The sequence below is a fragment of the Pseudomonas sp. HMSC065H01 genome (assembly GCF_001815235.1).
GTDB lineage: Bacteria > Pseudomonadota > Gammaproteobacteria > Pseudomonadales > Pseudomonadaceae > Pseudomonas > Pseudomonas aeruginosa.
Map to the genome: position 1 here is coordinate 1 of NZ_KV819897.1, position 55877 is coordinate 55877.

Here is a 55877-nt window from a genome sequence, read left to right on the forward strand (position 1 = left end):
CAGGTGGTGCGGGCCGGCCCAGATGTACAGGGTGATCAGCGCCCAGAAGTGGACGATGGACAGCCGGTAGGAGTAGACCGGGCGCCCGGCTTGCTTGGGCACGAAGTAGTACATCATGCCGAGGAAGCCGGTGGTCAGGAAGAAGCCCACGGCGTTGTGCCCGTACCACCACTGGACCATGGCATCGGTGGCGCCGGAGTACATCGAGTAGGACTTGAACCAGCTCACCGGCAGCGACATGTGGTTGACGATGTGCAGCATCGCGGTGGTCAGGATGAACGAGCCGAAGAACCAGTTGCCGACATAGATGTGCTTGACCTTGCGCTTGATCAGGGTGCCGAAGAACACTACCGCGTAGGCGACCCAGACGATCGCCAGCCAGATCGCGCCGGTGAACTCGATCTCGGCGTATTCCTTGGTGGTGGTGTTGCCCAGCGGCAGGCTGACCAGCAGGATCACCGCCACCGCCTGCCAGCCCCAGAAGGTGAAGGCGGCCAGGGTGTCGGAGAACAGTCGCACCTGGCAGGTACGCTGCACCGTGTAGTAGCTGGTGGCGAACAGCGCGCAGCCGCCGAAGGCGAAGATCACCAGGTTGGTATGCAGCGGCCGCAGGCGGCCGAAGCTGGTCCAGGGCAGGTCGAAGTTCATCTGGGGCCAGACCAGTTGCGAGGCGATCAGTACACCCAACCCCATGCCGATCACGCCCCATACCACGGTCATGATGGCGAACTGGCGAACCACCTTGTAGTTGTAGGCAGGTTCCGTCGTTGCTTTGTTCATCTGTACAGTCCCGAAAGAAATGAACAGCCGGCGACCGCCGTCGAGGGGGGAGACGGGGCGCCGGCCGGAGCCTGCAATCTAAGGGCTGGGGCGGGGGTAAAACAGCTTCAGGTCGATATGGAATTTGGGTATCAGATGGGGCGGGGGAAGGCGTTCGTGCAGGGCGGCGGCGCATACCGGGATGGGGGACGCGAGCCGATCATGGCGGATGACCGCGCGCGGTTATCCGCCCTACGCCGGGGTGGCTTTCCGTCTGCGGGGCGTCATCCCGCCAGCGACTGGGCGATCCGCCCGAGTGTCTCCATCGCCTTCTCCTGCCGCGCGCTCCACGGGTGCCCGTAGTTGAGCCGGGCGCAATGGGCGAAGCGGCGGGTGGCGGAGAAGATCGGCCCCGGGGCGAGGCTGATGCCCTGGGCCAGGGCCAGTTGGAACAGGCGCAGCGAGTCGACCGCCTCGGGCAACTCCAGCCAGAGGAAGTAGCCGCCGCTGGGACGGCTGACCCGGGTCTGCTCGGGGAAGTAACGCGCCACCGCCGCGAGCATGGCGTTCTGCTGGGTCTCCAGGGCGTAGCGCAGCTTGCGCAGGTGGCGGTCGTAGCCGCCGTGCTGGAGATAGTCGGCGATGGCCGCCTGGGCCGGGATCGACGCCGACAGGCTGGTCATCAGCTTCAGTCGCTCGATCTGCTCGGCGTAGCGTCCGCCGGCCACCCAGCCGACCCGGTAGCCCGGCGCCAGGCTCTTGGAGAAGGAACTGCAGTGCATCACCAGGCCTTCCTGGTCGTAGGCCTTGACCGGTTTCGGCGCCTGCTGGCCGAAGTACAGTTCGGCGTACACGTCGTCCTCGATCATCGGCACCTGGTGGCGCGCCAGCAGCTCGGCGAGGGCGCGTTTCTTCTCGTCGTCCATGCTCGCGCCCATCGGGTTCTGGAAGTTGCTCATGAACCAGCAGGCCTTGATCGGCAGGCGCTCCAGGCTGTCGGCGAGCACTTCCAGGTCGATGCCTTCACGCGGATGCACGGGGATTTCCACCGCCTTCAGCTTCAACCGTTCCAGCACCTGCAGGGTGGCGTAGAACGCCGGCGCCTCGATGGCCACCAGGTCGCCGGGACGGGTGACCACCTGCAGGCAGAGGTTGAGTGCCTCCAGCGCGCCGTTGCTGATGACCAGTTCTTCCACCGGCAGCAGCAGGCCGCCGACCATGTAGCGCAGGGCGATCTGCCGGCGCAGGCCATGGTTGCCCGGCGTCATGTCGGCGACCACCGACTGCGGGTCCATGTCGCGCACCGCGTGGGCCATCGAGCGCGCCAGGCGCGGCAGGGGAAACAGTTGCGGACTGGGGAACGCCGAGCCGAAGGGTACGGTGTCCGGGTCCTTGATCGAACTGAGTACGGAGAACACCAGCTCGCTGACGTCGACCTCGGTGGCGTCGGCCTGGCGCGGGCTGATCTCCGGTTCCGGCAGCGGCCGCTGCACGTGCTGGCAGACGAAGTAGCCGGAGCGTGCGCGGGCCATGATCAGCCCACGGCTTTCCAGCAGGTAGTAGGCCTGGAACACGGTGGAAGCGCTGACCCCGTAGGTACGGCTGGCGTGCCGTACCGAGGGCACCTTCTGCCCGGGGGCGAGGACGCCGGTGCGGATCAGCTCGGCAATCTCGTCGGCGAATTTCTCGTAGCGCTTCATCTTGTCCTGGCCGCTGTCCTGGCTGGCCGTGGGCACGGCCGCTGGCGCCCACTCTATGCGCGCCGGGACCGTGTTGTCATGCCTCATCGCGGCCTCCTCAGCGCGCCGGCGAAACGAAGGTGCTGGTGCTGCCGACCGCCAGGCTCGGGTCGTCGATGCCGCGCAGGCTGAACGCCAGCGGTTGCGAGCCGGCCCTGGCGCGTTCGGCGGTAGAGGCCACCGACACCGGGAAGTCGAGGATCTCGCCGGGCTTCAGGCTCAGGGTGTGCTCGCCCTGCAGGCGGAACTCCGGCGCGTCGTCGAGTTGCAGGCGATAGCGCTGCGGCTGCTGGGTCTTGTTGATGACCTTGAGGGTGTAGATGTTCTCGATCTGCCCGGCGGCGTTCTCGCGGAACAGCCCACGGTCGCGGGTCACGTCCAGCGAGGCCAGCGGGCGGGCATCCAGGGCGACGACGAAGGCGCCGATCATCGCCAGCATCACCGCCGCGTAGCCGACCAGGCGTGGACGCAGGAAGCGGGTCTGGCCACCTTCCAGGGCGCGTTCCGAGGTGTAGCGCACCAGGCCGCGTTCATAGCCCATCTTGTCCATGATCGAGTCGCAGGCGTCGACGCAGGCGGCGCAGCCGATGCAGGCGATCTGCAGGCCGTCGCGGATGTCGATGCCGGTGGGGCAGACCTGCACGCACTGCTGGCAGTCGATGCAGTCGCCGAGCCCTTGGGCGCGCGGATCGCTGCCTTTCTTGCGGGCGCCGCGGGACTCGCCGCGGGCGGCGTCGTAGGACACGATCAGGGTGTCCTTGTCGAACATCACGCTCTGGAAGCGCGAGTAGGGGCACATGTGGATGCACACCTGCTCGCGCAGCCAGCCGGCGTTGACATAGGTGGCGGCGGTGAAGAACAGCACCCAGAACAGGCTTTCCAGGTCCAGCTGGAAGCTGAACAGGTCGGCCACCAGCGGCCGCACCGGAGTGAAGTAGCCGATGAAGGTGATCGCCGTGACCAGGCTCACACCCAGCCACAGCGCGTGCTTGGCCGTTTTGCGCAAGAGCTTGGCGGCGCTCGCCGGACCCTGGTCGAGCTTGATCCGCGCATTGCGGTCGCCCTCGGTGACCTTCTCGCACCACATGAACACCCAGGTCCACACGCTCTGCGGGCAGGTATAGCCACACCAGACGCGACCGGCGAACACGGTGATGAAGAACAGGCCGAAGGCGGCGATGATCAGCAGCGCCGAGAGCAGGATGAAGTCCTGCGGCCAGAAGGTCGCGCCGAAAATGTAGAACTTGCGTTCGGGCAGGTCCCAGAGCACCGCCTGGCGGCCGTTCCAGTTCAGCCACAGGGTGCCGAAGAACAGCAGGAACAGCAGGCCGCCGCCGAGGCGGCGGAAGTTGCGGAACAGACCGGTGAAGCTGCGGGTGTAGATCGGGCCGTTCACCGCCGACGGCAGCTTGCCGGGCGCGGGCGGCTGTTTCGACGGAGCGGCCGGTGCGGCGGGCTCGACCTGGATCGCGGGAATTCTTTCGCTCATTTTTCGTAGGCCCATCAGGCTGGAGAGGCGGTTGCGACTATAGGAACCGGCTGATGGGCGAAACAGCGGCAGATCGAGCGGGAAAAACCGTATCAGATGCCTCCGGAAAGCAGCGGCCCAGCATTGCCGCGGGTTGCCGGGCGACCTCGGGCAGTACAGATATGCGCCCCGTGGCAACCGGTCGCAGGCGGCACGAATTCGCCGCCGTCGGCCATCTGATGTGTTTTTTTCGGCGGAATCTGCCGCTGTTTCGCTGTCTGTACGCGGGCGATAGTGGGTGCCAGTGAACACCGGCCCATCCTGTCGCCAGAAACAGGGGCGCAGCCGGTCCCCGGTTTCTTCGCCACGCACCCTGCCCGTCATCGGTGGAGAAACCCTGTCGATGAGGGCTTTGCGATGTACCAGTACGACGAATACGACCAGGCGCTGGTGAGCGAGCGGGTGGCGCAGTTCCGCGACCAGATCGCCCGCCGCCTCGACGGCGAACTGAGCGAGGAGGAGTTCCTCCCGCTGCGCCTGCAGAACGGCCTGTACCTGCAGAAGCACGCCTACATGCTGCGCGTGGCGATTCCCTACGGCACCCTCTCGTCGCCGCAACTGCGCGCCTTGGCGCACGTCGCCCGGCACTACGACCGCGGCTACGGGCACTTCACCACGCGGCAGAACATCCAGTTCAACTGGATCGAACTGGAGCAGGTCGGCGATATCCTCGAACACCTCGCCGGCGCGCAGATGCATGCGATCCAGACCTCCGGCAACTGCGTGCGCAACATCACCACCGAAGCCTTCGCCGGGGTCGCCGCGGACGAATGGACCGACCCCCGGCCGCTGGCCGAGATCCTGCGCCAGTGGTCGACGGTGAACCCGGAGTTCCTGTTCCTCCCGCGCAAGTTCAAGATCGCCCTCAGTTCGGCGGTGGAAGACCGCGCCGCGGTGCAGATGCACGACATCGGCCTGTACCTTTACCGCCACCCCGACGCCGGCGAGTTGCGCCTGCGGGTCCTGGTCGGCGGCGGCCTGGGACGCACGCCGATGCTCGGCCAGGTGATCCGCGACGACCTGCCCTGGCAGCACCTGTTGTCCTACGTCGAGGCGATCCTGCGGGTCTACAACCGCTACGGCCGGCGCGACAACAAGTACAAGGCGCGGATCAAGATCCTGGTCAAGGCGCTGGGCATCGAGGCTTTCGCCCGCGAGGTGGAGGAAGAGTGGCAGCACCTGCGCGACGGCCCGGCGCAACTGACTGCCGAGGAGTGCCAGCGGGTCGCCGAGCGCTTCGTATTGCCGCGCTACCTGCCGCCGGCCGGCGGCGAGCTGGCCTACGGCAGCGCCCGTGCGGCCGATCCGGCCTTCGCCCGCTGGGCCTCGCGCAACGTCCAGGCGCACAAGGTGCCGGGCTACGCCTCGGTGGTGCTGTCGACCAAGCCCGGCGCCAGCGCGCCGCCGGGCGACGTCACCGCGGAGCAGATGGAACGCGTCGCCGACTGGGCCGAGCGCTACGGTTTCGGCGAGATCCGTGTGGCCCACGAACAGAACCTGGTGCTCCCCGACGTGCGCCTGGAGAACCTCCACGCGCTGTGGCGCGAGGCCTGCGCAGCCGGCCTCGGCACGCCTAACCAAGGCCTGCTCAGCGACATCATCGCCTGTCCCGGCGGCGACTACTGCGCGCTGGCCAACGCCAAGTCGATCCCCATCGCCCAGGGTATCCAGCAGCGCTTCGAGGACCTCGACCACCTGCACGACATCGGCGAGCTTAGCCTGAACATCTCCGGCTGCATGAACGCCTGCGGCCACCACCACATCGGCAACATCGGCATCCTCGGCGTCGACAAGAACGGCAGCGAGTGGTACCAGGTCACCCTCGGCGGCGCCCAGGGCAAGGACAGCGCGCTGGGCAAGGTGATCGGGCCATCGTTCAGCGCTGCCGAGGTGCCGGCGGTGATCGAACGGATCGTCGAAACCTTCACCGACCTGCGGGTCGGCCCGGAACGTTTCATCGACACCTTCAACCGGGTCGGCCTGGAGCCGTTCAAGGCCCGGGTCTACGCCAGGATGGAGGAACCGGCATGAACAACCTGATCCGTTTGCGCGATGGCGTCGCCGAGGTCTGCCGCGACGATCCCTGGCAACTCCTGCGCGAGTTGCCCGACGCGCTGCCGCCGGGGCCGTTGCTGCTGCCTCTGGCGGCCTGGCTGGAGCGCCGCGGCGAGGCCGGAGCCGCCGCGCCCTGGCTGGCGCCGGACGATGAGGTGGAGGCCTTGCTGCCGCACTTCGCCGAGCTGCCGCTGGTCGCCGTCGATTTCCCCAGCTTCCGCGACGGTCGTGGCTACAGCCTGGCCTACCTGCTGCGCGTGCGCCTGGGGTGGAGCGGCGAGTTGCGCGCAGTGGGCGACGTGTTGCGCGACCAGCTCAGCCATATGCGCCAGTGCGGCTTCGATGCCTTCGCGGTGCGCGAGGACAAGAACGTCGAGGACGCGCTCAAGGGGCTGGCGGGCTTGAGCGTGCTCTACGGCCGCTCGGCGATCGAGCCGCGACCGTTGTTCCGCCGACGCTAGGCATACGCCCCCGGACCGACGCCGATACCTGCCGCAACGCCGACCTGGCCCCTCTCCCGCAGCGGGAGCGGGGCGCACCCCTCAGCCGTAGACCGAGGAACTGGCGGACGGCGCCGGCGCGCCGCCCTTGAAGCGCCCCGCCAGCTCGCGCAGCGAACGCATCAGCAGGCTGGTGTCCACGCCCACCGCGACGAACGCGCAGCCCAGCTCCAGGTAGCGCCGCGCCAGTGTCTCGTCGGCGGAGAGGATGCCGGCGGCCTTGCCGGCCGTGCGGATGCGGTGGATGGCGTCCTCTATGGCCGCCTGCACCTCGGGATGGCCTGGATTGCCGCGATGGCCCATGGCTGCGCTGAGGTCGGCCGGACCGATGAACACGCCGTCGACGCCCTCGACGGCGGCGATCGCGTCGAGGTTGGCCAGGCCCTCCAGGTTTTCCACCTGGACCAGCAGGCACATCTGCTCGTCGGCGTGGTTCAGGTACTCCGCCACGCTGTTCCAGCGCGAGGCCCGGGCCAGCGCACTGCCGACCCCGCGTACGCCCGCCGGCGGATAGCGCACGGCGCGCACCAGCCCTTCGGCCTGGGCGGCGCTGTCGACCATAGGTACCAGCAGGGTCTGCGCGCCGATGTCGAGCAATTGCTTGATCAGCGCAGTGTCGCCCTGCACCGGGCGGATCACCGGCTGGCCGGGGTAGGGCGCCAGCGCCTGCAACTGGCCGAGCAGGCTGCGCAGGTCGTTGGGCGCGTGCTCGCCGTCCAGCAGCAGCCAGTCGAAGCCGGCGTTGGCGGCCAGCTCCGCGCAGTAGGGATCGGCCAGGCCGAGCCACAGGCCGATCTGCGCCTCGCCGCTGCGCAGGCGTTGCTTGAAGCGATTGACGGGCAGGTCCATGGAAATGCCTCCTCAGACGAAACGGCAGGAGATGCTGCCGAGCAGGTCGTAGTCGACGTGGAAGGTGTCCCCCGGCGCGGCCGCCACCGGGCGGGTGAAGGAGCCGCCGAGGATCACCTGGCCGGCCTCCAGGCAGACGCCGTAGGGCGCCAGCTTGTTGGCCAGCCAGGCGACGCCCTTGGCCGGGTGGTTGAGCACCGCGGCGGAGACGCCAGACTCCTCGATCACGCCATTGCGGTAGAGGATCGCCGGTACCCGCCGCAGGTCGATATCGCCTGGCCGTACGGCCCGGCCGCCCATCACCACGCCGGCGTTGGCGGCGTTGTCGGAGATGGTGTCGAAGACCTTGCGCGTGACTTTCGTTTGCGGGTCGACCTGCTGGATGCGCGCATCGATGATCTCCAGCGCCGGGATCACCCACTCGGTGGCCTCGAGCACGTCGAACAGGGTGCAGCCCGGTCCCTTCAGCGGCTTGCCGAGGATGAACGCCAGCTCCACCTCGACCCGCGGCACGATGAAGCGCTGGAAGGGGATGTCGCTGCCCTCCTCGAAGAACATGTCGTCGAGCAAGGCGCCGTAGTCCGGCTCGCTGATGTTCGACGAGACCTGCATGGCGCGCGAGGTCAGGCCGATCTTGTGGCCCTTGAGCACGCGCCCGTCGGCGATCTTGCGCTCGACCCAGGCGCGCTGGATGGCGTAGGCGTCCTCGATGGCGATGTCCGGGTAGTCGAGGGAGAACTGCCTTACCTGCTGGCGCGAGCGTTCGGCGGCGTCGAGGCGGTTGGCGGCTTCCTGGATCAGACGGGGATCGAGCATGGTCGGGGTCTCTCGGTTCAGCGTGGGTTGACCACGGCGGCGGGGGTCCGCAGGACCAGGCCGGCGCCGAGGGCGATGAGGATGGCCAGCAGGTACAGGGCCAGGCTGGCGCTCTGGGTGGTGTCGCGCATCCAGCCGATCAGGTAGGGCGCGAGGAAGGCGGCGATGCTGCCGAAGGAACTGATCAGGGCGATTCCGGCGGCCAGGGTGGCGCTGGAAAGGAAGGCCGGCGGCAGTTGCCAGAACATCGGCAGGGCGGCGCTGGCGCCCATCCCGGCGATCACCAGGCCGCCCATCACCAGCCAGGCGCTGGTCGGTGCCAGGGCCGCCAGGCTGAGCCCGGCGGCGGCCATCAGCAACGGAATGCCCAGGTGCCAGCGGCGCTCGCGCAGGCGGTCGGAGGAACGGCCGATGAAGATCATGAAGGCGCAGCCGGCGAGATAGGGCACCGCGCTGAGCATGCCGATGCGGCTGTCCTGGGCGATGCCGGCGCCATGGATCAGGCTCGGCATCCAGAACGCGATGGTGTTCACCGCCAGCATCACCGCGAAATAGATCGCCACCAGCAGCCACACCTGCGGATTGCTGAAGATGCCGGAGAAGGAGGTGATGGTCTTGCGCTGCTCCTCGCCGGCCAGTTCCTCGCGCAGCAGGTGCTTCTGTTCGTCGCTGAGCCACGTCACCCGTTCGAAGCTTTCCGGCAGCGAGCACCAGACCACCACGCCGAGCAACACAACCGGCAGGCCTTCGATCAGGAACATCCACTGCCAGCCGCGCAGTCCGAGGGCGTCATGGAAGCCTTCTAGGATCCAGCCCGAAAGCGGTCCGCCGATCACCCCGGCCATGGGCACGGCGATGGCGAACAGAGCGGTGATCTGCCCGCGTCGGCGCGCCGGGAACCAACGGTTCAGGTAGACCAGGATTCCGGGGAAGAAGCCGGCCTCGGCGACCCCCAGGAGAAAGCGCAGCAGGTAGAAGCCGCGCGCGGTCTCCACCAGCAGCATGGCGGTGGAGAGACAGCCCCAGACCAGCATCAGGCAGGCGATCCAGCGGCGCGGGCCGATCCGTTCCAGCATCAGGTTGCTGGGCAGGCCGAACAGCGCATAGGCGATGAAGAACAGCCCGGCGCCGAGACCGTAGACGGTGTCGCTGAAGTGCAGGTCGGCGCTCATCTGCAACTTGGCGAAACCGATGTTGATGCGGTCCAGATGGGCGAAGACGTAGCACACCAGCAGCAGCGGCATCAGCCGCCAGGTGACGCGGTCGTGGGTGCTGTCGCTGAGAGGCAGGGTGGTGCTGTTCAGGGTGCTGGCTGTGCTCATGATCTTGTACTTTTTGTGAGCGCCCGGACGTCCCGGCGACCTGTCGGTGGCCGGGAGGCGAGCTGGGTGAGTGCAGCGTTATGGCGGGCCGGTCAGTCCGCCGGGTTGTTCAGGAATTCATGCACGTTGTTGCGCTTGTAGTTCAGCTCCGCGTCCAGTTCGGTGAGTTCGAAGGACAGCGCCAGCAGGCGTCGCGCCTGGAGCTCGGCGAAGTGCGCGGTGATCACCTCGAAAAGTGCCTCGGCGACTTGCCGGCGAGTCTCCAGGTCGCGACCGGCGCCGACTTTCAGGGTCATGTGGACGAAGGCGTAGTCGTGCTTGCCGTCGGCCATGCGCCAGGTGTCCAGGCGCACGCCGCGGCTGCGGATGCCGCCGAGCGGGAAAACGCCGCTGGCGCCAAGGCAGGCGTGGACCTTCTCGAACAGGCCGGGCAGGTCGGCTTCGGCTTCGATGTTGTCGGTGTATTCGGCGATGAAGTGCGGCATGGTGGCGTCCTCAGAGGCGGCTGGCGCAACTGGCGCCGGCCGGGTTGCCGGCTTGGGCGGCGGGGATCGCCGAGCCGTCCTGGGCGGTGACCGGGAATACCGCGTTGATCTGCCCGGTGCCGGAGGAGCCGAAGTAGGGCGTCACCACCTCCGCCTTGCCGTCGTAGGCCGACCAGCCGAGGGCGCCGAGGAGCATCGCGGTGTCGTGCATGAAGCCTTCGCCATGGCCCTTGGAGGCGTACTCGGGGAGCATCCCGCAGAACTCGGCCCAGCGGCCCTCCTGCCACATCTGCACGACTTCATGATCGAGAACCTCGAGGAACGGGCTCCAGATGCGGTCGGAGAAGTCCGGCGCCTGGCCGTTCTGGGCGAAGCGGTGGGACAGCGAGCCGCTGGCGAGGAACGCCACCGTGCCGTCGTAGTGCTCTTCCACCGCCTTGCGCATGGCCCAGCCCAGGCGCGCGCTGTCGTTCAGGTAATGCACGGTGCACAGGGCGGAGACCGAGACCACCTTGAAGTGGCGGTCCTGGTTCATGTAGCGCATCGGTACCAGGGTGCCGTACTCCGGGCCGAGGGTGGTGGCGTCGTGGGCCAGGGTCTCCACGCCGAGCGCGTTGCAGCCCTCGGCGAGGATGCGGCCCAGCTCCGGGTTGCCGGGGAAGCCGTACTCCATGTTGGCGATGAAGTGCGGCAACTCGTTGCTGGTGTAGAGCCCCTCGAAGTGCGGCGCGCAGTTGATGTGGTAGCCGGCGTTGACCAGCCAGTGGGTGTCGAACACCACGATGGTGTCGACCCCCAGTTCGCGGCAGCGCCGGCCGATCTCGCGGTGCCCGTCGATCGCCGGCTGGCGGCAGCCGTGGCGCGGGCCGGGCAGCTCGGACAGGTACAGCGAGGGTACGTGGGTGATCTTGGCAGCCAGAGCGACTTTGCCCATGACGATTCTCCTGGTGGCCCGTTGGGCCTGGCAGCGGGCGCGGCCGCTGGCGGCTCGCCCGGATTCTTCTGATTGTGTCTGCACGCCGGCGCTGCTGGCGGCCTCGGGCGGCCGCTCTGAACGAGCGCGCCCTACACGCCCCAGCGGGGGATGTGATGGCTGCCCATGGATATACACACGTTCTTGATCTCGGCGAATACCTCGAAGCTGTATTCCCCGCCTTCGCGTCCGGTGCCCGAGGCCTTCACCCCGCCGAACGGCTGGCGCAGGTCGCGCACGTTCTGGCTGTTGATGAAGACCATCCCGGCCTCGATGCCGCGTGCCAGGCGATGGGCCTTGCCGATGTCCTGGGTCCAGATGTAGGAGGCCAGGCCGTATTCCACGTCGTTGGCCAGGCGCAGCGCCTCGGCTTCGTCCTTGAACGGGATCAGGCAGACCACCGGGCCGAAGATCTCCTCCTGGGCGATGCGCATGCGGTTGTCCACGTCGGCGAACACCGTGGGCTGGATGAACTGCCCCTTGCTCAGGTGCGCCGGCAGGCCGGTCGGACGCTCCAGGCCGCCGGCCACCAGGGTGGCGCCTTCCTCGAGGCCGATGCGGATGTAGCCGGTGACCTTGTCGTAGTGGGCCTGGGTGATCATCGAGCCGACCTGGGTCTTCGGGTCCTGCGGATCGCCGACGATCAGGCGCCTGGCGCGCGCGGCGAACTCGGCGACGAACTGCGGGTAGACGCTCTCCTGGACGAAGATGCGACTGCCGGCGGTGCAGCGCTCGCCGTTCAGCGAGAAGATGGTGAACAGCGCGGCGTCCAGCGCCCGCTCGAGGTCGGCGTCTTCGAAGACCAGCACCGGCGACTTGCCGCCCAGTTCCATCGAGTATTTCTTGATCCCGGCCGCCTCCATGATCCGTCGCCCGGTGGCGGTGCCGCCGGTGAAGGACACCGCGCGCACGTCGCGGTGGCGGACCAGCGCGTCGCCGGCGCTGGCGCCGTAGCCCTGAACCACGTTGAACACCCCCGGCGGAATGCCCGCCTCGTGCACCAGGCGGCCCAGCTCGTTGGCGGTCAGCGGCGACAGCTCGGACATCTTCAGCACCGCCGTGTTGCCCAGCGCCAGGCACGGCGCGGTCTTCCAGGTGGCGGTCATGAACGGTACGTTCCACGGCGAGACCAGTCCACAGACGCCCACCGGCTGGTACAGGGTGTAGTTGAGCATCTGGTCGTCGACCGGATAGCTGTGCCCGTTCATCCGCGTGCAGACTTCGGCGAAGAACTCGAAGTTGTGCGAGGCGCGCGGGATCAGCACGTTCTTCGTCTGGTGGATCGGCAGGCCGGTGTCGAGGGTCTCCAGTTCCGCCAGGTGCGGCACGTTCCGGTCGATCAGCTCGCCGAGCCGGCGCATCAGGCGCGCGCGCTCCTTGGCCGGGGTATTGGCCCATTTCGGGAAGGCTTCCCGGGCCGCCGCCACCGCCGCGTCGATTTCCGCCGCGCCGCCGCTGGCGACCTCGCCGATCAGCTCGCCGGTGGCCGGGTTGTAGTTCTCGAAGACGTCCTTGCTTTCGACCTCGCGGCCATTGATCCAGTGTTTGATCATTCTGCGTGCTCCTGTGCGCGGGCGCGGAAGAATTCGGCCTCGCTGACGATTCGGTTGACCAGGCGACCGACGCCTTCCACCTCCACCACCACTTCGTCGCCGGGGACCACGTCGGACAGGCCTTCCGGTGTGCCGGTGGCGATCATGTCGCCCGGCTGCAGGGTCATGAAGCTGGAGAAGTATTCGATCAGGTAGGGGATGTCGAAGATCATGTCCGCGGTGCTGCCTTCCTGGCGCAGCTCGCCGTTGACCCAGGTGCGCAGGGTCAGCCGGTTCGGCTCGGGAACCTCGGCCGCGTCGACGATCCACGGCCCCACCGGGGTGGTGGCGTCGCGGTTCTTCACCCGCAGGTTGGGCCGGTAGTAGTTCTCCAGGTAGTCGCGGATCGCGTAGTCGTTGCACACCGTGTAGCCGGCCAGGTAGCCGAGGGCGTCCTCGCGGCGGACGTTGCGCGCCGGCTTGCCGATCACCGCCACCAGTTCGCACTCGTAGTGCATGTAGTCGACGTTGTCCGGACGCCAGCTGACCTGGCGGTGGCCGGTGTAGGTGCCCGGCGACTTGATGAACGCCAGCGGTTCGCTGGGCGCCTTGAACGACAGTTCGGCGGCATGGTCGGCGTAGTTCAGGCCGAGGGCGAACATGCTCCCGGTGGCCGGCGGCAGCCACTCCACCCGGTCCTCGGCGAGCAGGGTGCCGTCGGCCAGGCGGACGGCGTTGGCGTCTTCCACGGTGACCTGGTGAACCCGGCCCTGGTAGCGGATGCGTGCGTGTTTCATGGTCGGTTCCTCATTCCGCGACGATGCTGTTGGCGAGGCGGCCGAGGCCGTCGATCTCGACCTCGACGCGGTCGCCGGGATGCACGTCGACGCGCCCTTCGGGGGTGCCGGTGATCAGCACGTCGCCGGCGTGCAGGGTCATGAACTCGCTGATCTCGGCGATCAGCCGCGGGATGTCGCGCACCAGGTTGGCGGTGTTGTTGCGTTGGCGCAGTTCGCCGTTGACGTACAGCTTCAGCTCCAGCGCATGGGGATCGGCGATCTCCTGCGTCGGCACCAGTTGCGGACCGAACGGGCAGAAGCCGTCGCGGCACTTGGCTTTCACCGCCGGGCGGTAGTAGCTGTCTTCCGGCAGGCTGAACTCGTTGACGATCACGTAGCCGGCGACATGCGCCATGGCCTCTTCCTCCTTCACCCGGCTGGCGTCGCGAGCGATCACCACGCCCAGCGCCGGGCCCGGTTGCAGGCGCTCGACGCCGCGCGGGAAGAGCACCGGGGCGTCGTGCTCGTTGCGGGTATTCGGTGTCTTGATGAACAACACCGGCTTCACCGGCGGCTTCTGGTAGGGCGGCTGCTGGAACTCCGGCAGGCGGCTGTCGAGCAGGCCCTTGTAGTTCAGCGCGACGCCGAACAGGGTGCCGGCGGCGACGTCATTCAGTGCGCGGCTCATTGTGGTGGTGTCTCCTGGCGCGATAAGCGAACGGCGAGGGGGCCGTCCTGGCGAAAACTCGTTAATGTGTTAACGTTATATTTAACATGTTAATGATCGTCAACCCCGGTTGCTGCGCCATTCGTCCCGGGGAGGTGGCAAGAGGCGCCGTCTGCGGTATACGGAAGCCCGCGACGGCTTGCGTGCGCAGCCGGGAAGAACAACAAAGAGAAGATCGCCATGCCAGAGCGCCAGCCGATCCCCAACATCAACATCGGGCAGGTCTACGACCAGCGCTATGCCGACGCCGAGGTGCACTACGATGCGCTGGGCAACCTGGCCGGATTCTTCGGTCGCAACATGCCGGCGCACCGGCACGACCGCTTCTTCCAGGTGCACTACGTGAAGAACGGCGCGGTGCGGGTCTATCTTGACGAGCGCCAGTACCTGGAGTCGGGGCCGATGTTCTTCCTCACCCCGCCGACCGTGCCGCACGCCTTCGTCACCGAGGCGGACGCCGATGGCCATGTGCTGACCGTGCGCCAGCAACTGGTGTGGAGCCTCACCGAGGCCGAGCCGGGCCTGGCGCCCGGCCCGCAGGTGGCGCCGGCCTGTGTGGCGCTGGGCAACCTGGAGGGCGGCGCGGCCGAGGAGGCGGCGCGCCTGGCGCTGCTCTTCGAGCAGTTGCGCAGCGAGTCGATGGCCAGCCGTCCCGGCCGCCAGCAGACGCTGCTGGCGCTGACCCGCCTGGTCATGATCAGCCTGCTGCGTCTCTCGGCCAATTCGGTGGCTGCGCGGCCGATGCGCCACGAAGACCTGCAGATCTTCCAGCGCTTCAACGCGCTGATCGAGGAGCGCTATGCCGAGCACTGGCCGCTGTCGCTCTACGCCAGCCGCATCGGCGTCACCGAGGCGCGCCTCAACGACGTCTGCCGGCGCATCGCCGACCTGCCGTCGAAGCGCCTGGTGTACGAACGGCTTATGCAGGAGTCCAAGCGCCTGCTGCTGTTCACCGGCGGCTCGGTGAACGAGATCTGCTACCAGCTCGGCTTCAAGGACCCGGCCTACTTCAGTCGTTTCTTCGTGCGTTACGCAGGGCTTACCCCCAGCGCTTACCGCCAGCGACAGGCCGACGGGGAGTCCCGTCGCTGAGCGGGTGGGCGGGTATACTCGCGCTCCCACTCGAACAGGAAGCGTTTCTCCATGCATGATGCAGCCACCTCCATGCCGCCGCAGGCTCCCTCAACCTGGGCCGACTACCTTGCCGGCTACCGCTGGCGAGGGCAGGGCGAAGGATGTTCCGCGGCCACGGTCCACCGCCTGGAGGCTGCGCGGCGGCCGACCCTGTTCGTCAAGCAGGAAGTGCTGTCCGCACATGCCGAGCTGCCCGCCGAAATCGCCCGCCTGCGCTGGCTGCACGGTGCCGGCATCGATTGCCCGCAGGTGCTGAACGAAACCCAGAGCGACGGCCGGCAATGGCTGCTGATGAGCGCAGTGCCGGGGGACACGCTGTCCGCGCTGGCGCAGCGCGGCGAGCTGGAGCCCGAGCGCCTGGTGCGCCTGGTGGCCGCCGCCCTGCGCCGGCTGCACGATCTCGATCCGGCCGCCTGTCCCTTCGACCATCGCCTGGAACGGCGTCTGGACACCGTGCGCCAGCGGGTCGAGGCCGGGCTGGTGGACGAGGCGGACTTCGACGACGACCATCGCGGTCGCAGCGCCACGGAGCTGTACCGCCTGCTGCTCGACCGGCGTCCGGCGGTCGAAGACCTGGTGGTCGCCCATGGCGACGCCTGCCTGCCAAATCTGCTGGCGGAGGGGCGGCGCTTCAGCGGCTTCATCGATTGCGGGCGGCTCGGCGTCGCCGACCGGCACCAGGACCTGGCCCTGGCCGCGCGGGACATCGAGGCCGAACTCGGCGCGGCCTGGGCCGAGGCCTTCCTCGTCGAATACGGCGGCGATATCGACGGCGAACGGCTGGCGTACTTCAGGCTATTGGACGAGTTCTTCTAGAGTAGGGCCGGTTCGGATCCGGACTGGATTCGGCCTGCCGTTGCACGAAAACGAGGTACAACGGCATCGGCCACTATCGCCAACGCCACCGCGCGCCCTCGCTCGTTCCGCGGAGTCGCCGGTTCAGTTCAGCCGGTACTGCGCCAGTTCCTTCGCCGAAAGCACGCGCATCCGTTTGGGATCGGTGCTTTGCATGGCCTGTACCAAGGTGCTGGGGATATCCATTTCGCGGAAGTAGGCGGCGGAGTCGTAGCGCATGCCGTTGGCCGAGCGCGAGTGCAGCGAGTCGCCGTGGGCGTAGTAGGGACGGTGCAGGCCGACGTAGCCGCGTACGGTCTTGCGCTTGCCGGCCGCCAGCAGGTAGACGCAGGTGCCCTGGCAGACGCTGCTCGACGGCACCAGCGCGTCGAAGCCGGATTCGCGCAGCAGGCGGCCCATGCGGATCGCCTCCGGCACGCTGCCGCCGATGCTGTTCAGCAGGAGCAGCTTGCGCGAGTAGGTTCCCGGATTGTTGCGCAAACCCTTGAGCAGCGTCTCGTAGTCGCCCGGCGCGATCTCCTCCGAGACGCGGACCGTCAGCACCCGCCCCATGCTCTTGTGTTGCAGCGAATGCACTTCGACCCTGGCCAGTGCGGGAGCCGCGCAGAACACGGCGAGGCAGGCGAGGACGGTCCGGAGGCGGAGGCGGGGCATGGAACGGGGCGATCCTGTCAGACGGCGATGGCTGCCGAAGATACCTGCAAGCGTTGCATTGTGCACGGTCCTCGTCGTCAGGACGAGGAGCCGGTCTCCGCCTGGCGCACCGGCAGGCGCAGGCAGAAGGTGATGACGTCGTCGCGGCAGTCCACGTCGATACGCCCCTGGTGGGCCTGGGCGATGGCCTGGGAGATGTACAGGCCGATACCGAGGCCGTTGCGGTTGCGCTGGTTGTCCGCCGACTCGCGCTTGAACGGTTCGAACAGGTTGGCCAGTTGCGCTTCGGAGAGGCCGCTGGTTTCGTTGAGCACGCTCAGGCACACCTCGTCGCCCTGGCGGGTCAGGGTGACCAGCACCGGCCGGCCGGGCAGGCCGTGATGACGGGCGTTGCTCAGCAGGTTGGCGGCGACCTGGGCGTAGCGGTCCGGGTCGACCACGGCACGAACCTGCGGGTCGATGGCGATCTCGATCACCAGGCCGGGATAGGCGACGTCGGTTTCGCAGACGATCTGCCGCACCAGTTGCGAGACGTCGGTGTCGACCGGGTTCACGGTGAGGCCGATGCCCGATTGCAGGCGGCTCATGTCGAGGATCTGGCTGACCAGCCGCTCCATGCGGCTGCTGGACGCGGAAATGTGTTGGCGCAGTTCGGTGGTGCGGGTGTCGCTGGAGGACAGCAGGGCCGCCGCCATGGAGATCGACTGCAACGGGTTGCGCAGGTCGTGGCCGAGCACCGCGATCAGGCGCTGGCGCATGCGGTCGACCTCGGCCGCATGGTTGAGGCACAGTTCCATCAGGTCCAGGCGCAGCTTTTCGGCGATCGCCAGGTCGGTTTCGCTCCAGGGCGTGGAGTGGCCGCGGACCACTTCCTCCCAGGCCTCGAACGAGCCGCGCGGGGTCAGCCGCGGGCCGGAGGGGCCGATGGTCAACAGCTTTTCCGGCTTGCCGCCCCAGCGGATGCGGTGCACTTCCTCGTGGCGGAACCAGAAGATCCAGCCCGATTCCTGGCGGTGGAAACGGATCGCCAGCACACCGCAGCAGTCGCCGCCGTCCGGAGAGTCCTCGCTGGGCTGCGGCCAGTTGTCGGTGTGGTAGATGTCCCGTTCCGGGTCGCGCTGCAGGCGTTGCAGGACATTCCCGGCCTGGCGCTCGAAGTCGCCGCGGATGCTCAGGGTGCGGCCGCCGAGCATGACCAGGGCGCCGTCGCAGGGAATCAGTGCGGCGATGCCATCGTCCGGGTGGGCCAGTGCGCCGAACAGGTCGTCGGCGTCCCGCGCGCGGCGAGCCAGGGCCAGCCTGCGCTCGGTGGACACGCGCAGCAGTTCGGCGATACGCCCCTGCTCCAGGCGCTCGACGATGGCGCTGCAGACCTGGGAGAAGATCTGGAACGACATGCGCACCGGGTAGGGAATCAGTTTGGGCGACATGTGATGGCAGGAGAACAGTCCCCAGAGCTTGCCGCCGACCACGATGGAGATGCTCATCGAGGCGCGCACGCCCATGTTGGTCAGGTATTCGCAGTGGATCGGCGAAACGCTGCGCAGCACGCTGTAGCTGAGATCGAACGATTCGTTGGTCTCCGGGTTCAGCGCGGGAAACACGCGCATCGGCGTATAGGCCACGTCGGCGATCAGCCTGATCGGGTTCTGGATGTACAGGCGACGCGCCTGGGCCGGGATGTCCGAGGCCGGGTAGCGTTGCCCCAGGTAGCTTTCGAGGTCTTCGCGACGGCTCTCGGCGACCACCTCGCCGGAGTCGTCATGGCGGAAACGGTAGGCCATCACCCGGTCGTAGCCGGTCATCCGGCGCAGTTCGTCGGTGACGTTGCTGAGCAGGCTGGCGGTGTCGTTGTGCAACTGGACCTGGGCGATGATGCGCTGGGCGTTGAGGGTGAAGGAGGTGATCGACAGCGTGTCCGCGGTGCGGATCTCGAACTCCAGGTAGAACACTTCCTTGTAGCTGTGGCCGATCACGTCGAACAGGTGTTCGCCGATCCGCGTCTCGACGCTGTTCGACCATGGGCCGTTGCCGGTCAGTCCCTCTTCGAGCATGCGCAGGACCTCCGGCCCCACCTGCTCCTGCGTCAGGTAGGAACCCGGCGAGGCGACGAACCCCAGTAGCGCCTGGATGTTCTCGCTTGCCGCGAGGACCATGCCGTCCGCGCGCAGGGTGACCAGCGCCCCGTGCGGCTGGATCGCGCCAGGCACGTGGATGGGTTCGTCCTCGCAGTTCGCCAGGGTAACCGGGGTGATGCTCGTCATCTATCGTCCAGCCTGGTCTCCAGGCAGTCAGGCTTCGTCGAGAACCCATCGACGAAACGAAAGGAATGTAGCCTGTGCCGCATCCTGCGCAAGGCCGATGGCTTCGGGGCTGTCGATCTGCCGGGCGAGCTGTTCGAGAAACTCCTGCCAGCGCACCCCGGTTGCCTGGCCGTAGCCCTGCAACCACTGTAGCGGCAGACCGGGCAGGCGTGGAGCTAGTCGTTTGTAGAGATACGCGCCGCCCAGCGTCGCGCCTTCCATCACGTAGGCCACCCCGAAGACCTCCGCGGCCCGTGTCGCATTCGGCAGGTCGGCGCAGCGCGGTAGCGCCTCCACCTGCGCGCGGCTCATGCCGCCGGCCAGCAGGTCGCTTTCCAGCCAGGTGCTCTTGACCAGCCGCGCGTCGGCCCGCAGCGCCGCCGGCCAGCCGCTGCGGTTGTCGCGCAGCGCGCGCTCCAGGGGTTCGAGCCAGCCAAGGATGCGTCCGGCATGGTCGAGGTAGGCGCGGTCGTCGAGATCGTCGTCGCCCAACGGCGAACGGCGGTCCAGTTCTGCGTGCAGGTCACGGGTGGCGTCGCGGAGTGCGGCGAGGGCTGGCGATGGAGATGGGGACATGAGGTCAGGGCCAGCGATTCGAGGCATGAACGGAAAAGAGTAGCAGGAAGCCGTACGCCCGGCTCGGAATAAATGGGCATCCCCGCGCGCGGCGCAGGGATGCCGGAGCGGGCGCGCTCAGGCCGCCTCGGTCTGCACCACCCGGTAGCAGGGGACGTAGGCCGCGCCGCCGGGCAGCTTCATCCGGTGCTGCTTGACGAAGGCCTGCAGCAGGCGGTCCAGCGGCAGCATCACCGCCGGGTCGCCGTGGATCTCGTAGGGCCCGTATTGCTCGATCATGCGGATGCCGTTGTCCTTGACGTTGCCGGCGACGATCCCGGAAAACGCGCGGCGCAGGTTGGCCGCCAGTTCGTGGGGCGGCAGGCTGCGGCTGAGCTGGAGGCTGGCCATGTTCTCGTGGGTCGGCTCGAACGGGCGCTGGAAGCTTTCATCGATCTTCAGCATCCAGTTGAAGTGGAAGGCGTCGTTGCGCTCGCGGCGGAACTGCTTCACTTCCTTCAGGCCCTGGGCCATCTGCTTGGCCACCTCGGCCGGGTCGTCGATGACGATCCGGTAGTGGCGCTGCGCCGCATGGCCGAGGGTCGCCCCGACGAATTCATGGAGCTGCTGCAGGTAGGCTTCGGCGCTGCGGGGACCGGTGAGGATGACCGGGAAGGGCAGGTCCTGGTTGTCCGGGTGCATGAGGATGCCCAGCAGGTAGAGGAACTCCTCCGCGGTCCCGGCGCCGCCGGGGAAGATGATGACCCCGTGGCCGACGCGGACGAAGGCTTCCAGGCGCTTCTCGATGTCCGGCAGGATCACCAGTTCGTTGACGATCGGGTTCGGCGCCTCGGCGGCGATGATCCCCGGCTCGGTCAGGCCCAGGTAGCGGCCGCCGACGATGCGCTGCTTGGCGTGGCTGATGGTGGCGCCCTTCATCGGCCCCTTCATCACCCCCGGTCCGCAGCCGGTGCAGACATCCAGGCTGCGCAGGCCGAGTTCGTGGCCGACCCTCTTGGTGTACTTGTATTCCTCGCTGCTGATCGAGTGGCCGCCCCAGCACACGACGATCTTCGGCTCGACGCCGGGGCGCAGCGTACGGGCGTTGCGCAGCAGCTGGAAGACGTAGTCGGTGAGGCCCTGGGAGCTGTCCAGGTCGACGTGCTGGCTGTCCAGCCCGCTCTGGGTGTAGACGATGTCGCGCAGGGCGCTGAACAGCATCTCGCGGGTGCTGGCGATCATCTCGCCATCGACGAAGGCGTCGGCCGGCGCGTTGATCAGCTCCAGGCGCACGCCTCGGTCCTGCTGGTGGATACGCACCTCGAAGTCCTTGTAGGCGTCGAGGATGGTCTTGGCGTTGTCGCTGTGGGCGCCGGTATTGAGGATCGCCAGGGCGCACTGGCGGAACAGTTGGTAGGTCTTGCCGTTGGCGGTTTCGCTCAGTTGTTGCACTTCGCGTTGGGAGAGGGTTTCCAGCGTGCCTTTCGGACTGACCGAGGCGTTGATCACAGGGCGATGAGACATGTGCGATTCCATGCAGGGGACGCGGCGGCGTAGAAGAACCGCCGCATCCGGATAAGGGAGCGCCGGGCAGGTTGCGTGCCGGGGGAGAGGGCGATCAGCCGTCGGAGTGGGGCGACGAGGCAACCGTGCGCTGGGGCTTGGCTCCAGGGTCTTGGTTAAATGTAATAGCGAGAACCTGACTGATCTGACAAGGAAAATCTCGAATTTATCTGTCGCCGGCCTGGCACCGGGGAAATCCTGCCACTAGCCATGGGCGAAAAAATCCGGCATCGGCTGGGATAATCGACTCTTCTCCTGATATCGTTGCGTTTCCGCCGGATGCTCGGCCAGTCAAAGGGAGGAACGAAGCATGTCGTATGAACAGTCCAGCAGCGTACCTAGCGACTTTCTTTCCTCCTTTTTCCAAGAGCCTGTCATCCATGATCGAACTCAGAACCATCACCCGCGACGACTGGGAAACCTGCATTGACCTGAAGGTCGCCCGCCACCAGGCGCACTTCGTCGCTTCCAACCTCTATTCGCTGGCCCAGAGCCGCTTCCTGCCGGGGTTCCGCGCGGTCGGCATCCACCACGGCGGGCGCATGGTCGGCTTCGCCCTCTACGGCCCCGACGCCGACGACGGCCACTACTGGCTCTACCGCCTGATGATCGACCGCCGCTACCAGGGCAAGGGGCATGGCCGCGCCGCCCTGCAACGGATCATCGCCAGCGTGCGCCGGACGAGGCGGCGCAGCGATCGCCTGATGGTCGCCTACGCCGTCGACAACGACGTGGCCCGCCAGCTTTATCGGGACGCCGGCTTCGTCGAACAGGGCCTCGCGCCTTGGGGCGAGACGATGGCCTGCCTGATGCTGCCGGAGCCGTCCCATCGCTCCGGGAAGGTCGCCGGAGCGCCGGGCGGGCGTGCAGCGCACGGCGTCCCGGCGTAGAATCGCGGGATTCGGCAGTTCCCTCCAATACCTATAACGACCATCCAACGCACATCGCCGCCCCGGACCCTTGCGTCCGGGGCGTTTTCCGTCGTGCGTGGCGAGGGTCGCGGGACCTGCCCGTCCGCCCCCTGCTCCGGAACCGAACGCCCCATGGACAGCACCTCCGAAACCCGCAGCGGCAGCTGGCTGAGCGTGATCGCCCTGGCCCTGGCCGCCTTCATCTTCAACACCACGGAGTTCGTCCCGGTCGGCCTGCTCAGCGACATCGGCCACAGCTTCGAGATGCCCACCTCGCAGGTCGGCCTGATGTTGACCATCTATGCCTGGGTGGTGTCGCTGGCCTCGTTGCCGATGATGCTGCTGACCCGCAATATCGAGCGGCGCAAGCTGCTGGTCGGGGTATTCCTGCTGTTCATCGCCAGCCACGTGCTGTCCGGGCTGGCCTGGAGCTTCCAGGTGCTGATGCTCAGCCGGATCGGCATTGCCTTCGCCCACGCGGTGTTCTGGGCCATCACCGCTTCGCTGGCGGTGCGCGTGGCGCCGCCGGGACAGCAGGCCAAGGCGCTAGGGCTGCTGGCCACCGGCACCACCCTGGCGATGGTCCTGGGCATCCCGCTGGGGCGGGTGGTTGGCGAGGCCCTGGGCTGGCGTACCACCTTCATGGCCATCGCCGGACTCTCGGTGCTGACCTTGCTCTACCTGGCGCGCTCCCTGCCGCTGCTGCCAAGCCAGAACTCCGGTTCCCTGCGCAGCCTGCCGATGCTGTTCCGACGCCCGGCGCTGGTTTGCCTGTACGTGCTGACCGTGGTGGTGATCAGCGCCCAGTTCACCGCCTACAGCTACATCGAGCCCTTCGCCAAGCAGGTGGCGCGGATGAGCGGCGAGGCGACCACCCTGCTGTTGCTGTTGTTCGGCGGCGCCGGGATCTTCGGTTCGATCCTCTTCAGCCGCTACAGCGAGGCTTTCCCGCGAGGCTTCCTGCTGGCCGCGATCCTCGCCTTGGGCAGCAGCCTGGCGCTGCTGTTGCCGCTGTCCGCGCAGCCGACCTGGCTGATGGCGCTCAGCCTGCTCTGGGGCATGTCGATCATGTGCTTCGGCCTGGCCCAGCAGTCCCGCGTCCTGCGCCTCGCCTCGGACGCCACCGACGTGGCCATGGCGCTGTTCTCCGGCCTGTACAACGTCGGCATCGGCGCCGGCGCGCTGCTCGGCAGCGTGGTCAGCGAACGCATGGGCCTGGCCTCGATCGGCAACGTCGGCGCCGTGCTGGCGCTGGCCGGCCTGCTGCTCGCCCTGTTCGCCGCACTGCGCTACGCGGAGGCGCTGAAAACCACGTCGTTGTGAGCGGTCATACCTGGGGTCGGATGATTCGGCGGAGGAATCCGCCCGCTTGATCTAGTCTTCTGGGACGAAAAGGCGCAGGGAGTGCGGGATTGCCCCGCGCCGGGCCGGCGCAGGGACGGAATATCGGGTGAACGTACAACAGAGCAAGTTCAGGCTGAGCCGCTGGGCGGGCGCGACACTGGCGCTCGGACTGCTGCTGTCCGGGCTGGGCGCCTGGGGGCTGGCGCTGGTCAACGAGCAACAGGCGCGGATGGCGCTGGAACGCGAGGCGGAACTGCTGGCCGAGGCGGTGACCCGCCGCGTGGAACTCTACCAGTATGGCTTGCGCGGGGTGCGCGGTGCCTTGCTGACGGCGGGCGAGGCGCACATCGACCGCGAACTGTTCCGCCGCTACAGCCTGACCCGCGACATCGACCGCGAGTTTCCCGGCGCCCGCGGCTTCGGCTTCATACGCCGGGTGGCGGCCGCCGACGAGGCCGGGTTCCTGCGCCAGGCGCGGGCCGACGGCCAGCCGGAGTTCCGCATCCAGCAACTGACTCCGCACGATGGCGAGCGCTACGTCATCCAGTACATCGAGCCGGTGGCGCGCAACGGCCAGGCGTTGGGCCTGGACATCGCCTCGGAAGCCAATCGCCGGGAGGCCGCCCGCGCCGCCCTGGAGACCGGGCAGGTGCGCCTGACGGGGCCGATCACCCTGGTCCAGGCCAGCGGCTTGCGCCAGCAATCGTTCCTCATCCTGATGCCGATCTACCGCAGCGGCATCACTCCACCGCCGGGGCCCCAGCGCGAACTCGAAGGCTTCGGCTGGAGCTATGCGCCGCTGCTGACCGGCGAGGTGCTGGCCGGGTTGCCCATCGACAACGCGGCGATCCACCTCGAACTCAGCGACGTCACCGGCGACGGCGCTGCCGTGCCCTTCTTCGTCAACGGCGCCGCGGCGCCGGCTCAACGCCTGTTCGGCCACATGCTGCGGCGGGAGATCTACGGTCGGCACTGGCAGATGGCGTTCAGCGCACTGCCGCTGTTCGTCCAGCGCCTGCACCAGCCTTCGCCGCGCATCCTGTTCCTGGCCGGCAGCCTGGTCAGCCTGTTGCTGGCGGCGCTGGTCAACGCCAGCGCCCTCGGCCGCCTGCGCCGGCGTCGGGAGGCGGCGACCCAGGCGCGGCTGGCGGCGATCGTCGGCAATTCGGCGGACGGCATCATCGGCGTCGGCCTCGACGGCGTCATCAGCGACTGGAATCGCGGGGCCGAGGCGTTGTTCGGCTACCGCGAGGAGCAGGCGGTCGGGCGGCGGGTGGTGGACCTGCTGGTGCCGCCATCCAAGGAGAACGAGGAACTCGACATCCTCGCCCGCATCGCCCGTAAAGAACAGGTGGTCAGCTTCGATACCGTGCGCCGGCACCAGGATGGCCACCTGCTCGACGTGGCGGTGACCGTCTCGCCGATCCTCGGTCCGGACGGCGGCGTGGTCGGCGCCTCGAAGACCGTACGCGACATCTCCGCGAAGAAGGCCGCCGAGGCCCGCATCCGCGAGCTCAATACCGGCCTGGAGCACCAGATCGCCGAGCGTACCGCCGAACTGCGTCGGTTGAACGTACTGCTCGGCAGCGTGCTGCAGGCGGCGTCCGAGGTGTCGATCATCACCCTCGACCGCGACGGCATCATCAGCGGCTTCAATCTCGGTGCCGAGCGGATGCTCGGCTACCGCGCCGACGAGGTGGTCGGCAAGGCCTCGCCGACCCTGCTGCACAGCGAGCGGGAGTTGCTCGCCCGCGGCCAGGAGCTGGGCGAGGAGGGTTTCCGCGTGCTGGTGGCGCGGGCCGAACAGGAGGGCGCCGAGACCCGCGAATGGACCTATCTGCGCAAGGACGGCTCGCCGCTCAGCGTGACGCTTTCGGTTACCGTCCTGCGCGACGAGGCTGGGGCGATCAACGGCTACCTGGGCATCGCCGTCGATGTCACCGAATGGCGCAACGCCGAGCGCGAGATGGCCGCGGCGCGCGACCAGTTGCAAATGGCCGCCGACGTGGCGCGCCTGGGCATCTGGCGCTGGAACCTGGCCGACGACAGCCTGCAGTGGAACGAGCGCATGTGCGAGCTGTATGGCCAGCCGCTGGCGTTGCGCGACGGCGGCCTGGTCTACGAGCATTGGCGCAGCCGCCTGCATCCGGAAGACCTCGAGCGCACCGAGGCCAGCCTGCGCGCGGCGGTGGAGGGGCGCGGCAACTACGATGTGATCTTCCGCGTGGTGCTGCCCGACGGCGGCATCCGCTTCATCCAGGCCGGCGCGCAGGTCGAGCGCGACGCCGACGGCAACCCGCTGCAGGTCACCGGGATCAATATCGATATCACCAGCGACCAGCAACTGCAGGCGCGCCTGCGCGAGGCCAAGGAGCAGGCGGACGCCGCCAGCGCGGCGAAGTCGTCGTTCCTGGCGAACATGAGCCACGAGATCCGCACGCCGATGAATGCCGTGCTGGGCATGCTGCAACTGGCCCGGCAGACCGATCTCAACGAACGCCAGCGCGACTACCTGGACAAGGCCAGCTCGGCGGCAACCTCGTTGCTCGGCCTGCTCAACGACATCCTCGACTACTCGAAGATCGAGGCCGGCAAACTGGTCCTGGAAATGCTCCCCTTCGAGCTGGAGCCGCTGATGCAGGACCTGGCCGTGGTGCTCTCCGGCAACCAGGGCGACAAGGACGTCGAGGTGATCTTCGACATCGATCCCGAGCTGCCCAGCGCGGTGGTCGGCGACCGCCTGCGCCTGCAGCAGATCCTCATCAACCTGGCCGGCAACGCACTGAAGTTCACCGCCCGCGGGCACGTCCTGGTGAGCTTGCGGCGTCTGGCGCACGACGCCCACCTGGTGCGCCTGCGGGTGCTGGTGGCGGACACCGGCATCGGCATCAGCGCGGAACAGCAGCAGCGCATCTTCGAAGGTTTCACCCAGGCCGAGGCGTCCACCTCGCGACGCTTCGGCGGCACCGGCCTCGGCCTGTTCATATGCAAACGCCTGGTCGACCTGATGGGCGGTGAATTGCGGGTCGAGAGCGCGCCGGGCAGCGGTAGCCGGTTCTGGTTCGACCTGGACCTCGACGTCGCCCACGACCAACCGCTGCGTGCGGCCTGCCCCGGGGCCGGCGAACCGCTGCGGCTGCTGGTGGCGGACGACAACCTGGTGGCCGGCGAGCTGCTCGAACGCACGGTCGGCGCCCTCGGCTGGCGCGCCGACTGCGTCGGCAGCGGCAGCGAGGCGGTGGCGCGGGTCCAGGCGGCGATGGCCGAGGGCCGTCGCTACGACGTGGTGCTGATGGATTGGCGCATGCCCGATCTCGACGGCCTCAGCGCGGCGCAACTGATCCGCCAGTTGCAGGGCGACCTGCCACCGCCCATGGTGATCATGATCACCGCCTATGGCCGCGAGGTGCTGGCCGATGCGCGCGACCACAGCACGCCGCCCTTCGTCGATTTTCTCACCAAGCCGGTCACGCCCAAGCAACTGGCCGACTCGGTGCTGCATGCGTTGCACGGCGAACAGGGCGCCCCGGCCAACCCGCCGCCGCGCCCGGTGGAGCGCACCCAGCGGTTGCGGGGCGTGCGTCTGCTGGTAGTGGAGGACAACGCGCTGAACCGCCAGGTCGCCGCCGAGCTGTTGAGCAGCGAGGGCGCCCGGGTGGCCCTCGCCGACGGCGGGCTGGCGGGCGTTCAGCAGGTGCTGGAGGCGAGCGTGCCGTTCGACGCGGTGCTGATGGACATGCAGATGCCGGATATCGATGGTCTCGAGGCGACCCGGAGAATCCGCGCCGACGGGCGCTTCGCCGGGCTGCCGATCCTGGCCATGACCGCCAACGCCTCGCTGGCCGACCGCGAAGCCTGCCTGGCGGCGGGCATGAACGACCATGTGGCGAAGCCGATCGACAAGGAGCGCCTGGTGCTTTGCCTGCTCGGTCATCTCGGCAGGAGCGGCGCCAGGGGCGCGCCGGCAACGGCAGCGGACGCGGGCGAACTGGTCGAGGCGCGGGGCGATATCGTCGGGCGTTTCGGCGGCAGCCTGGAGCTGATCGTCCAGGTGTTGCGGCGCTTCGTTCCGGACATGCAGGACCTCTTCGCCCAGCTCGAACGCCAGCTCGGCGAGGGCGATGTCCAGGGCAGCGCCGCGACCCTGCATACCATCAAGGGCAGCGCTTCCACCGTTGGCGCCAACGCCCTGGCCGGCCGTGCCAGCGAGCTGGAGCAGGCCCTGCGCCGCGCCGATCCGCTGCGCGGCATGGAAATCCTCGCCGGCATCCGCCTCGACGAACTGCGCACCCTGTGCGATGCCTGCCTGCTCCGCCTGCAGGCGATGTTCGGCGACGTGCAGGCGGAGTCGGCGAGCTGAACCCCGGCGCGGTGGCCAGTCCCGCCAAGGATTCAGGCGGACCCGGGGCTCGCCTGCATCCGCTGCGGCCTGTAGGGCGAATAACGCCATGGGTGTTATCCGCCGATACTCCTGAAGCCCGCCCAGGTCTTGAGCGACATCCTCTTCCTGTCGTTCAGTGCCTTCAGGCGTCGCGCAGCAGGTCGTGGGCGTTGAGCAGGGCGTAGGCGACTTCCGGGCGCTTCTCCAGGCCGCGGCGGATGGCGGCGGGAATCGCCTGGCGGGTCTTGCGGCAGAGCCCCGGCTGCTCCTCGAAGCGCATGCGGATGCCGCGCATGCTGCGCACCTCGCCGAAGGCCGGGGCGATCCGCAGGCGGATGCCCAGTTGTTCCTCCATGCGCCGCAGCAGGTGTTCCAGGTCTTCCAGGCTGCGCAGGGCTTCCAGGCGAGCGGCCAGGCGCTGCTCTTCCTGGCGGGTCAGGAGGAGGATGCGACGGTCCGCGCCGGGCGCCTCCAGGCGCTCGCGTTCGCAGACGCAGGCGCCGGGCGGGCAGGGCTGGCGGAGGGGCGGGGAAGCGCTCATGGCAACATCATAGCCAGGACCGGCGTCCCGCGCCGCTACGCTCCGTCGCCCTCGCGAGCGCGCTTCAGCGCTTCAGCGGCACCTTGCCCTGCTGCTCCAGGCCGCTGAGGATGGCGTAGGCGATCTTCACCCGCTCGGCATTGGGATAGTTGCGGTTGGCCAGGATCACCAGGCCCAGGTCGCGGCCCGGGACGAACGCCACGTAGGCGCCGAAGCCGTTGGTGGAACCGGTCTTGTTCAGCAGGCGCTGGCCCTCCAGCGCCTGTGGCGCGGGCAGCCTGGCGATCCTGTGCGGTTGCAGCGCCATCGGCGTCGAGTTGCCGGCCTGCAGGCGCTTCAGGGAGATCGGCCAGTCGTAGGCTTCCCAGCCCAGGCCCTGGGTCATGTCGCCGACCTTGTAGTAACCGCGATGGGTGGCATCGAGCGCCTGCGCCCAGGGCCTGTCCAGGCGCTCCGGATGCAGGTTGGCATCGACGAAGCGCAGCAGGTCGGCCGCGCTGGTCTTCACCCCGTAGCCTTCGGCATCCAGCGGGCCGGGACCGACCCGTAGCGGGCGGTCGTCCTTGCCGTAGCCCTGGGCGTACTGCGCCAGCGCCGCCTCGGGCACGTCGAGGTGGGTCTGTTCGAGGCCCAGTGCCGGGAACACTTGCTGCTCCATGAGCCGTTCGAACGGCTGGCCCAGGCTGCGCGCGGCGAGATAGCCGAACAGGCCGATGCTCGGGTTGGAATAGCGGCGCTGGCTGCCCGGCGCGTAGGTCGGCTGCCACTGGCGGTAGTAGTCGCGGATCTGTGCCTGGTCCTTCTGCACCGAGTCGGGGAACTGCAGCGGCAAGCCGCCGGCGGTATAGGTCGCGAGGTCGAGCAGGCTGATGCCGTCGAAGCGGCTGCCCTGCAGTGCCGGCCAGTGCTGGCTGGCGCGGTCGTCGAGACGCATCTTGTCCTGGGCCAGGGCATAGCCGGCGAGGGTGGCGGTGAAGGTCTTGCTCACCGAGCCGATCTCGAACAGGGTCTCCGGCGTCACCCGGCGGCCGTCCTCTTTCGAGGCCAGCCCATAGCTGAAGTAATGCGGTTCTCCTTTCAGGCTGATGGCTACGGCCAGGCCCGGAATGTCATTGGCCTTCATCACCGGTTGTACGGCGGCGTCGACCAGTGCCTTCAGGCGATCCGCCGGGGCCTCGCCGGCAATGGCCGGGGTGGTGGCGAACAGCAGTGTGGAAGCGGCGATGCCGCACAGGCAGGGGAATCTGGTATCGCGCATGAGGATTGGCGTCCTTTGTCGTTGGCTGCATGAGAAACCGCCCCGGGAGCGCTCCTTGATCGGCGGGCGGGGAAAATCTAGGCTTGCGCAGGATTTGCGGCAAACGACGAATACTCGCGGCAGCCATTAGAAAAATTTGGAGCAGAGATTGGTTCGACCCCATTTGCCGCTGAACGCCCTGCGCGCCTTCGAAGCTTCGGCCCGGCACCTGAGCTTCACCCGCGCGGCCATCGAGCTGTGCGTGACCCAGGCGGCGGTCAGCCACCAGGTGAAGAGCCTCGAGGAGCGTCTCGGCGTGGCCCTGTTCAAGCGTCTGCCGCGCGGCCTCATGCTGACCCACGAGGGCGAGAGCCTGCTGCCGGTGCTGTGTGACTCCTTCGACCGCATCGCCGGCCTGCTGGAACGTTTCGAGGGTGGCCACTACCGGGACGTGCTCACCGTCGGCGCGGTCGGAACCTTCACGGTCGGTTGGCTGCTGCCGCGGCTGGAGGACTTCCAGGCGCGCCATCCCTTCATCGATCTGCGCCTGTCCACCCACAACAACCGCGTCGACATCGCCGCCGAGGGGCTCGACTACGCGATCCGCTTCGGCGGCGGCGCCTGGCACGGCACCGAGGCGCTGGCGTTGTTCGAGGCGCCGCTGACGGTGCTCTGCTGCCCGGAGGTCGCCGCCCAGTTGCACAGTCCCGCCGACCTGCTGCAGCACACCCTGCTGCGCTCCTACCGCGCCGACGAGTGGCCGCTGTGGTTCCAGGCGGCCGGACTGCCGGCGCACGCGCCACTGACCCGGAGCATCGTCTTCGACACCTCGCTGGCCATGCTCGAGGCGGCCCGCCAGGGTGTCGGCGTGGCCCTGGCGCCGGCGGCGATGTTTGCCCGGCAACTGGCCAGCGAGAGCATCCGGCGTCCGTTCGCCACCGAAGTGAGTACCGGCAGCTACTGGCTGACGCGCTTGCAGTCGCGGGGGGAGACCAGCGCGATGCTGGCGTTCCGGGGGTGGTTGCTGGAGATGGCTGCCGTTGAGGCGCGGGGGAGATAACGGTTATGCAGGCGATTCAAGTGTCGATGAAGAAGTAATCACCTTCCTCGCGCCTTTTTTTATACGCTCGGGCCCTCCCAAGGTTGATACGGTTTGAGGCGTTGGGGTTGTGATTGGAATTGCTGACGGCGTGGCGGATATGGACCGGCTCGTCGGCGTTGCTGATCGCTCCGCTAAGCGTCACTCCCAGGCTGGCGGCATAGGCCCGGCGTGCCGCAACGATCTCGCTCTCGAGCATGCCTGCTTTCCCTGCTGCGGCAACGACGACAAGTTCGCATAGGCGGCCAGCCTTCCTCGGGGAAACCCTCAGGTCGGCGCCTGCGGACCACAGGGCAATCAACGCTTTGGATGGAGCACAGCCATTTCTGCTGTGCTCTTCGATTGTCTCCAGGAGCGGACTCATATGGCCTCTTGAAAACTGTCGGCGGATTGCCAGCAGTATCGACGATGGTGCGCTTAAAGCAACGCGGAGCAGGCGGAGATTGCGGCGAAGCGGCGGATAACGCTTCGCGTTATGCGCCCTACGGGAGCGGTGCTCGGCTTGCCGGCGGAAGGCGTCTACGGATTTCCGGTTCCCGCGTCGAAATAAGAGCCCGTGGACTTGGCCAGTCCCGTCCACATCTCGTCGAGATTGCGGAAGTTCCAGGCTTCCGCCGGCTCGAAGCCGACGATTCGGTCGGTCTGTCCGGCCCTACCCAGGTCTAGCACCTGCTGCGGGATCGGCACCTTCGAGCGGGCCGAGAAGAATACCTTGACCCGTGGCGTCAGCAGCGAGCGGCCGTGTTGTTCGAGGACCACGCCGAGGCGCCCGCTTTCCAGCCTGACCAGCGCGCCGACCGGGTAGATGCCCACTGCCTTGACGAAGGCGCGGAACACCTGCGGGTCGAAGTGCCCGTTCCATTCGGCCATGCGTCGGATCGCCTCGGCGGCGTTCCAGCCCTTCTTGTAGGGACGGTCGGAGGTGATCGCGTCGTAGACGTCGCACACCGTGCCCATCCGCGCCAGCAGGCTGATCTGCTCCTGCGCCAGGCCGAAGGGGTAGCCGGTGCCGTCGATGCGCTCGTGGTGGTGCAGGCAGACATCCACCACCAGGGCGCTGACCTGGCGGCAATCGAGCAGCATCCGCGCGCCGTTCTGCGGATGCCGGCGGACCAGGCCGAATTCCTGCTCGGTGAGCTTGCCGGGCTTGTTCAGGATCGGATCGGGTACCGCCATCTTGCCGATGTCGTGCAGCAGCCCGGCCAGCCCCGCCTCGTGTACCAGCGGGTCGGGCAGTTCGAGCTGGCGGGCGAGGGCGATCATCAGCGCGCAGACCGCCACCGAATGCATGTAGGTGTATTCATCCGAGGTCTTCAGCCGTACCAGGCTGACCAGCGCGTTGGGATGGCGCAGCACCGAGGCGGAGATTTCGTCCACCAGGTCCGATGCATGCGCGGTGTCGATGGCCTGGCCCATGCGCGCGTCGTGGAACATACTGACCACGGCGGCCTTGGCGCGGCCGCAGAGCAGGGCGGCGTGGCGGATTTCCTCCTCCAGGGCGACCCGCGCCGGCGAAGGGCCGGCCGGCATGGTGACCGGCAGGACCGCAGCGGCCGAGACCGCCGCTTCCTCCGGGAGGTCGAGGCCCTTGCTGGCATCGATCCAGACCTCCTTCACGGCGCTTTCGCGCAGGCGCTGCAGGTCGGCCTGGCTGTCGAGCAGGAAGCCACCTCTTTTCCAGAACGGGTGGTCCAGCCACGAGCCGCAAAGGCTCTGGACGAACATACCGAGGCGAAGCTGGGTTACCGGAATGCGTTTCAGCACGATGGGCTCGACCTCGAGACTGGGCCAGGTGGCTGTCTCCTAACGGTAGCCGAGATGGCCCGGCGGGAGTGAGAGATGTCCGTCAGTTCGTCGGCGTGACCTTCGCTTGGCTGCGTATCGTTCTGTATCCGCGTACTCCCGGCATACAAATCCCTCCGCCGACGGTACAGCCCCGATACATCGCCCTGGCGAAGTGGCCCTATCCAAACCGGCGCCAGCCAGGTCCTCGCGCTGGCGGAGACGGCGGTGGAAACCTACGGCGGCGATAGCACGGGCCAAATCTCAGTCGCGGCGCTCGACGAGCGCGTCCTGGTGTACAGCCATCAAGCGTTGCGCGTTGGGCGTGAGATGGCCGCTGTGCCAGATGAAATGGATCTCGGTGGTGCCATAGTCGCGCAACGGATGCGCGCGGACCTGGTGGTTGCCAGGTAGCGTCGCAAGCACGGAGCGCAGCACCCAGGCGGCACCCATGCCTGCGCTGACGCAGGCGAGCATGGTGTGGTAGGACTCGATTTCCAGCACTGGCAGTTGTTGCAGGCAGTCGGCTTCCTCCAGCCAGCGATCCATGCGGAAGCGGAACGAGCAGTCGTGACGGAACCCATACAGTTCGGCGCAACGCAGGTCGCGCGGACTGGTGATCGGTGGATGATCCAGCTCGGTAAGCACCATTTCGTCGACGAAGGCCAGGCTACTTTCCAGGGTCTGAGAGCGCACGGGACCATCGCTCAGGGCCAGGTCTAGCACTCCATCCGAGACCTGCTGCACCAAGGCTTCCGAGGCTTCGCTGCGGATGTCCAGTTCGATCGCGCGGTGGCGTTGGCGGAACCGCCCGATCAGGCATGGCATGAAGGCGACCAGAACCACGTCGAGGGCACCTACCACCAGGCGGCCGCCGCTCTCTTCGTTGCGCATCATGGCCCGGGTACTGTCGCTGAGATCGAGGATTCGCCGGGCATGCTCCAGCAGACGCCGACCGTCCGGCGACAGGCGCAGACGCTGGTGCTCGCGCAGGAACAGCTGGCAGCCGAGGTCTTCCTCAAGCTGGCGGATGCGTACGGAGAGACTCGACGGGACACGGTTCAGCGCCTTCGCCGCGGCGTTGATCGAGCCGGTGTGGGCCACGGCGCAGAAGGCGCGGAGCTGAGACAATTGCACCTGGGTATTCTCGCTTTGCGAATCGTTGGCTGAATATTTTTCGATTTCCAGAATACCTTGTCGTTCGCTACCGTTCGCCCGTCCTTACGTCCGGTGATCGGATCCCGGCGTTCCTTCCCGGCTTGCGGGCCTATCGCGTCCGCTCATGGAGAGATTACATGGATCTGCAACTCGCACAGCGCAGGGTGCTGGTTAGTGGCGGTTCGCGCGGTATCGGCCGCGCCATCGTCGAACATTTTCTCGCCGAAGGGGCCGAGGTGGCCTTCTGCGCCCGTGGTGAGGCGGGCGTGGCCGAAGCAGCGGATTGCTTCGGCGAGCGTGCCTTTGGCATGTCTGTGGACATCACCGACCCGCAGCAGGTGCGCGGTTGGGTAACGCGCTCGGCGCTGCACTTGGGCGGCATTGACATCGTTGTGCCCAACGTCAGCGCGCTGGCCGGTGGCGGAGACCTGGACACCTGGCGGCGCGCTTTCGAGACCGACCTGCTGGGCAGCGTGGGCATGGTCGCTGCCGCCCTGCCGTGGTTGAAACGCTCCGAGGCTGCCTCGGTGGTGCTGATCTCCAGTGTTTCCGGCCGCGAGGTGGACATGTTCGCTGAGCCCTATGGCGTGCTCAAGGCGGCCCTGGTCCACTACGGGAAGACGCTTGCCAGCCGCCATGCGGAGGACGGCATTCGGGTCAATACGGTGTCGCCGGGCAACGTCTATTTCGAAGATGGCGTATGGGGCGCGATCGAACGGGATAGCCCGGAAACCTTCGCCCGTTGTCTCGCCGCCAATCCCATGGGGCGCATGGCGCGACCCGACGAGGTGGCGCGGGCGGTGCTGTTCCTGGCCAGCCCGGCGGCCAGCTTCACCACCGGAACCAACCTGCTGGTGGACGGCGGGTTGACCCGGGGCGTGCAGTTCTGAGCAGAGTGCCGGAGGCTCAGGCCTCTACCAGCTCCGGCGCATCCCGCCGCTGTTCCGTCGGCGCATGGGGCGCCGGCTTGCCGAGGATCAGGTCGGCGGCCTTCTCGCCGATCATGATCGCCGGGGCGTTGGTATTGCCGGTGATCAGCGTCGGCATGATCGACGCATCGGCCACCCGCAGGCCTTGCAGGCCGTGCACGCGCAACTGGTCGTCGACCACCGCGAGCTGGTCGTGGCCCATCTTGCAGGTGCCCACCGGATGGAACACGGTGCCCAGGTTGGCGCGGATCCAGGCCTCGATCTGGCCGCGGCTGGAAACCTGCGGGCCCGGTACCAGCTCGCCCTTGAGGTGACGGGCGAAGCTGCGGCTGGCGGCCAGTTTGCGGACCAGTTGGAAACCCCGGACCAGGGTATCGAGGTCGGCAGGGTGGCTGAGGAAGTTGGCTTCGATCAGCGGCCGGTCGTGCGGGTCCGGCGAGTTCAGGCGGACCCGCCCGCGGCTCTGCGGGTGCATCACCGCGACGTGCAGGCTGACCCCGTGGCCGAAGGGGACGAGGCGCTGCGGCTGGTTCTTCAGCGCGGGGGCGACGATCAGACCCAGCTCCGGGGTCTCTGCCTGCGGGTCGAGGCGGAGGAAGCCACCGGACTCGACGGTGTTCGAGGTCAGCGCCCCGCGCCGGCCGAACAGGTACTGCCAGGGCGAGCGCAGCAGCGGCAGCCAGCCCTTCGGCGAGAAGCCCAGGCCGTAGCCGAGCTTGGCCTCGGTGCGGTACATCAGCACGATGTCCTGGTGGTCCTGCAGGTTCTCGCCGACCCCAGGCAACTCATGGCGCTGGACGATGCCGTGGCGCGCCAGTTCCGCCGCCGGGCCGATGCCGGAGAGCAACAGGAGCTGCGGCGAGTTGATCGAGCCGGCGCTGAGGATCACTTCGCGGCGTGCCTGTAATTGCACGACCTCGCCAGCCTGGCTGATCTCCACGCCGGTGGCGCGGGTACCTTCCAGCAGCACGCGCAGGGTCAGCGCCGAGCTGAGCACGGTGAGGTTGGGCCGCGCCAGGGCCGGGTGCAGGAAGGCGCGCGCCGCGCTACAGCGTTCGCCGTTGACCTGGGTGACGTGGAACGAGCCGATGCCTTCCTGGCGCTCGCCGTTGAAGTCGGCGTTGTACGGCCAGCCCATTTCCTCGGCGGCCTGGAAGAACACCTGGTTGATCGGGCCCGGGCTGCGCTGCGCGGCGACGTTCAATTCGCCGCCGCGCCCGTGCCAGGGCGATTCGCCCGGCTCGAAATGTTCCGAGCGGCGAAAGTAGGGCAGCAGCTCGTCGTAGCTCCAGCCACGGTTGCCGAGGGATGCCCAGCGGTCGTAGTCGTGGCGGTCGCCGCGGATGTAGATCATCCCGTTGATCGCGCTGGAGCCGCCCCAGACCTTGCCGCGCGGGCAGGCGATCGGCTGGTTGGCGGTGCCGGGCTGGGCGGCGAAGCGATGCATCCAGTTCCACTTCGGGTTGGCGATCAGGCGGATGATCCCGGCCGGCGTGCGGATGTAGGCGGCGGGGAGCGGCGTGCGGTCGCTGGGGCCGGCCTCGACCAGGCAGACCGAGACGGCGGGATCGGCGGAAAGACGGTTGGCCAGGACGCAACCGGCGGAGCCGGCGCCGACCACGATGTAGTCGAACGAACGGCGGGCAGTGGAAGTCATGTCGGCACCTTTCTGGGTGTGCTGCCGGGCCTCGCCCGGCGTTCTTTTTCGCCCCGCGCCCATGGGCGCGACGCTACTCCATTGGACGGGGAAGCGCGCCCGGCCGCTTGTCCCAGCCTGCCGGCGGGGTTGACCGAGGCTGCCAGGCGGCGCGCTAAAGCCCCAGCAGCGAGCCCATGTCGACCATCAGTTGCAGGCCGACGACGAAACCGTCTCCGCTCAGTTCGCGAGCGCCGGGGTTGTAGTAGTTGTCCGGGTTGAAGATGTACTGCACCGACGGCTCCAGCGCGATGTGCGGGGTCAGTGCGATGTGCGCATTGGTTTCCAGGGCGTACACGTCGCGCTGGCCGAGTTTCGCATCGCCGCCAGCGGCGATCCGCGCCTGGCGCTGGAACTCCAGCTGGTGATCGTTCAGGCGCAGGTAGCTGGCCTTGAGGTTGAGCTTGTCCCGCGTGCGGTCGAAGGGCGCATGGTAGGTCAGGCCCAGCTCGGCGAAATGACGGAACGGCTGCTTGTCGTCGGCCGATACCGACAGCGAGCCGAACAGCCCCAGCGCCCTCGGCGAATCGAGGCGGCCGCCGTCGGCGCGCCAGAACAGCTGCTGGAACTTGAAGAAGCCGCCGGCGCTGCCGTGGTCGCTGGCGCCGGTGAGCGGGTCGACCTGGTTGGCGGTGTTCAGGTAGGCGTTGAGTTCATAGTGCGAGCGGTAGGGATCGAGGCTTTCCTCGCGCTTGTCGCCGATCCCCAGCAGCAGGCTGGTGCCGCTGGCGTCGTCGGTGCCGAAATCGAGGCCATGGCGCTTCTTCAGGTAATCCACCGGGTTGGACTCGAAGGCCCCGGCGTGCAGGTACAGGGTCGGGGTCGCCCGGTACTTCAAGTAGCCGCCCCAGGCGCCGTAGGGCGGCGGCAGGATGCCGGTGGAGGCGTCGATGATCGGGTCGTTGCAGGTGACCACGGTCTCGCAGTTGTAGATCAGGAAATAGCGCCGCGCATTGGTCCGTCCGAGATGGCTGTCGAGGCGTCCGCCCAGCCACTGCTGCTGCCAGGTGAGCAGGCTCAGCTGGTTGGCGCCGATGTCGTTGTGCAGCGGCGCGCCGCCGAAGTAGCTGCCCACCGCGCCCTGCCAGCTCGGCCCGGTGGGCTGACCGGTGCCGCGGTCGAGGATGAACAGGGTTTCCTCGATGTGCAGCGAGGCGCCGTCCAGGCCGGCGAGGGTGGCGAGGTCGAGGTCGGCGCCGAGGAACAGGTCGCCGCTGTTGCCGAAGCTGTGCTGGCGCGGGCCGGTGTCGAGGTTCTTCAGCGACAGGCTCCAGAACTGCGCGTGGGTCTTCACGCCGTGGCGCTGGAGTCGTTCGCCGAACCCGGCCAGCGGGCCGCTGCGGCTGTCTTCGGCGGCCTGCGCGGAGAGACCGAGGAAACCGGCGCAGAGCAGCGCCGGCAAGGTGCGGAGGGTTTTCATGGCAAGGCACTCGTCTTGTTGTTGTTCTGTCGTGCGAATCGCTGTCCGCCCCAAGCGGACAGGTGCATCCGGAGCGAAGGCGGCTCAGGCGCAGAGATAGCCGCCGTCCACCGCCAGCACGGCGCCGGTGACGAAGCTGGCGCCGGGACCGCAGAGGAAGGCCGCGGCGCTGGCCACCTCGGGCGCCTCGCCCCAGCGCGCCAGCGGCGTGCGCTGCATGATCCGGCGGGTGGCCTCGACGTCGGCCTTGAGCCCGGCGCCCAGCGGCGTGTCGATCCAGCCGGGGGCGATGGCGTTGACCCGGATGCGCTCGGCGGCATACTCGCAGGCCAGGGAACGGGTGAGCTGGACGATGGCGCCCTTGCTGGCGCTGTAGGCCGGGCGGTCGGCGGAACCGAAGGTGCTGTACATCGAGGCGATGTTGAGGATGCTGCCGCCGCGCTGCGCCAGCAGCGGCCGGGCCAGTTGGCTGGCGAGCATGGCGGCGCTCAGGTTGAGGCGCAGCACCCGTTCGAAGGTAGCCAGGTCGTATTCCTCGCGGTCGCGGCTGATGCCTGCGTTGTTCACCAGCACATCCAGGCGCGGCAGCGCTTCGAACAGCCGTTGCAGGCGCTGGCTGTCGGTGATGTCCAGTTCTTCCCGGCGAATCCGCGGATGACGCGGTGCGTGCACGCCGTCGGCGTCCAGGCCGAGGGCGACGACTTCGGCGCCGAGTTCGGCGAACTGCATGGCGATGGCCGCGCCGATGCCGGAGCTGCCGCCAGTGACCAGCACCTGCTGGCCGGCGTAGATATCGTGTTGGAAAACCATCGGCGATCGTTCCTTCAGGCGTCGGCCAGGGCCGGGTTGGGATTGACCAGCACCTTGACCTGCGACTTGTCGCGCAGCAGGGCCTCGAAACCGTGCTCGACGGCCTGCTCCAGGGGCACGCTGCGGGTCACTGCGCGGGCCAGGTCGAGGCGGCCGTCGGCGAGCAGGGCGATCAGCTCCGGGTAGGCGTCGCGGTAGCCGACGCTGCCGAGCAGGCGCAGTTCGCGGTTGACCAGGTCGAAGGCGTCCAGCCGGACCTCGCCCATCAGGCTCACCAGCACCAGCTCGCCACCCTTGCGCAGGCTGGCCAGGGCGGCGTCGAGGCTGGCCTGGCTGCCGGCGGCCTCGAAGGCGCAGTCGAGCGCGCCGCCCTCGCGCAGGCGCGCCGCCGTGTCGCCGTCGCGGGCGTCGAGCGCCCGGCTGGCGCCGAACTCCCCGGCCAGGGCGAGGCGCTCGGGACTGACGTCGATCGCGACGATGTCCTCGATTCCGCGCAGGCGGGCGAGCATCACCAGCAGCAAGCCGATCGGGCCGAGCCCGAACACCGCGCAGCGCTGGCCCGGCGCCAGGCTGCTGCGGCGCAGCGCGTGCAGGGCCACGGCGGCCGGTTCGAGCACGGCGGCCTGGCGGAAGCCCACCGCGTCCGGCAGGCGGTGCAGCATGTAGGCCGGCACCCGCGCGCGCTCGGCGAAGCCGCCGTCGCCCATCAGGCCGATGAAGCCCATCGACTCGCAGAGGTTGTAGCGGCCTTCCCGGCAGTAGCGGCATTCGCCGCAGCGGTATTCCGGCTCCACCGCGACGCGGTCGCCGATGCGCAGTCCCTCCACGCCAGGGCCGAGCGCGGCGACCACGCCGCAGAACTCATGGCCGAGGGTCAGCGGCGCGCGGCAACCGGACAGCGGGTGCGCCTCGGCCTGGGGAATCGAGTGCGGGCCGCTCTGGTATTCGTGCAGGTCGCTGCCGCAGATGCCGCAGTAGGCGACTTCCAGTTCGACTTCGCCGGGCCGCGGCGCCTGGCGTTCCAGTTCGCTCAGGCGGAGGTCGCGGGCAGCGTGCCAGCGCAGTGCTTTCATGGTTGGTTTCCTTGCAGGACGGAGGTAGGCGCGCTGCGCTGGCGCGCCAGCACGGCGGGCGCGGTTTCGCGCAGGAACAGCGAGAGGAACGCGGCGAGCAGGGCGCCGCCGCAGGACATCCACATGACGATGGACAGGCCGAAGCGGTCGGCGGCGAAGCCGGCCACGGTCGGCGCGAGGAAACCGCCGACCAGTTCGCCGAGGCCCATGATCAGGCCGAGGGCGGTGGCGATGACGCCGCGCGAGACGGTCTCCGCCGGGATGGTCGCCATGAACAGGGTGAAGCAGCCGAGCCCGGTGTAGGTCAGCAGCAACAGCAGGCCGAGGCTGGTCGCGTTCGGCGCATAGAGCAGCGCCAGCGGGCAACACGCGGCGAGCAGGGAGAACGCCACCAGGGTCGGTCGACGGCCGATGCGATCGGATATCGCCGGTACGGCGAAGCCCCAGACCACCCAGGCGACGCCCAGGCAGCTCATCAGCCTGCCCATGGTCGCCGGGCTGAAGCCGCGGGCGTTGACCAGGAAGGTCGGGGTAAAGGAAATCAGCACGATGAACCAGGTGACGAATACGCAACTGATCAGGGTGCAGAGCAGGATGTTGCGGCTCTTCAGCAGTGCCAGGCGCTTGCCTTTCGCTTCTTCTGCGCGCGGCGCCGGGCGCTGCGCGCGGGGCGGGTCGGGACGCACATGGCGCCAGATCAACCAGGCGATCAGCAGGCCCGGCAGCAACGAGACGATGAAGGCGTGACGCCAGCCGAGGGTTTCGGCCAGGGCCACCAGCAGCGGCGGGCCGATCACCGCGCCGAGCAGGCCGGCCGCCGAGCCCTGTAGCAGACCCATGTTGAGGCCGCGGCGATGTGGCGAGGAGGCCTCGACCATCAGCGATTGCGAGAGCGGCAGGATCGGCCCCTCGGCCAGGCCCATGATGCCGCGGAACAGCAGCAGGCTGAGGAAGCCGCCGACCAGCCCGGACAGCGCCGAGCACAGCGAGAACAGGATCACCGCCACGATCAGCAGCGGCTTGCGCTGCCCGCGGCGGTCGGACCAGGCGCCGACCAGCGCGCCGGATACCGCCCAGGCCAGGGCCAGCACCGAGGAGAGCATGCCCAGGTGGCTGTTGCTCAGTTGCAGCTCCTGTTCCATGAAGGGAAACAGGAAGGACAGCGCCAGGCGGTCGAAGAAGACGAAGCCGAAGGTCAGGAACAGCACGCAGAGCAGGACGTTTTCGTAACTGGCGGAATTGTTGTTATGCGCCATGTCGGTCTCCAGGCCGGGCGGGCCGGCCGGCGGGGAGGCGCGCGTCCGCCAGGGCGGCGCGCGCCCGGGGTCAGCGGAACAGGGAGTCGATGTAGGCGGCGCCGACGCCGATCTTGTCGTAGTGCTCACGGCACATCGCGATGTAGTCGTGGACGTCGAAGATGCCGTCCGCGTTGCCCTTCTCGTCGAGCCAGACCAGCGGTCCCTTGACGATGAAGAATGCACGCATCGGCTGCTCGTGCTCGTAGGCCACCAGGGTGTGGCCCTCGCCGGGCGTCTCGTAGACGAAGTCGCCGGCGGTGGCGGTCCAGTCGTGCTCCAGGTAGCCCCACTTGCCGCTGATGGTGTAGGCGAACACCTCGTGCGGGTGGTAGTGGCGGTTGACCAGGCCGGCGCTCGTCGCCATCAGGATGTCGCACCAGCGGTTTTCGCTTGGCGAGATCCACAGCGGACGCGACTTCACGGTCTCGGTGAAGGGCACGTAGAGGCGCTCGTCCTCGGTCGGCGCGTTGCGCAGGTAGACCTCGGGCTTGGCGTCCGGCTTGAAGCAGTCGGGAATCGGTTGCAGGTCTTTCCAGAATTCACGGGTGGCGAGTTCGGGCATGGGGCGGCCTCTGTCGTTGTTATCGTCGAGCCGACTCTAGCCATGGGCGGGCCTCCGGGTTTGACCCTGGCGGCCAGGAAGCTTGCGCTTTTCGGACATGGCCTGGCGCGACCCGCGACGCGCCGCCAAGCTGGCCTGCCCAGCGTCGGAGCCGGCTGGAGGGCGATTGACGGAGGAAAGGATTCAGATGTTAATGACGGGGTGCCAGGCGCCTCGCCGACCGACCGCGACAGGTCGGCGGAGCGGCCCGGCGCCTGGCCCCGGAGGCCTTGCCTGAGGTCCGGGAGGTCCACGCAGCGTTCGACGAGAAGAATAAAAATGCCCGCACATGCCTTGCTCGAAACCCGGCGGGCCAGCACCCAGGACATTCCCCTGGAGCAGCGGCTGGCGTTCTGGGAGGACTACAACGCTTCCATCCTGGTTGGCCTGAAATGTTCGTCGTATTCCCAGGCCGGCTTCGCCGCGACCCAGGACAACCTCTGCCTCGAACGCCTGCGGCTGGCCCGCATCGGCGGCAACGAGCACGTGGTGGAGCGCGACCGCTCGATGATCCGCGCAGTGCCCAAGGAGTCGATCTTCGTCTCTCTGGTGCAGGGCAGCCAGTCGTTCTTCTACCAGGACAACGGCTGCAACCTCCTGCAACCGGGCGAGCTGGTTATCTACCGGACCGACAAGCCCTACCTGTTCGGTTTTTCCGGACCGATGCGGCAGTTCATCTTCGACATTCCCCAGGACGATTTCGCCGAGCGCTGCCTGCGCGACTTCAAGGGACCGCTGAAGATCGGCGCGGAAAGCCCGGTGCAGCGCCTGCTGGTGCGGACCCTCGGCGAGCGTACCCGGGATTTCCTCGACAGCCCCCATGGCGAGGATGCCGAGCGCTACCAGGAGGAAGCCTACGACCTGCTGGCGAGCATCATCAGCGACCATGCCGGCGAGCACCGTGCCAGCGCCCTGGGCGCGTCCTACCTGCTGGCGGCCAAGCAGTACATCCAGCAGCACCTCGACGAACCCGCCCTGAGCTGCGAGCGGGTGGCCGCCGCCACTGGCGTCTCCAGCCGGCACCTGGCGCGGCTGTTCGCCCAGGAAGGCAGCTCGCCCGGGCGCTACCTGCAGGAGCGGCGCCTGGAGCGGGCCCGCCAGTTGCTCGCTTCGCCCCAGGGCCGGCGCCTGGATGTCGCCGAGGTCGCCTATCGCCACGGCTTCTCCAGCCAGGCGCATTTCGCCCGGGCCTTCAAGGCGCGCTACGGGATGACGCCGAGCGAGGCGCGTGGCCGCTAGACCCGACTACCGTACCTTTCCTCCTCCTACTGCCAAGGACCCGTTCCGTGACCGACAAGAAAGAGCAGATCGCCCGTTTCATCCAGCGCGAATTTCCCCAGACCCGGGTCGTGGTCGAAGCCGTCGGCGAGCGTAGCGCCACGGTCTGGCAGGCGGTCGACGCCAGCGACCTGCGCCCCGGCGGCACGGTCTCCGGGCCGACCCTGATGGCCATCGCCGATGTCGCGCTGTACGTGGCGGTACTGGGCGAGATCGGCATCGTCCCGCTGGCGGTGACCACCAGCCTGACCATCAACTTCCTGCGGCGTCCCGCGGCGGACCGCCGGGTGGTCGGCGAGTGCCGCCTGATGAAGGTCGGCAAGACCCTGGCGATGGGCGAGGTCTCGCTGTTCTCCGAAGGCGACGCGGAACCGGTCGCCCATGTGGTCGGCACCTACTCGATCCCGCCGGCGCACCGCCGCTGAGGGCGGCGCTCAGGCCACCCGGTGCGCCGCGCGCTGGCGCGCTTCCTCATCGGCGCGGCGCTTGAGGTAGGTGCGGGTGGCCACCGCCGGCGCGTCGCTGGCGACGGAGATCTCGTAGCTATCCTCATCGGCCTCCGCGAGTACCTTTTCCAGCGCGCCGAGGCCTTCCACGTCCTCGACGAAGGCGGCGAACAGTTGCTCGTGCATGAAAGCGCCGACGGTCTCGTCGTCCTGGGCGAAATCGCGTCCGTGGACGATGAAGTAGTGCATGCTGCCGTGGGTCTCCGGGGTGAGGATGTGCGCCGTGCGGATGTGGAATTCCGGTCGCCGCTCGGCGGGCAGGGCTGTGTCGTAGAAGGTCGCGCTGACCTGGTGCAGGCCTGGCGAGAGAAACTCCGAGGTGGTGATGCGCGCCGCCGTGGGACAGCCGTCGAGGCCGGTGGTGCGGCCCCAGACCGGCGACAGGGTGGTCGGCAGCACGTGCCGTACCAGCCGGTAGTGGCCTTCCTTCAGGTCCAGCTCATAGGGCGCCCCGGCGTAATCCGGGGTGCCGATGGTATTGGCGTGGAGGTAGGTGAGATGGGTCAGGTCCATCAGGTTCTCGTGCATGCTCACGTAGTTGCCCGGGTGTAGGAAGTAGCCCTTGGAGCAGGCCCAGCCCGGATCCTCCAGCCAGGGCCGCTGCGGCAGTCGCTTCGGGTCGGCCAGTCGCGGGTCGCCGAGCCAAATCCAGACCAGCGGGCCGCGCTCCAGAAGCGGGTAGTGACGGATGCCGACGCCGCGCGGACAGGCTTTCTGCGACGGTGTCTCGATCAACTCGCCCTGGCTGTCGTAGCGGAAACCGTGATAGCCGCAGACGATCCCGTCCCCCTCCAGGCGACTGCGCGATAGCGGGAAGGAGCGATGCGCGCAGCGGTCTTCCAGGGCTACCGCCTGGCCGGCGAGGGTGCGATAGAGCACCACGCGCTTGCCGAGCAGAGTGCGCGCGAGCAGTTCGCGGCCGACCTCCTCGGCGAAGGCGGCGACGTACCACTCGTTGAAGATGAACGACGTGTCGCGCGTGGCCATCTGCGCGGCGGCCTTGCGTGAACTGGCGATGAGATTGGCGTTGGGCAGGCTCATGAGGCGTCTCCGTGGTTGTTCTTCGGGGTCAGAGATCGAGTTCCAGGTAGTTGCCGCGGCAGCGTGATACGCAGATCAGCAAGGTTTCCCCGCTGGCCCGCTCGGTGTCGGAAAGCACATGGTCGAAGTGCTCCGGCTCGCCGGCGCAGACGCGTGTCTCGCAGGTCCTGCATATCCCGGCGCGGCAGGCGTAGGGAGGCTCCAGGCCCTGTTCCTCGAGGACTTCGAGGATGCTCTGGTGGCTTTCGACGCGCAGGCTCAGGGCGCTGCGGCGCAACTCCAGGCGGAAGGCGTCGGTGCCGCCGGACGAGGACGCCGGCGCTACTGGAGCGTCGAAGCGTTCGAAGTGCAGGCGTTCCGCGCAGCCGCTCCCGGCGTCGCGGATGGCCTGCATCAACCCGTCGGGTCCGCAGCAGTAGAGTTCTTCGTCGGCACCTAGGCCGGCGATCAGCGCGGTACTGTCGAGTGGGTCGCCTTCGTCGCTGCAATGCAGCCGCGTCCGTTCGCCACCGAGCGTCATCAGTTCGGCGAGGAAGGCTGCGCGCTGGCGTTCGCGGACCGCATACAGTAGGCGCCAGTCCTTGCCCTGCGCCTGGCACCAGCGAACCATCGAGAGAATCGGGGTGATGCCGATGCCGCCAGCGACGAAACAGTAGCGCGCGGCGTCTTCGCGCAGCATGAAGTGGTTGCGCGGTGCCGCCGCGTGCAGGCGGTCGCCCGTGCGCAGTTGGCGGTGGATGAAGCGGGCGCCGCCACGGCTGTCGTCGCCAAGGCCTATCGCCAGTTGGTAGCGCAGGCGTTCGCGGCAGTCGTTGAGCAGGGAGTAGTGGCGGATCAGGCCGTTGCCCAGGTGAAGCTCCAGATGCGCGCCGGGGGTGAAGGCCGGCAGTTCGGTGCCGTCCATGGCGGCCAGCTCGACCAGCACCACGTCGCGCGCAACAGCGCGGAAATCGGTGACCTGCAGGTGCAGGCGGGAGGAAGGCGATGCGCTCATTGTCGGGGGTTCCTTCGGCAGACATGCAGCGAGGCTAGCGCTCCTCCAGTGCCGGCCTGTCCCCCCAGAGGTGGACAGCGGGTTTACCGGCGTCCGTCGCGGTTGCTAACGTGTCGGTCGAGGCCTGGACAGGACCTGCCCTTCCTCACCCATTACAACAAGAACAACGATGCGTGCCCGCCACCATGATCAGCTTCTGGAATGCCCCGCCGGGGTCGCCGTCGGCGGACCTGCGCCCCTTCGTCGAGCTGGCCTGCGCCTTGGGTGGCGAAGGCTTCCCCGCCGCTCTGCTGGAAACCCTTGGCCATTGGGTTGCCGCCCGTCATTTCAACGTGCTGCGCATCGGTGCACCGCGCCCCGAACTGCTCCTGGCCGGCACTCGCCATCGCGACGCGCAACTAGTGTGGCGCTGCTGGCAGGCCTATTCGCGGTACTACCACAGCCATGACCCGCTGTTCCTGCGCATGCAGCGCCAGCGCCGCGGCCCGATGCCGCTGCTGGGCCACCTGCTGGCCGAGGACATCGAGTTCGATGCTTACCGCGAGGCGATCTATCGGGACAATGGCCTGAGCGAGCGGCTGTCGAGCCTGCATTGGGACGAGGAAGGCCGGCCGCTGCTGTTCAATCTCTACCGGCACCGCGAGGACGGCTATTTCAGCGAGCGCGAGATCGCCGCCTTCGAGCAGTGGGTGCCGGCCCTGCTGCAACTGCTGAGGGGGCACCTGGCCTTGCGCCGGGGACGCAGCGCGACCGACGAGTGGCGGCTGGCGCTGTTGCACCGGGCGACGGACCTGACACCCCAGGAGCTGGCGGTCTGCCTGCACCTGCTGCGCGGGTTGAGCCATGCCGGTATCGCCGCCGAGCTGGGGCTCAAGGAAAGCACGGTGAAAACCTACCGCAACCGCGCCTTTGCCCGCCTGGACATCCATTTTCGCAGCCAGCTTTTCGCCCTGGTGCAGGGCTGAGGAGGGCCGGACGCCGCCTGTGGGGCGGCTCCGGAGAGAGGGGTCAGGCGGCTCGGCAGGCTCGCTGCAGGCGATGGAAGCTGCGGCTGAAGTAGACCAGGCCGTCGCCCTGTTCGAGGACCTGGATGTCCTCCAGTTCCAGCAACAGCACCGAGTGGGTGCCGATCTCCTGGACCTCGGCGATGCGTCCCTGCAGGTTGGCCAGGGCGCCGTGCAGCACCGGCAACCCGGCGAGGCCCTCGCGCCAGTCATGGAGGGCGAAGCGGCGTTCCATCGGGACCTCGGTCATGCCGGCGAAGTGGCGGGCCACCTCTTCGTGTTCGCCGCTGAGGACGTTCACGCAGAGTCGACCGTTGGCCTTGAACACCGTGTTCATCTCGCTGTTGCGGTTGATGCAGAGCATCAGCGTCGGCGGGCTGTCGGTGACCGAGCAGACCGCGGTGGCGGTGATCCCGCAGCGTCCGGCCGGGCCGTTGCTGGTGATCACGTTGACCGCCGCCGAAAGATGCGCCATGGCGTTGCGGAAGGCTTGTTGCCTGGGTTCGAGCTGGGACATGGGAATAACCTCCGGACGCGACGCGGGCGTCATTGGCGGATGCGGTCGAGCACGTTGATGTCGTCCGGGTTGTGCAGGTGCGGCACGGTCCAGCCGTTCTCGTCGTAGTCGCCCATGCACTGCTCGACCATGCCGAGCATGCCCTTCATCGCCCCGCTGCCGACCGCCTGGCGCAGGGCCTGCATGCGGATCTCGTCCTGGCTGCCGGCGTAGTTGATCTCGTACAGCTCGTGGCGGCCGCCGAACTCGCTGCCGATGGCGTCCCAGAGCAGCTTGAGGATCTTGATCCGCTCCCGGTGGCCCATGCCGCCGGAGCCGCGGCAATAGGTGGAGAGGTACTTGTCGAGTTGCGGATTGTGCAGGTCGCGAACGCCGGAGGGCAGGTAGATCAGGCCGCTGGCGACCACCTGCTCGATGGTCTTCTTGATCTCCGGGTAGGCCTGCGGCGCCAGCACGCGGTAGGCCTGCAGGGCCTCGGCGCTGGGCAGGAAGGCGCCGCCGTGCCATTCGCTGGCGTTGCCGTACATGGCGTCGGTCAGCGACCAGAACAGGTTGCGCCAGGCCACCACTTCGCCGACCTGCGCCTGCACGCCGCGGAACTCCAGGGAGCCGGTGCATTGCAGGGCCTTGTAGAGGGCGCCGGTGATGAAGTCGAGCTTGACCGCCAGACGGGTGCAGCCCTGCATCGGGAACAGCCGGCCGAAGCCACCCTGGGGGAACCACTGCTTGCAGCGCTCGAAGTCGCGGTAGATCAGTACGTTCTCCCAGGGGATGAACACCTTGTCCATCACCAGGATCGCGTCGTTCTCGTCGAAACGGCTGGACAGCGGGTAGTCGAACGGCGATCCGGCGATACCCGCCACCAGTTCGTAGGAGGGGCGGCAGATCAGCTTCATGCCGGGGGTGTTCATCGGCGCGATGAACATCAGGGCGAAGTCGGTGTTGTCGCCGAGCAGTTGCGCCGAACCCTGGCCGACGAAGTTGTAGTGGGTCAGCGCGGAATTCGTGGCGACCACCTTGGCGCCGCTGACGACGATGCCGCCGTCGATTTCCTCGTCCACCGAGATGAACACGTCCTTGACCTGGTCCACCGGCTTGTCGCGGTCGATCGGCGGGTTGACGATGGCATGGTTGAGGTACAGGCAGGCTTCCTGGATGCGCTTGTACCAGGTTTTCGCGTTGTCCTCGAAACGCCCGTAGAAGCCCGGGTTGGCGCCGAGGGCGCTGCCGAAGGCGGCCTTGTAGTCCGGGGTGCGGCCCATCCAGCCGTAGGTCAGCCGCGACCACTCGGCGATGGCGTCGCGCTGCTGGCGCAGTTCGTCGGCGCTGCGCGCGTAGCGGAAGAACTTGTGGGTATAGCCGCCGTTGCCGGTATCGGTCTCCCAGCAGAGCTTTTCCTTGCTCTGCGGATCGTGCAGGGCGTCGTAGAGCCGGGCCATGGAGGCGGCCGCGTTGCGGAAGGCGGGGTGGCTGGTGACGTCCTTGACGCGGTCGCCGTAGATGTAGATCTCACGGTCGTCGCGCAGGCTGGCGAGGTACTCCTCGCCGGTGAACGGACGGGTGGCAGAGGCACGGAAATCTTCGGGTTTCATCATCGTCTCCAGTCATTGTTGTTATCTGCGCGAGAGCGCCTGGAGGGGATGATGGGACGGGGGCGGAGCGAGCTGAATGGCTTTTCCGGGGAATGAATTGCACTTTCCATGGCCCCGCGTGACGCCCGGCGCCCGGCCGCGAAGGGCGGCCGGGTGGCGGCGCGTTCAGCTTTCGGCGGGCTGCCAGGCAATCTCCAGGCTTTCGCTGTTGGCCATGCGTTGCAGGTGATCGGCGACCACGTTCTGCATGTGGGCGAGGCTGTCCTCGTCGGGGCTGTTGAGAATCATCAGGACATGGTCGGGGTGGGCGAGCAGCTCGCAGTTGGAGTCGCCGAAGTCGATGAAGCCGCGCTCGGGTGTGAGTTCGACTTCGAACTTGTGGCCCCAGTGCTTGCACAGGCGATTGACGTAGCGTGCCGCCGATTCGGTACGGACATGGGAGGTGGAGCGGAACATGAAGCGAATCCTCTCGGTTGGGGATTTCCGATACTAACCTGCTGAGAGTCATTCTTATTCATCCATTTTGCAGGGGCTTTCGATAATCGCCCGGCAAATGGTCGGCCCTTGTCCGTGGGACAGGGCGAGCGCCCTACCGGAGCCGGCGGAAGTGTTTGCCGGATACGTCGGAAGGCGCTCTCTCTGGAGGGAGAGGGCGAACGCCAGCGGCTTCAGGCCAGCCCGCTGTTTTCCGGCAGCAACGCGCCGCCATCCACAACCAGGGTCTGCCCGGTGATGTAGCTCGCCTCGTCGGAGGCGAGGAAGAGCATGGCGTGGGCGATGTCCAGCGGCTGGCCGACACGCCCGAGGGGGATGTGCGCGGCCAGCGCGGCGGCGTCGCCGAGGCTGCCCAGCGCCGGAGTCGCGACCAGGCCGGGCTCGACGCCGTTGACGGTGATGCCGTCGCCGGCCAGCTCCAGCGCGGCGGCGCGGATGAAACCGTTGACCCCGGCCTTGCTCGCCGCATAGTGCGAGAGCCCAGGGATCGCCGTGCGCGGGCCGGTCACCGAGGAGGTCACCAGGACGCGCCCGGCCACGCTGCGGCGCAGGGCGGGAAGGGCGGCCTGGGTCAGCCGGAAGCAGCTTTTCAGGTTCACCGCCAGGGTCCGTTCCAGGGTGCCTTCGTCCAGTTCCGCGAGGGCGCACTGGGGAAAGGCAGCGGCGTTGTGCAGGAGGATGTCCAACTGGCCGAAGCGCTCCAGGGTCGCGCTCACCGCTCGTCTCGCGGCGTCGTACTCGCTCAGGTCGACGGCCAGCAGTTCGGCCGTGCCTCCGCCCAGGCGGATCGCCTCCAGGACGGCCTGGCCGCGGCTGGCGGTACGCGTCGCCAGCAGAACCCTGGCGCCTTCGGCGGCGAAGCATTCGGCGATGGCCCGGCCGATGCCCTGGCCGGCGCCGGTGACCAGTGCGACGCGGTTCTCCAAGCGCCTCACGATGGGCGCTCCAGCAGTTCGCCCAGGCAATCGCGGAGCAGGCGGTCGTGCAGTTCGACGTCCTCCGCGCGGGTCGCCGGGCAGGTCAGCGCCATGTTGTGGAATGGCGTCAAGAGCACGCCGCGGTTGAGCAGGTAGAGGTGCAGGCAGGCCTCGACCAGGCCGTTGCGTGCGTGGTGGGCCTCGCCGCCGTTGCGCGGGGCGTGGGTCATGAACAGGTACTCGACGCGCGCGCCGATGCGCGTCACGTGCCAGGGCAGGCGCAGTTCCTCGAGCGTCGCGCGGACGCCCGCCTCGAGCTGCGCGGCGAGCTGGAACATGTGCCGATAGGCGTCCTCCGTCATCACTTCGGCGAAGGTCGCGCGCATCGCCGCCAGTTGCAGCGCGTTGCCGGCCAGGGTGCCGCCAAAGCCGAAATGGTTGATCGCCTGCCCCGGTCGGAAGTGCGGCAGTACCGCCCAGATCCGCTCCGCCTGCGCCTGGCTGCATCCCCAGACGGCGCTGGGAATGCCGCCGGCGATGCATTTGCCGAGGACGAAGAAGTCCGGCTCGAGGCCATGCGCGCCGCTATAGCCGGCGGGACCGCAGGAGATGGTGTGGGTCTCGTCGATGATCAGCGCCACGTCGTGGCGGCGGGTCAGTTCGCGCAGGCCGGCGTGGAAGCCTTCGGCCGGCGGGACCATGCCGACGTTGGTCATGAAGGGTTCGGTGAGCACCGCGGCGACGTCGCCATGGGCGAGGGCGGCCTCCAGCGCGTCGGGGTCGTTGAACTCCACCAGGCGGGTGGTGGCGTCGTGGCGTACGCCATTGGGGTGAACGCCCGCGCGCGGAACCATGCGCCCGGCGGCGTCGAATTCCACCTGCGATTCGTCGACGCTGCCGTGGTAGTTGCAGTTGAACACCACCACCTTGTCACGTCCGCTGAGCATCCGGCACAGGCGCAGGACGAAACGGTTGGCGTCGGTGGCCGAGGTGGTCACCTGCCAATAGGGCAGGCCGAAGCGCCGCGCCAGTTCGGCGCCGACCCACAGGCTGTCCTCGGTCGGCAGCATCAGGGTCGAGCCGCGCCGCGCCTGGCGGGCGATGGCGTCGGCCACCGCCGGTTGGGCGTGGCCGAACATGGCGCCGCTATCGCCGAGGGCGAAGTCGACGTACTGCTGGCCGTCGATGTCGGTGACGCGCGCGCCCTGGGCCTCCTTCACCAGCAGCGGGCAGTTGCCCGGCCACTGTTGCATCCAGTGCAACGGTGCGCCGTACAGCCAGTGGCGGCGGTTTTCCCGGTAGGCCTGGGCGGAGCGCGGATGCAGTTCGTCGAAGCGTCGCAGCTCGCGCTTGAACAGCGCTTCGACGCGGGCCAGGTCGAGGCCGAAGGTGGTGTCCATGGGCGTCCTCACAGGTCGTGGCGGGTCTGGTTGAGCACCTGGGCCAGGGCGCCGACCGGGAAGTTAACCGGGGTGGCGAAGTCGTCGTCCTGGTAGCCGAAGATCTTGCCGTCGGTGCGCCCGGCTTCCAGGTCGATCAGCAGCACGCCGAGGGTCGGCACGATCTTCTCGCGCCAGACGAACAGGTACAGGCGTTCGGCCAGTCGGTAGCAGTGGCAGCGGTCGGTATCGGCCAGCCCTCGCTCGGCGCCGCGCAGGCATTGCCAGGTGTAGAAGTCGGGATTGAGGTAGACGTGTTCGTAGGCCTCGCTGGCGCTGTAGACGTAGCGGTTGCGCAGGCCGACCAACTCGTCGCTGGGGACGTGCGGGCAGGCGCCGGGCTGCCACGGGCGGTCGAGGCTGCCATGCAGGAACTCGGCCTCGACGCCGGTCAGTTCCCGGCCGGCCAGGGCCCGGGAGAACAGACCCTGTTCGCAGGCCGTGCGGTCGGGCAGATGGCCGAGCACCGCGGTGAACGCCTGGTTGTCGAAGTCCAGCACCAGGCTGACCGAGACCGGCCGGCCGTTTTCCTGCTTGAGGAAATCCACCAGGTAAAGGTTCTCCCGCAGTGAACTGGCGCGGTAGTCCGACTCGCCGCTGGCACTGCCGTCGGCCAGGCGCCAGCGCAGGCGCTGCGAGTCGAAGGCATGTTCGATGACCCAGCCGTTGGCGAAGTGCAGGACCCGTTCGAGCCCGGCGAGATCGCCGCAGGCGGGAAGGACGTGGTTGTCCGGAGCGAAGCCGTCGGCCAGGGCGCCGACGGTGATCCATCCGGAATGCGAGTGGGCGGACATAGGGTTCTCCTCGTCGTGGGAAACCCATGCTGGCCTGTCTTCGAGTATCCCGATATCGACCGGATGGTTGATAGGTCGATATGCCACGGAAATAGCACGGAGCGGCGAAGGGAAAGTTATCGAAGATGAAGTATTAGATGGGTTTTCGTTTCTTCTTTTTTGGTTTTTTAGTTAATGGGTTCCTGTTCTTCTATAAGTATTTTCTGAATGTATTCTTATGTACCTATTGGCTGTTATCGGAAATGGACTACATATGTTTTCGTATGATTATTATTTTTAAATCCTGTCTTTCTTTCTAGTATTTGGGTCTGCGTTTATCAGGGCGCAATCTTCGGCTGTCGCGTAATGGTCGGAGGCGCTCTAGGCGGCCGTCCCGGTTGCGCGCAAAGGCTTGGCTACCTTGGCCGGTTCGTACTGCATCGGCTCTCCAGGGAGCAGCCAGGATGTTCCACAACTCCAAAGGAAATCAGATGAACAAGTTCAAACGTGCAATTCTTGCGCCCCTCGTTGCGTCGGGCACCCTTCTCGCGCTGATGTCCCCCGTGGCCCATGCGGTCGATGGGATCGTCAACTTCTCGGGCAACATCACCGACGTCGCGTGCGATATCAACGGCCAGGCGCCGGGTGCGGGCAACGTCACCAACGTCGACCTGGGTATCGTGGCGCCGACCCATTTCACCGCCGTCGGAACCAACTCCACTTTCCAGGAGTTCGATCTGGTCCTCTCCGGTGCCGGCTGCACCAATGACAAGAAGGTTTCCATCGCCTTCGATACGGTCACCAACGTCGACCGTATCAGCGGCAACCTGATGCTGATGGGGCCGTCGAAAGCCAAGGGCGTGCAGATCCAGATCTTCAACAATTCGGCGGCCAACACCACGAAGATCCCGCTGGGCTTGGTCGAGGCCGCCCCGCAGAAGGCAACCATCGACAAGAACACGGCGACCCTGAAGTACAAGGCCTCCTATGTGTCCACCGAGAAGACCGTGATCGCGGGTACCGGCCTGTCCCATATCCGCTACCTCCTGGCGTACGAGTAAGCGGCGGTCGACGGACGAAGAGGTGAGGCCATGGCGCCGCTAATGCATCGTTTTCATTCTTTCGTGGCGGCAAGCGCCGTGGCCATCGCCCTGTGCGCCGGAACGGCTCATGCCGGGCTGATCGCACAGGGCACTCGCGTCGTCTTTCCGGCCAGCGAGCGCGAGGTCACCTTGCGGGTCAGCAATACGTCCGGCACTCCCGTGCTGGCGCAAGCCTGGATCGACGATGGCCGGCAGGACGTTCCCCCCGAGGAACTGCAGGTCCCCTTCAGCGTCACGCCGGCCGTGACGCGAGTGGACCCCAATGGCGGCGCCGTATTGCGCATCGCCTACCTGAAGGCCCCGTTGCCGACGGATCGCGAATCGCTGTTCTGGCTGAATATCCTGGAAGTTCCGCCCAGGGACGAAGACGAAAACAATGCATTGCAGTTTTCCTTTCGTTCGCGCTTCAAGCTCTTCTTTCGACCCAGCCAGTTGAAGAGTGTCGATTCGGCTGCCGGGAAACTTCAATGGAAGTTTCTGGAGTCAGGGGGAGCAGGAAAAAAGACCGTAGTACAGGTAAATAATCCGACGCCTTACTACGTTTCGTTCGCCAGCGTCGAATTGATTGTCGATGGCCGTGTCATGTCCGTGGGAAAGGGAATGGTCGCGCCATTCTCGACGAAGGAGTTCGACTGGCAGGGAAATCCGAAGAACATGGAAGCCGCTTCCGTCAGATACGAAGTCATCAACGATTACGGTGGCCGCAATACCCTCGATAGGGCACTCGGCAAATAACCCCTCCGTTTCCCCGCTTTTTACTTACGGCCCGACATATGAGTGGCGATTTTAAAATCGCTGCAGGGATTACATATGCCCAAAGTTTCTCTTCATAGGTGCTTGTCCGCTCCCGCTTACGGTGGGCAGGTCGCCCTGTTGCGAATGGCGATACAGGGAGGGATCGCCGTTCGTTCCCTGCGATTCGCCTGTCTGCTGGCACTGTTTCCTTCGCTGTCCTCCTGCCAGTCCTGGTCCTCCGTCGGCACCGCCGGCGTAGCCGGGGCGAAGGCGAAGGAGGCCAGGACGGGAGCACCGGCGAAACAGCCGCAGGCGCCCGCGGCGGCCGTTGCGTCACCGGCCGGTGGGTTGGACGCACCGTCGCGGCGGATCGTCTTCGACGCGCAGATGCTGGCCCTGGGGCCGGGCGGACGCTCGATCGATACGTCGCGTTTCGAGCGTGGCGACGTCATCGAGCCAGGCCGCTATCGCCTCGACCTGCTGCTCAACAGCCGATGGCGTGGCGTCGAGGAAGTCGAGCTGCGCCGCCAGCCGGGGCGGGAAAGCGCGGTCTTCTGCTACGACCGGGGCCTGCTGGAGCGGGCGGGCATCGACCTGGAGAAGAGCGCGCGTGGCCAGGACCGTTCCTCGGCTCGCGATCCTCTGCCCGAAGGTTTGCACTGCGACCCGCTCGAGCGCTATGTGCCGGGGGCCCGGGTCAAGCTCGATATCGCCGAGCAGTCGGTCTATGTCTCGGTGCCCAGCTATTACCTGAGCCTGGATTCTTCGAAGACCTATGTCGATCCGGCGAGCTGGGACAGCGGCATTTCCGCCGCCTTGCTCAACTACAACAGCAATCTCCACGTCAGGGAAAACCACGGCAGGAGCGCCACCAGCGGCTATGCCGGGATGAACGCCGGCTTCAATTTCGGGCGGGCGCGCCTGCGCCACAACGGCACGGCCACCTGGTCGCGCCGCATGGGCAGCCACTACCAGCGCAGCGCCACCTATGTGCAGACCGACCTGCCGGCCTGGCGTGCGCAGTTGTTGCTGGGAGAAAACTCCACCAGCAGCGAGTTCTTCGATGCGGTGTCCTTCCGTGGCGTGCAGCTTTCCAGCGATGACCGGATGCTGCCGGATTCGCTGCGCTATTACGCTCCGGTGGTCCGTGGGACCGCCAGTACCAATGCGCGGGTATCGGTCTACCAGCGCGGCTACCTCATCTACGAAACCACGGTGGCACCCGGGGCGTTCGCTCTCGACGAACTGCAGACCGCCAGCTATGGCGGGGACCTGGAAGTGCGGGTGACCGAAGCCAGCGGGGAAGTCCGCAGTTTCATCGTGCCGTTCGCCACCACCGTGCAACTGCTGCGCCCCGGAACCACGCGCTACAGCCTGACGGCCGGGCGGCTCAACGATCCCAGCCTGGAGCGTCGGCCGAACATGCTGCAGGGCGTCTACCAGCGCGGCCTGGGCAACGACGTCACCGCATACGCGGGCGGGGCCTTCACCGGCAGCTACATGTCCGGATTGATGGGCGCGGCGCTGAACACGCCGGTGGGCGGATTCTCCGGTGACGTGACGCTGGCGCGTACCGAGGTTCCCGGCGGCGACCGCCTTAGCGGCTCCAGTTACCGCCTCGCCTACAGCAAGAACCTGCCGAACACCGGCACCAACTTTTCGCTGCTCGCCTATCGCTACTCCACCGGCGGCTATCTCGGCCTGCGCGACGCGGCCTTCATGCAGGACCGGGTAGAGCGAGGCGAGCCGCTGGAGTCGTTCTCGCGCTTGCGCAATCGTCTCGACGCCAACATCAGCCAGCAACTGGGCAACGGCGGCAACCTTTACCTGAACGGCTCCTCGCAGCGCTACTGGAGCGGCGGCGGGCGGGCGGTCAACTTCTCCGTCGGCTACAGCAACCAGTGGCGCGACGTCAGCTACTCCATTTCCGCGCAACGCCTGCGCAGCCAGTACGAAGGCTTTTCCAGCGGTGACAGGCGCGGCGAGACCAGCACGCTGTTCAGCCTGAACCTGTCCATTCCGCTCGGCGGCGCTGGACGCGGGTCGCCGACCCTGAGCAGCTACCTGACCCGCGA

At 67.6% G+C, this 55877-nt stretch carries 49 protein-coding genes (1 of these 49 running past the window's edge); 15 read left to right on the top strand and 34 right to left on the bottom strand.

All coding sequences use genetic code 11. The features are described 5' to 3' along the window. From HMPREF3014_RS17930 to ccoG, 3 genes are all read right to left on the bottom strand, one after another. The coding region (locus HMPREF3014_RS17930; RefSeq protein WP_045108362.1) for a cbb3-type cytochrome c oxidase subunit I at nt 1–780 on the bottom strand (780 nt) is incomplete at its 3' end. Between the two features lie 263 nt (nt 781–1043). Continuing rightward, entirely contained in the window at nt 1044–2459 is a 1416-nt protein-coding gene (gene mapR, locus HMPREF3014_RS17935; protein WP_003101248.1) for a GntR family transcriptional regulator MpaR, read from the bottom strand. 97 nt (nt 2460–2556) lie between these two features. After that, entirely contained in the window at nt 2557–4278 is a 1722-nt protein-coding gene (gene ccoG / locus HMPREF3014_RS17940; protein ID WP_003137552.1) for a cytochrome c oxidase accessory protein CcoG, read from the bottom strand. A gap of 105 nt (nt 4279–4383) precedes the next feature. On the opposite strand from ccoG, the gene HMPREF3014_RS17945 reads away from it, so the two are divergent. Both HMPREF3014_RS17945 and HMPREF3014_RS17950 read left to right on the top strand, forming a co-directional pair. Next, nucleotides 4384–6057, top strand: a complete 1674-nt coding sequence (locus HMPREF3014_RS17945; RefSeq protein WP_003101256.1) for a nitrite/sulfite reductase — start codon at nt 4384–4386, stop codon at nt 6055–6057. Further along, nucleotides 6054–6542 (top strand): DUF934 domain-containing protein, encoded by a 489-nt coding sequence (locus tag HMPREF3014_RS17950; protein WP_003101258.1) that lies wholly within the window; start codon nt 6054–6056, stop codon nt 6540–6542. Before HMPREF3014_RS17945 ends, HMPREF3014_RS17950 begins: the two co-directional genes overlap by 4 nt. An 81-nt stretch (nt 6543–6623) precedes the next feature. On the opposite strand, the gene hpaI is transcribed toward HMPREF3014_RS17950, so the two are convergent. The 8 genes from hpaI to HMPREF3014_RS17990 all read right to left on the bottom strand — a co-directional run bounded on the left by hpaI (nt 6624) and on the right by HMPREF3014_RS17990 (nt 14025). Next, entirely contained in the window at nt 6624–7430 is an 807-nt protein-coding gene (gene hpaI, locus HMPREF3014_RS17955; protein ID WP_003113007.1) for a 4-hydroxy-2-oxoheptanedioate aldolase, read from the bottom strand. 12 nt (nt 7431–7442) lie between these two features. Then, nucleotides 7443–8246 carry a 2-oxo-hept-4-ene-1,7-dioate hydratase gene (gene hpaH / locus HMPREF3014_RS17960; protein WP_003101261.1) on the bottom strand — a complete coding sequence of 268 codons (804 nt, stop codon included), beginning with the start codon at nt 8244–8246 and terminating at the stop codon, nt 7443–7445. Between the two features lie 17 nt (nt 8247–8263). Continuing rightward, a complete protein-coding gene (locus tag HMPREF3014_RS17965; RefSeq protein ID WP_003101263.1) occupies nt 8264–9568 on the bottom strand; it encodes an MFS transporter in 1305 nt (434 codons plus the stop codon). A 92-nt stretch (nt 9569–9660) separates the two neighbouring features. Further along, entirely contained in the window at nt 9661–10053 is a 393-nt protein-coding gene (locus HMPREF3014_RS17970) for a 5-carboxymethyl-2-hydroxymuconate Delta-isomerase (protein ID WP_003093450.1), read from the bottom strand. 10 nt (nt 10054–10063) lie between these two features. Beyond that, nucleotides 10064–10987 (bottom strand): 3,4-dihydroxyphenylacetate 2,3-dioxygenase, encoded by a 924-nt coding sequence (hpaD, locus tag HMPREF3014_RS17975; protein WP_003093449.1) that lies wholly within the window; start codon nt 10985–10987, stop codon nt 10064–10066. 131 nt (nt 10988–11118) lie between these two features. Then, entirely contained in the window at nt 11119–12579 is a 1461-nt protein-coding gene (hpaE, locus tag HMPREF3014_RS17980; protein WP_003093448.1) for a 5-carboxymethyl-2-hydroxymuconate semialdehyde dehydrogenase, read from the bottom strand. Then, nucleotides 12576–13355: a fumarylacetoacetate hydrolase family protein gene (locus HMPREF3014_RS17985; RefSeq protein ID WP_003110132.1), complete on the bottom strand. Its 780-nt coding sequence runs from the start codon at nt 13353–13355 to the stop codon at nt 12576–12578. Before HMPREF3014_RS17985 ends, hpaE begins: the two co-directional genes overlap by 4 nt. Before the next feature lie 10 nt (nt 13356–13365). Next, nucleotides 13366–14025: a fumarylacetoacetate hydrolase family protein gene (locus HMPREF3014_RS17990; RefSeq protein ID WP_003110133.1), complete on the bottom strand. Its 660-nt coding sequence runs from the start codon at nt 14023–14025 to the stop codon at nt 13366–13368. Between the two features lie 219 nt (nt 14026–14244). Here HMPREF3014_RS17990 and hpaA point away from each other — a divergent pair, with 219 nt between their 5' ends. Both hpaA and HMPREF3014_RS18000 read left to right on the top strand, forming a co-directional pair. Further along, complete coding sequence (hpaA, locus tag HMPREF3014_RS17995; protein ID WP_003093443.1) at nt 14245–15156, top strand: 4-hydroxyphenylacetate catabolism regulatory protein HpaA; 912 nt, start codon at nt 14245–14247, stop codon at nt 15154–15156. Nucleotides 15157–15207: 51 nt separating this feature from the next. Further along, on the top strand, nt 15208–16014 hold the full coding sequence (locus HMPREF3014_RS18000; RefSeq protein ID WP_003113011.1) for an aminoglycoside O-phosphotransferase APH(3')-IIb: 807 nt from the start codon (nt 15208–15210) through the stop codon (nt 16012–16014). A 123-nt stretch (nt 16015–16137) separates the two neighbouring features. Here the strand turns inward: HMPREF3014_RS18000 and HMPREF3014_RS18005 are convergent, their stop codons facing one another. The 4 genes from HMPREF3014_RS18005 to ppnN all read right to left on the bottom strand — a co-directional run bounded on the left by HMPREF3014_RS18005 (nt 16138) and on the right by ppnN (nt 21089). Then, the gene (locus HMPREF3014_RS18005; protein WP_003101275.1) at nt 16138–16707 is read right to left on the bottom strand and encodes a COG3904 family protein; all 570 of its coding nucleotides are present in this window, start codon (nt 16705–16707) and stop codon (nt 16138–16140) included. 77 nt (nt 16708–16784) lie between these two features. Then, on the bottom strand, nt 16785–18971 hold the full coding sequence (gene bphP / locus HMPREF3014_RS18010; protein ID WP_003101278.1) for a bacteriophytochrome BphP: 2187 nt from the start codon (nt 18969–18971) through the stop codon (nt 16785–16787). A gap of 27 nt (nt 18972–18998) precedes the next feature. Then, entirely contained in the window at nt 18999–19586 is a 588-nt protein-coding gene (locus tag HMPREF3014_RS18015; RefSeq protein ID WP_003159301.1) for a biliverdin-producing heme oxygenase, read from the bottom strand. Between the two features lie 117 nt (nt 19587–19703). Continuing rightward, entirely contained in the window at nt 19704–21089 is a 1386-nt protein-coding gene (ppnN, locus tag HMPREF3014_RS18020; RefSeq protein WP_003093432.1) for a nucleotide 5'-monophosphate nucleosidase PpnN, read from the bottom strand. Between the two features lie 419 nt (nt 21090–21508). On the opposite strand from ppnN, the gene HMPREF3014_RS18025 reads away from it, so the two are divergent. From HMPREF3014_RS18025 to HMPREF3014_RS18035, 3 genes are all read left to right on the top strand, one after another. Next, on the top strand, nt 21509–22018 hold the full coding sequence (locus HMPREF3014_RS18025; protein WP_003101282.1) for a GNAT family N-acetyltransferase: 510 nt from the start codon (nt 21509–21511) through the stop codon (nt 22016–22018). A gap of 153 nt (nt 22019–22171) precedes the next feature. Continuing rightward, on the top strand, nt 22172–23362 hold the full coding sequence (locus HMPREF3014_RS18030) for a sugar transporter (RefSeq protein WP_023086979.1): 1191 nt from the start codon (nt 22172–22174) through the stop codon (nt 23360–23362). A 127-nt stretch (nt 23363–23489) separates the two neighbouring features. Next, on the top strand, nt 23490–27743 hold the full coding sequence (locus tag HMPREF3014_RS18035) for a PAS domain-containing hybrid sensor histidine kinase/response regulator (protein WP_023086980.1): 4254 nt from the start codon (nt 23490–23492) through the stop codon (nt 27741–27743). 163 nt (nt 27744–27906) lie between these two features. On the opposite strand, the gene HMPREF3014_RS18040 is transcribed toward HMPREF3014_RS18035, so the two are convergent. Both HMPREF3014_RS18040 and HMPREF3014_RS18045 read right to left on the bottom strand, forming a co-directional pair. After that, complete coding sequence (locus tag HMPREF3014_RS18040; protein ID WP_003093424.1) at nt 27907–28305, bottom strand: hypothetical protein; 399 nt, start codon at nt 28303–28305, stop codon at nt 27907–27909. A 64-nt stretch (nt 28306–28369) separates the two neighbouring features. Continuing rightward, complete coding sequence (locus tag HMPREF3014_RS18045) at nt 28370–29563, bottom strand: class C beta-lactamase PDC-8 (RefSeq protein WP_003118203.1); 1194 nt, start codon at nt 29561–29563, stop codon at nt 28370–28372. A gap of 148 nt (nt 29564–29711) precedes the next feature. Between HMPREF3014_RS18045 and ampR the strand changes: the two genes are divergently transcribed. Continuing rightward, nucleotides 29712–30602 (top strand): LysR family transcriptional regulator AmpR, encoded by an 891-nt coding sequence (ampR, locus tag HMPREF3014_RS18050; RefSeq protein WP_003101291.1) that lies wholly within the window; start codon nt 29712–29714, stop codon nt 30600–30602. Nucleotides 30603–30618: 16 nt separating this feature from the next. On the opposite strand, the gene HMPREF3014_RS34810 is transcribed toward ampR, so the two are convergent. From HMPREF3014_RS34810 to HMPREF3014_RS18065, 3 genes are all read right to left on the bottom strand, one after another. Continuing rightward, nucleotides 30619–31005 (bottom strand): hypothetical protein, encoded by a 387-nt coding sequence (locus HMPREF3014_RS34810; protein ID WP_170869549.1) that lies wholly within the window; start codon nt 31003–31005, stop codon nt 30619–30621. A gap of 155 nt (nt 31006–31160) precedes the next feature. Beyond that, nucleotides 31161–32405 carry a cyclic di-GMP phosphodiesterase gene (locus tag HMPREF3014_RS18060; RefSeq protein ID WP_023086981.1) on the bottom strand — a complete coding sequence of 415 codons (1245 nt, stop codon included), beginning with the start codon at nt 32403–32405 and terminating at the stop codon, nt 31161–31163. A 282-nt stretch (nt 32406–32687) separates the two neighbouring features. Continuing rightward, the gene (locus tag HMPREF3014_RS18065; protein WP_023086982.1) at nt 32688–33560 is read right to left on the bottom strand and encodes a LysR family transcriptional regulator; all 873 of its coding nucleotides are present in this window, start codon (nt 33558–33560) and stop codon (nt 32688–32690) included. Nucleotides 33561–33718: 158 nt separating this feature from the next. Between HMPREF3014_RS18065 and HMPREF3014_RS18070 the strand changes: the two genes are divergently transcribed. Further along, complete coding sequence (locus HMPREF3014_RS18070) at nt 33719–34471, top strand: SDR family NAD(P)-dependent oxidoreductase (RefSeq protein ID WP_003093411.1); 753 nt, start codon at nt 33719–33721, stop codon at nt 34469–34471. 16 nt (nt 34472–34487) lie between these two features. Here HMPREF3014_RS18070 and HMPREF3014_RS18075 read toward each other — a convergent pair whose 3' ends face one another. The 6 genes from HMPREF3014_RS18075 to HMPREF3014_RS18100 form a co-directional block, all read right to left on the bottom strand. Beyond that, nucleotides 34488–36167, bottom strand: coding sequence for a GMC family oxidoreductase (locus HMPREF3014_RS18075; RefSeq protein WP_031633518.1), 1680 nt, complete (start codon nt 36165–36167; stop codon nt 34488–34490). 154 nt (nt 36168–36321) lie between these two features. Then, nucleotides 36322–37626 carry a carbohydrate porin gene (locus HMPREF3014_RS18080; protein WP_003093407.1) on the bottom strand — a complete coding sequence of 435 codons (1305 nt, stop codon included), beginning with the start codon at nt 37624–37626 and terminating at the stop codon, nt 36322–36324. An 84-nt stretch (nt 37627–37710) separates the two neighbouring features. After that, nucleotides 37711–38436, bottom strand: a complete 726-nt coding sequence (locus HMPREF3014_RS18085) for an SDR family NAD(P)-dependent oxidoreductase (RefSeq protein WP_003093405.1) — start codon at nt 38434–38436, stop codon at nt 37711–37713. A gap of 14 nt (nt 38437–38450) precedes the next feature. Continuing rightward, nucleotides 38451–39509: a 2,3-butanediol dehydrogenase gene (locus HMPREF3014_RS18090; protein WP_003118211.1), complete on the bottom strand. Its 1059-nt coding sequence runs from the start codon at nt 39507–39509 to the stop codon at nt 38451–38453. Beyond that, on the bottom strand, nt 39506–40765 hold the full coding sequence (locus HMPREF3014_RS18095; RefSeq protein ID WP_003158816.1) for an MFS transporter: 1260 nt from the start codon (nt 40763–40765) through the stop codon (nt 39506–39508). Before HMPREF3014_RS18095 ends, HMPREF3014_RS18090 begins: the two co-directional genes overlap by 4 nt. A gap of 70 nt (nt 40766–40835) precedes the next feature. After that, nucleotides 40836–41369 (bottom strand): 2,4'-dihydroxyacetophenone dioxygenase family protein, encoded by a 534-nt coding sequence (locus tag HMPREF3014_RS18100; protein ID WP_003113028.1) that lies wholly within the window; start codon nt 41367–41369, stop codon nt 40836–40838. A gap of 318 nt (nt 41370–41687) precedes the next feature. Here HMPREF3014_RS18100 and HMPREF3014_RS18105 point away from each other — a divergent pair, with 318 nt between their 5' ends. Together HMPREF3014_RS18105 and HMPREF3014_RS18110 are read left to right on the top strand one after the other, a co-directional pair. Beyond that, entirely contained in the window at nt 41688–42647 is a 960-nt protein-coding gene (locus tag HMPREF3014_RS18105; RefSeq protein ID WP_003093398.1) for a helix-turn-helix domain-containing protein, read from the top strand. Nucleotides 42648–42694: 47 nt separating this feature from the next. Continuing rightward, a complete protein-coding gene (locus HMPREF3014_RS18110; protein ID WP_003454227.1) occupies nt 42695–43111 on the top strand; it encodes a PaaI family thioesterase in 417 nt (138 codons plus the stop codon). A gap of 9 nt (nt 43112–43120) precedes the next feature. Here HMPREF3014_RS18110 and HMPREF3014_RS18115 read toward each other — a convergent pair whose 3' ends face one another. Then, entirely contained in the window at nt 43121–44233 is a 1113-nt protein-coding gene (locus tag HMPREF3014_RS18115; RefSeq protein WP_003119104.1) for a Rieske 2Fe-2S domain-containing protein, read from the bottom strand. A gap of 28 nt (nt 44234–44261) precedes the next feature. Then, nucleotides 44262–45227: a PDR/VanB family oxidoreductase gene (locus HMPREF3014_RS18120; RefSeq protein ID WP_009877061.1), complete on the bottom strand. Its 966-nt coding sequence runs from the start codon at nt 45225–45227 to the stop codon at nt 44262–44264. A gap of 173 nt (nt 45228–45400) precedes the next feature. Between HMPREF3014_RS18120 and HMPREF3014_RS18125 the strand changes: the two genes are divergently transcribed. Continuing rightward, nucleotides 45401–46192: a helix-turn-helix transcriptional regulator gene (locus HMPREF3014_RS18125; RefSeq protein ID WP_225037660.1), complete on the top strand. Its 792-nt coding sequence runs from the start codon at nt 45401–45403 to the stop codon at nt 46190–46192. Nucleotides 46193–46235: 43 nt separating this feature from the next. Here HMPREF3014_RS18125 and hpaC read toward each other — a convergent pair whose 3' ends face one another. From hpaC to HMPREF3014_RS18155, 6 genes are all read right to left on the bottom strand, one after another. Then, a complete protein-coding gene (hpaC, locus tag HMPREF3014_RS18130; RefSeq protein ID WP_003093392.1) occupies nt 46236–46748 on the bottom strand; it encodes a 4-hydroxyphenylacetate 3-monooxygenase, reductase component in 513 nt (170 codons plus the stop codon). Nucleotides 46749–46777: 29 nt separating this feature from the next. Beyond that, nucleotides 46778–48340 (bottom strand): 4-hydroxyphenylacetate 3-monooxygenase, oxygenase component, encoded by a 1563-nt coding sequence (gene hpaB / locus HMPREF3014_RS18135; RefSeq protein WP_023086985.1) that lies wholly within the window; start codon nt 48338–48340, stop codon nt 46778–46780. Between the two features lie 165 nt (nt 48341–48505). Then, entirely contained in the window at nt 48506–48796 is a 291-nt protein-coding gene (locus HMPREF3014_RS18140) for a DUF2218 domain-containing protein (protein WP_003093387.1), read from the bottom strand. A 212-nt stretch (nt 48797–49008) separates the two neighbouring features. Continuing rightward, a complete protein-coding gene (locus tag HMPREF3014_RS18145; protein WP_023086986.1) occupies nt 49009–49770 on the bottom strand; it encodes an SDR family oxidoreductase in 762 nt (253 codons plus the stop codon). Then, nucleotides 49767–51152 carry an aspartate aminotransferase family protein gene (locus tag HMPREF3014_RS18150; RefSeq protein WP_023086987.1) on the bottom strand — a complete coding sequence of 462 codons (1386 nt, stop codon included), beginning with the start codon at nt 51150–51152 and terminating at the stop codon, nt 49767–49769. The genes HMPREF3014_RS18145 and HMPREF3014_RS18150 overlap by 4 nt, the downstream gene beginning before the upstream one ends. 8 nt (nt 51153–51160) lie before the next feature. Then, complete coding sequence (locus HMPREF3014_RS18155) at nt 51161–51985, bottom strand: molybdenum cofactor biosynthesis F family protein (protein ID WP_003111033.1); 825 nt, start codon at nt 51983–51985, stop codon at nt 51161–51163. A 470-nt stretch (nt 51986–52455) separates the two neighbouring features. Between HMPREF3014_RS18155 and HMPREF3014_RS18160 the strand changes: the two genes are divergently transcribed. The 3 genes from HMPREF3014_RS18160 to cupB3 all read left to right on the top strand — a co-directional run. Beyond that, nucleotides 52456–53025: a fimbrial protein gene (locus HMPREF3014_RS18160; RefSeq protein ID WP_003111034.1), complete on the top strand. Its 570-nt coding sequence runs from the start codon at nt 52456–52458 to the stop codon at nt 53023–53025. A gap of 30 nt (nt 53026–53055) precedes the next feature. Further along, nucleotides 53056–53802, top strand: coding sequence for a molecular chaperone CupB2 (gene cupB2 / locus HMPREF3014_RS18165; protein WP_003093375.1), 747 nt, complete (start codon nt 53056–53058; stop codon nt 53800–53802). 387 nt (nt 53803–54189) lie between these two features. Further along, on the top strand, nt 54190–55877 hold the 5' portion of the coding sequence (gene cupB3 / locus HMPREF3014_RS18170) for a fimbrial biogenesis outer membrane usher protein CupB3 (RefSeq protein WP_014833886.1). Its footprint extends 781 nt past the window's final position; 1688 of the gene's 2469 nt are visible here — the first part of the coding sequence; it begins with the start codon at nt 54190–54192; its stop codon lies beyond the right edge, outside the window.

What these genes read in the sequence shown, in the direction of transcription:
- hpaD (WP_003093449.1), bottom strand. Translation starts at nt 10,987, where the DNA reads ATGGGCAAAGTCGCTCTGGCTGCCAAGATCACCCACGTACCCTCGCTG.
- HMPREF3014_RS18160 (WP_003111034.1), top strand. Translation starts at nt 52,456, where the DNA reads ATGAACAAGTTCAAACGTGCAATTCTTGCGCCCCTCGTTGCGTCGGGC.
- HMPREF3014_RS18155 (WP_003111033.1), bottom strand. Translation starts at nt 51,985, where the DNA reads ATGTCCGCCCACTCGCATTCCGGATGGATCACCGTCGGCGCCCTGGCC.
- HMPREF3014_RS17970 (WP_003093450.1), bottom strand. Translation starts at nt 10,053, where the DNA reads ATGCCGCACTTCATCGCCGAATACACCGACAACATCGAAGCCGAAGCC.
- HMPREF3014_RS18115 (WP_003119104.1), bottom strand. Translation starts at nt 44,233, where the DNA reads ATGAGCCTGCCCAACGCCAATCTCATCGCCAGTTCACGCAAGGCCGCC.
- HMPREF3014_RS34810 (WP_170869549.1), bottom strand. Translation starts at nt 31,005, where the DNA reads ATGAGTCCGCTCCTGGAGACAATCGAAGAGCACAGCAGAAATGGCTGT.
- HMPREF3014_RS18100 (WP_003113028.1), bottom strand. Translation starts at nt 41,369, where the DNA reads ATGCCCGAACTCGCCACCCGTGAATTCTGGAAAGACCTGCAACCGATT.
- HMPREF3014_RS18080 (WP_003093407.1), bottom strand. Translation starts at nt 37,626, where the DNA reads ATGAAAACCCTCCGCACCTTGCCGGCGCTGCTCTGCGCCGGTTTCCTC.
- HMPREF3014_RS18045 (WP_003118203.1), bottom strand. Translation starts at nt 29,563, where the DNA reads ATGCGCGATACCAGATTCCCCTGCCTGTGCGGCATCGCCGCTTCCACA.
- HMPREF3014_RS18075 (WP_031633518.1), bottom strand. Translation starts at nt 36,167, where the DNA reads ATGACTTCCACTGCCCGCCGTTCGTTCGACTACATCGTGGTCGGCGCC.
- HMPREF3014_RS18000 (WP_003113011.1), top strand. Translation starts at nt 15,208, where the DNA reads ATGCATGATGCAGCCACCTCCATGCCGCCGCAGGCTCCCTCAACCTGG.
- HMPREF3014_RS18040 (WP_003093424.1), bottom strand. Translation starts at nt 28,305, where the DNA reads ATGAGCGCTTCCCCGCCCCTCCGCCAGCCCTGCCCGCCCGGCGCCTGC.
- HMPREF3014_RS17985 (WP_003110132.1), bottom strand. Translation starts at nt 13,355, where the DNA reads ATGAAACACGCACGCATCCGCTACCAGGGCCGGGTTCACCAGGTCACC.
- HMPREF3014_RS18095 (WP_003158816.1), bottom strand. Translation starts at nt 40,765, where the DNA reads ATGGCGCATAACAACAATTCCGCCAGTTACGAAAACGTCCTGCTCTGC.
- HMPREF3014_RS18025 (WP_003101282.1), top strand. Translation starts at nt 21,509, where the DNA reads ATGATCGAACTCAGAACCATCACCCGCGACGACTGGGAAACCTGCATT.
- HMPREF3014_RS17945 (WP_003101256.1), top strand. Translation starts at nt 4,384, where the DNA reads ATGTACCAGTACGACGAATACGACCAGGCGCTGGTGAGCGAGCGGGTG.
- HMPREF3014_RS18150 (WP_023086987.1), bottom strand. Translation starts at nt 51,152, where the DNA reads ATGGACACCACCTTCGGCCTCGACCTGGCCCGCGTCGAAGCGCTGTTC.
- mapR (WP_003101248.1), bottom strand. Translation starts at nt 2,459, where the DNA reads ATGAAGCGCTACGAGAAATTCGCCGACGAGATTGCCGAGCTGATCCGC.
- HMPREF3014_RS17990 (WP_003110133.1), bottom strand. Translation starts at nt 14,025, where the DNA reads ATGAGCCGCGCACTGAATGACGTCGCCGCCGGCACCCTGTTCGGCGTC.
- cupB2 (WP_003093375.1), top strand. Translation starts at nt 53,056, where the DNA reads ATGGCGCCGCTAATGCATCGTTTTCATTCTTTCGTGGCGGCAAGCGCC.
- hpaA (WP_003093443.1), top strand. Translation starts at nt 14,245, where the DNA reads ATGCCAGAGCGCCAGCCGATCCCCAACATCAACATCGGGCAGGTCTAC.
- HMPREF3014_RS18005 (WP_003101275.1), bottom strand. Translation starts at nt 16,707, where the DNA reads ATGCCCCGCCTCCGCCTCCGGACCGTCCTCGCCTGCCTCGCCGTGTTC.
- hpaH (WP_003101261.1), bottom strand. Translation starts at nt 8,246, where the DNA reads ATGCTCGATCCCCGTCTGATCCAGGAAGCCGCCAACCGCCTCGACGCC.
- HMPREF3014_RS18090 (WP_003118211.1), bottom strand. Translation starts at nt 39,509, where the DNA reads ATGAAAGCACTGCGCTGGCACGCTGCCCGCGACCTCCGCCTGAGCGAA.
- hpaB (WP_023086985.1), bottom strand. Translation starts at nt 48,340, where the DNA reads ATGAAACCCGAAGATTTCCGTGCCTCTGCCACCCGTCCGTTCACCGGC.
- HMPREF3014_RS18015 (WP_003159301.1), bottom strand. Translation starts at nt 19,586, where the DNA reads ATGTCCCCATCTCCATCGCCAGCCCTCGCCGCACTCCGCGACGCCACC.
- hpaI (WP_003113007.1), bottom strand. Translation starts at nt 7,430, where the DNA reads ATGGACCTGCCCGTCAATCGCTTCAAGCAACGCCTGCGCAGCGGCGAG.
- HMPREF3014_RS18140 (WP_003093387.1), bottom strand. Translation starts at nt 48,796, where the DNA reads ATGTTCCGCTCCACCTCCCATGTCCGTACCGAATCGGCGGCACGCTAC.
- bphP (WP_003101278.1), bottom strand. Translation starts at nt 18,971, where the DNA reads ATGACGAGCATCACCCCGGTTACCCTGGCGAACTGCGAGGACGAACCC.
- HMPREF3014_RS18120 (WP_009877061.1), bottom strand. Translation starts at nt 45,227, where the DNA reads ATGAGCGCATCGCCTTCCTCCCGCCTGCACCTGCAGGTCACCGATTTC.
- ppnN (WP_003093432.1), bottom strand. Translation starts at nt 21,089, where the DNA reads ATGTCTCATCGCCCTGTGATCAACGCCTCGGTCAGTCCGAAAGGCACG.
- HMPREF3014_RS18070 (WP_003093411.1), top strand. Translation starts at nt 33,719, where the DNA reads ATGGATCTGCAACTCGCACAGCGCAGGGTGCTGGTTAGTGGCGGTTCG.
- hpaC (WP_003093392.1), bottom strand. Translation starts at nt 46,748, where the DNA reads ATGTCCCAGCTCGAACCCAGGCAACAAGCCTTCCGCAACGCCATGGCG.
- HMPREF3014_RS17950 (WP_003101258.1), top strand. Translation starts at nt 6,054, where the DNA reads ATGAACAACCTGATCCGTTTGCGCGATGGCGTCGCCGAGGTCTGCCGC.
- HMPREF3014_RS18105 (WP_003093398.1), top strand. Translation starts at nt 41,688, where the DNA reads ATGCCCGCACATGCCTTGCTCGAAACCCGGCGGGCCAGCACCCAGGAC.
- hpaE (WP_003093448.1), bottom strand. Translation starts at nt 12,579, where the DNA reads ATGATCAAACACTGGATCAATGGCCGCGAGGTCGAAAGCAAGGACGTC.
- HMPREF3014_RS17965 (WP_003101263.1), bottom strand. Translation starts at nt 9,568, where the DNA reads ATGAGCACAGCCAGCACCCTGAACAGCACCACCCTGCCTCTCAGCGAC.
- HMPREF3014_RS18085 (WP_003093405.1), bottom strand. Translation starts at nt 38,436, where the DNA reads ATGGTTTTCCAACACGATATCTACGCCGGCCAGCAGGTGCTGGTCACT.
- HMPREF3014_RS18030 (WP_023086979.1), top strand. Translation starts at nt 22,172, where the DNA reads ATGGACAGCACCTCCGAAACCCGCAGCGGCAGCTGGCTGAGCGTGATC.